This window comes from Xenorhabdus santafensis (assembly GCF_033949405.1).
Classification (GTDB): Bacteria; Pseudomonadota; Gammaproteobacteria; order Enterobacterales; family Enterobacteriaceae; genus Xenorhabdus; species Xenorhabdus santafensis.
Window position 1 is genome coordinate 1 of sequence record NZ_VCDN01000043.1, and the last position, 57,671, is coordinate 57,671.

General features: G+C 44.3%; 47 protein-coding genes (1 of these 47 running past the window's edge). 34 read left to right on the forward strand and 13 right to left on the reverse strand.

Features of this window, described 5'->3' with window-relative positions:
* Positions 1-264 precede the first annotated feature (264 nt).
* Positions 265-1,359, forward strand: coding sequence for a murein transglycosylase A (gene mltA, locus FE392_RS11020; RefSeq protein ID WP_319930274.1), 1,095 nt, complete (start codon positions 265-267; stop codon positions 1,357-1,359).
* A gap of 78 nt (positions 1,360-1,437) precedes the next feature.
* Positions 1,438-2,250: a tRNA cyclic N6-threonylcarbamoyladenosine(37) synthase TcdA gene (gene tcdA / locus FE392_RS11025; RefSeq protein WP_319930275.1), complete on the forward strand. Its 813-nt coding sequence runs from the start codon at positions 1,438-1,440 to the stop codon at positions 2,248-2,250.
* A 78-nt stretch (positions 2,251-2,328) separates the two neighbouring features.
* Here tcdA and csdE read toward each other — a convergent pair whose 3' ends face one another.
* Positions 2,329-2,787, reverse strand: coding sequence for a cysteine desulfurase sulfur acceptor subunit CsdE (gene csdE, locus FE392_RS11030; RefSeq protein ID WP_319930276.1), 459 nt, complete (start codon positions 2,785-2,787; stop codon positions 2,329-2,331).
* A gap of 434 nt (positions 2,788-3,221) precedes the next feature.
* Between csdE and FE392_RS11035 the strand changes: the two genes are divergently transcribed.
* From FE392_RS11035 to FE392_RS11060, 6 genes are all read left to right on the forward strand, one after another.
* Positions 3,222-4,967: a type VI secretion system baseplate subunit TssF gene (locus FE392_RS11035; protein WP_319930277.1), complete on the forward strand. Its 1,746-nt coding sequence runs from the start codon at positions 3,222-3,224 to the stop codon at positions 4,965-4,967.
* 9 nt (positions 4,968-4,976) lie between these two features.
* Complete coding sequence (tssI, locus tag FE392_RS11040; RefSeq protein ID WP_319930278.1) at positions 4,977-6,941, forward strand: type VI secretion system tip protein TssI/VgrG; 1,965 nt, start codon at positions 4,977-4,979, stop codon at positions 6,939-6,941.
* On the forward strand, positions 6,908-7,744 hold the full coding sequence (locus FE392_RS11045; protein ID WP_319930279.1) for a DUF4123 domain-containing protein: 837 nt from the start codon (positions 6,908-6,910) through the stop codon (positions 7,742-7,744). Before tssI ends, FE392_RS11045 begins: the two co-directional genes overlap by 34 nt.
* On the forward strand, positions 7,744-9,570 hold the full coding sequence (locus tag FE392_RS11050) for an S-type pyocin domain-containing protein (protein ID WP_319930280.1): 1,827 nt from the start codon (positions 7,744-7,746) through the stop codon (positions 9,568-9,570). The genes FE392_RS11045 and FE392_RS11050 overlap by 1 nt, the downstream gene beginning before the upstream one ends.
* Before the next feature lie 3 nt (positions 9,571-9,573).
* The gene (locus FE392_RS11055) at positions 9,574-9,972 is read left to right on the forward strand and encodes a DUF6896 domain-containing protein (protein WP_319930281.1); all 399 of its coding nucleotides are present in this window, start codon (positions 9,574-9,576) and stop codon (positions 9,970-9,972) included.
* Positions 9,973-10,529: 557 nt separating this feature from the next.
* A complete protein-coding gene (locus FE392_RS11060) occupies positions 10,530-10,985 on the forward strand; it encodes an SUKH-3 domain-containing protein (protein ID WP_319930282.1) in 456 nt (151 codons plus the stop codon).
* A 746-nt stretch (positions 10,986-11,731) separates the two neighbouring features.
* Here the strand turns inward: FE392_RS11060 and FE392_RS11065 are convergent.
* Positions 11,732-12,469 (reverse strand): class I SAM-dependent DNA methyltransferase, encoded by a 738-nt coding sequence (locus FE392_RS11065; RefSeq protein WP_319930283.1) that lies wholly within the window; start codon positions 12,467-12,469, stop codon positions 11,732-11,734.
* A 497-nt stretch (positions 12,470-12,966) separates the two neighbouring features.
* Complete coding sequence (csdA, locus tag FE392_RS11070; RefSeq protein WP_319930284.1) at positions 12,967-14,172, reverse strand: cysteine desulfurase CsdA; 1,206 nt, start codon at positions 14,170-14,172, stop codon at positions 12,967-12,969.
* A 406-nt stretch (positions 14,173-14,578) separates the two neighbouring features.
* Between csdA and FE392_RS11075 the strand changes: the two genes are divergently transcribed.
* From FE392_RS11075 to FE392_RS11115, 9 genes are all read left to right on the forward strand, one after another.
* Complete coding sequence (locus FE392_RS11075; protein WP_319930285.1) at positions 14,579-15,505, forward strand: transcriptional regulator GcvA; 927 nt, start codon at positions 14,579-14,581, stop codon at positions 15,503-15,505.
* Positions 15,506-15,531: 26 nt separating this feature from the next.
* Complete coding sequence (locus tag FE392_RS11080) at positions 15,532-15,927, forward strand: DUF423 domain-containing protein (protein ID WP_319930286.1); 396 nt, start codon at positions 15,532-15,534, stop codon at positions 15,925-15,927.
* Positions 15,920-17,017: a 23S rRNA (cytidine(2498)-2'-O)-methyltransferase RlmM gene (rlmM, locus tag FE392_RS11085; protein WP_319930287.1), complete on the forward strand. Its 1,098-nt coding sequence runs from the start codon at positions 15,920-15,922 to the stop codon at positions 17,015-17,017. The genes FE392_RS11080 and rlmM overlap by 8 nt, the downstream gene beginning before the upstream one ends.
* Before the next feature lie 575 nt (positions 17,018-17,592).
* Positions 17,593-19,023 (forward strand): serralysin family metalloprotease, encoded by a 1,431-nt coding sequence (locus FE392_RS11090; protein WP_319930288.1) that lies wholly within the window; start codon positions 17,593-17,595, stop codon positions 19,021-19,023.
* A 228-nt stretch (positions 19,024-19,251) separates the two neighbouring features.
* Positions 19,252-19,584 carry an AprI/Inh family metalloprotease inhibitor gene (locus FE392_RS11095; protein ID WP_319930289.1) on the forward strand — a complete coding sequence of 111 codons (333 nt, stop codon included), beginning with the start codon at positions 19,252-19,254 and terminating at the stop codon, positions 19,582-19,584.
* A gap of 23 nt (positions 19,585-19,607) precedes the next feature.
* Complete coding sequence (locus FE392_RS11100) at positions 19,608-21,371, forward strand: type I secretion system permease/ATPase (RefSeq protein ID WP_319930290.1); 1,764 nt, start codon at positions 19,608-19,610, stop codon at positions 21,369-21,371.
* Between the two features lie 66 nt (positions 21,372-21,437).
* On the forward strand, positions 21,438-22,775 hold the full coding sequence (locus FE392_RS11105) for an HlyD family type I secretion periplasmic adaptor subunit (protein WP_319930291.1): 1,338 nt from the start codon (positions 21,438-21,440) through the stop codon (positions 22,773-22,775).
* 5 nt (positions 22,776-22,780) lie between these two features.
* Positions 22,781-24,193: a TolC family outer membrane protein gene (locus FE392_RS11110; RefSeq protein ID WP_319930292.1), complete on the forward strand. Its 1,413-nt coding sequence runs from the start codon at positions 22,781-22,783 to the stop codon at positions 24,191-24,193.
* 571 nt (positions 24,194-24,764) lie between these two features.
* Positions 24,765-26,264 (forward strand): M10 family metallopeptidase C-terminal domain-containing protein, encoded by a 1,500-nt coding sequence (locus FE392_RS11115; RefSeq protein ID WP_319930293.1) that lies wholly within the window; start codon positions 24,765-24,767, stop codon positions 26,262-26,264.
* A gap of 230 nt (positions 26,265-26,494) precedes the next feature.
* Here FE392_RS11115 and xni read toward each other — a convergent pair whose 3' ends face one another.
* From xni to FE392_RS11145, 6 genes are all read right to left on the reverse strand, one after another.
* Positions 26,495-27,250 carry a flap endonuclease Xni gene (xni, locus tag FE392_RS11120; RefSeq protein WP_319930294.1) on the reverse strand — a complete coding sequence of 252 codons (756 nt, stop codon included), beginning with the start codon at positions 27,248-27,250 and terminating at the stop codon, positions 26,495-26,497.
* Between the two features lie 201 nt (positions 27,251-27,451).
* Positions 27,452-28,819: a nucleotide 5'-monophosphate nucleosidase PpnN gene (gene ppnN, locus FE392_RS11125; protein ID WP_319930295.1), complete on the reverse strand. Its 1,368-nt coding sequence runs from the start codon at positions 28,817-28,819 to the stop codon at positions 27,452-27,454.
* A gap of 23 nt (positions 28,820-28,842) precedes the next feature.
* Complete coding sequence (gene queF / locus FE392_RS11130; RefSeq protein WP_319930296.1) at positions 28,843-29,688, reverse strand: NADPH-dependent 7-cyano-7-deazaguanine reductase QueF; 846 nt, start codon at positions 29,686-29,688, stop codon at positions 28,843-28,845.
* Between the two features lie 494 nt (positions 29,689-30,182).
* Positions 30,183-31,202: a YopJ family acetyltransferase gene (locus FE392_RS11135; RefSeq protein WP_319930298.1), complete on the reverse strand. Its 1,020-nt coding sequence runs from the start codon at positions 31,200-31,202 to the stop codon at positions 30,183-30,185.
* Between the two features lie 400 nt (positions 31,203-31,602).
* Entirely contained in the window at positions 31,603-33,135 is a 1,533-nt protein-coding gene (locus FE392_RS11140; RefSeq protein WP_319930299.1) for a cholesterol oxidase substrate-binding domain-containing protein, read from the reverse strand.
* Between the two features lie 364 nt (positions 33,136-33,499).
* Positions 33,500-35,161, reverse strand: coding sequence for a cholesterol oxidase substrate-binding domain-containing protein (locus FE392_RS11145; RefSeq protein ID WP_319930300.1), 1,662 nt, complete (start codon positions 35,159-35,161; stop codon positions 33,500-33,502).
* 643 nt (positions 35,162-35,804) lie between these two features.
* Between FE392_RS11145 and syd the strand changes: the two genes are divergently transcribed.
* The 4 genes from syd (at position 35,805) to FE392_RS11165 (ending at position 38,593) form a co-directional block, all read left to right on the forward strand.
* Positions 35,805-36,365 carry a SecY-interacting protein gene (gene syd / locus FE392_RS11150; protein ID WP_319930301.1) on the forward strand — a complete coding sequence of 187 codons (561 nt, stop codon included), beginning with the start codon at positions 35,805-35,807 and terminating at the stop codon, positions 36,363-36,365.
* Between the two features lie 582 nt (positions 36,366-36,947).
* Entirely contained in the window at positions 36,948-37,274 is a 327-nt protein-coding gene (locus FE392_RS11155) for a YqcC family protein (protein ID WP_319930302.1), read from the forward strand.
* A 1-nt stretch (position 37,275) separates the two neighbouring features.
* A complete protein-coding gene (gene truC / locus FE392_RS11160; RefSeq protein WP_319930303.1) occupies positions 37,276-38,058 on the forward strand; it encodes a tRNA pseudouridine(65) synthase TruC in 783 nt (260 codons plus the stop codon).
* Positions 38,059-38,146: 88 nt separating this feature from the next.
* Positions 38,147-38,593 carry a flavodoxin gene (locus tag FE392_RS11165; protein WP_319930304.1) on the forward strand — a complete coding sequence of 149 codons (447 nt, stop codon included), beginning with the start codon at positions 38,147-38,149 and terminating at the stop codon, positions 38,591-38,593.
* Between the two features lie 106 nt (positions 38,594-38,699).
* Here FE392_RS11165 and FE392_RS11170 read toward each other — a convergent pair whose 3' ends face one another.
* From FE392_RS11170 to map, 4 genes are all read right to left on the reverse strand, one after another.
* Positions 38,700-39,086 (reverse strand): DUF3461 family protein, encoded by a 387-nt coding sequence (locus FE392_RS11170; protein ID WP_092513285.1) that lies wholly within the window; start codon positions 39,084-39,086, stop codon positions 38,700-38,702.
* A 174-nt stretch (positions 39,087-39,260) separates the two neighbouring features.
* A complete protein-coding gene (gene dapD, locus FE392_RS11175; protein WP_319930305.1) occupies positions 39,261-40,085 on the reverse strand; it encodes a 2,3,4,5-tetrahydropyridine-2,6-dicarboxylate N-succinyltransferase in 825 nt (274 codons plus the stop codon).
* Between the two features lie 40 nt (positions 40,086-40,125).
* Positions 40,126-42,780, reverse strand: coding sequence for a bifunctional uridylyltransferase/uridylyl-removing protein GlnD (glnD, locus tag FE392_RS11180; protein ID WP_319930306.1), 2,655 nt, complete (start codon positions 42,778-42,780; stop codon positions 40,126-40,128).
* Positions 42,781-42,966: 186 nt separating this feature from the next.
* Positions 42,967-43,764 carry a type I methionyl aminopeptidase gene (gene map / locus FE392_RS11185; RefSeq protein ID WP_319930307.1) on the reverse strand — a complete coding sequence of 266 codons (798 nt, stop codon included), beginning with the start codon at positions 43,762-43,764 and terminating at the stop codon, positions 42,967-42,969.
* A gap of 389 nt (positions 43,765-44,153) precedes the next feature.
* Here map and rpsB point away from each other — a divergent pair, with 389 nt between their 5' ends.
* The 13 genes from rpsB to lpxA all read left to right on the forward strand — a co-directional run.
* On the forward strand, positions 44,154-44,879 hold the full coding sequence (rpsB, locus tag FE392_RS11190; protein ID WP_319930308.1) for a 30S ribosomal protein S2: 726 nt from the start codon (positions 44,154-44,156) through the stop codon (positions 44,877-44,879).
* A gap of 165 nt (positions 44,880-45,044) precedes the next feature.
* Complete coding sequence (gene tsf, locus FE392_RS11195; RefSeq protein ID WP_319930309.1) at positions 45,045-45,902, forward strand: translation elongation factor Ts; 858 nt, start codon at positions 45,045-45,047, stop codon at positions 45,900-45,902.
* Positions 45,903-46,185: 283 nt separating this feature from the next.
* Positions 46,186-46,914 (forward strand): UMP kinase, encoded by a 729-nt coding sequence (pyrH, locus tag FE392_RS11200; RefSeq protein WP_319930310.1) that lies wholly within the window; start codon positions 46,186-46,188, stop codon positions 46,912-46,914.
* Between the two features lie 164 nt (positions 46,915-47,078).
* Positions 47,079-47,636, forward strand: a complete 558-nt coding sequence (frr, locus tag FE392_RS11205) for a ribosome recycling factor (RefSeq protein ID WP_319930311.1) — start codon at positions 47,079-47,081, stop codon at positions 47,634-47,636.
* Between the two features lie 170 nt (positions 47,637-47,806).
* Positions 47,807-49,003, forward strand: a complete 1,197-nt coding sequence (ispC, locus tag FE392_RS11210) for a 1-deoxy-D-xylulose-5-phosphate reductoisomerase (RefSeq protein ID WP_319930312.1) — start codon at positions 47,807-47,809, stop codon at positions 49,001-49,003.
* 328 nt (positions 49,004-49,331) lie between these two features.
* A complete protein-coding gene (gene uppS, locus FE392_RS11215) occupies positions 49,332-50,027 on the forward strand; it encodes a polyprenyl diphosphate synthase (protein WP_439153482.1) in 696 nt (231 codons plus the stop codon).
* A 9-nt stretch (positions 50,028-50,036) separates the two neighbouring features.
* Entirely contained in the window at positions 50,037-50,900 is an 864-nt protein-coding gene (cdsA, locus tag FE392_RS11220) for a phosphatidate cytidylyltransferase (RefSeq protein ID WP_319930313.1), read from the forward strand.
* 9 nt (positions 50,901-50,909) lie between these two features.
* Positions 50,910-52,262: a sigma E protease regulator RseP gene (gene rseP / locus FE392_RS11225; protein WP_319930315.1), complete on the forward strand. Its 1,353-nt coding sequence runs from the start codon at positions 50,910-50,912 to the stop codon at positions 52,260-52,262.
* Positions 52,263-52,296: 34 nt separating this feature from the next.
* A complete protein-coding gene (gene bamA / locus FE392_RS11230) occupies positions 52,297-54,684 on the forward strand; it encodes an outer membrane protein assembly factor BamA (RefSeq protein ID WP_319930316.1) in 2,388 nt (795 codons plus the stop codon).
* Positions 54,685-54,787: 103 nt separating this feature from the next.
* Positions 54,788-55,285: a molecular chaperone Skp gene (skp, locus tag FE392_RS11235; protein WP_319930317.1), complete on the forward strand. Its 498-nt coding sequence runs from the start codon at positions 54,788-54,790 to the stop codon at positions 55,283-55,285.
* 3 nt (positions 55,286-55,288) lie between these two features.
* Positions 55,289-56,317 carry a UDP-3-O-(3-hydroxymyristoyl)glucosamine N-acyltransferase gene (gene lpxD / locus FE392_RS11240; protein WP_319930318.1) on the forward strand — a complete coding sequence of 343 codons (1,029 nt, stop codon included), beginning with the start codon at positions 55,289-55,291 and terminating at the stop codon, positions 56,315-56,317.
* Positions 56,318-56,466: 149 nt separating this feature from the next.
* Positions 56,467-56,919 carry a 3-hydroxyacyl-ACP dehydratase FabZ gene (gene fabZ, locus FE392_RS11245; protein ID WP_092513314.1) on the forward strand — a complete coding sequence of 151 codons (453 nt, stop codon included), beginning with the start codon at positions 56,467-56,469 and terminating at the stop codon, positions 56,917-56,919.
* Between the two features lie 3 nt (positions 56,920-56,922).
* Positions 56,923-57,671 carry the 5' portion of an acyl-ACP--UDP-N-acetylglucosamine O-acyltransferase gene (gene lpxA, locus FE392_RS11250; RefSeq protein ID WP_319930319.1) on the forward strand. 49 nt of this gene lie beyond the right edge of the window, so 749 of the gene's 798 nt are visible here — the first part of the coding sequence; the start codon lies at positions 56,923-56,925; its stop codon lies beyond the right edge, outside the window.

Here is a 57,671-nt window from a genome sequence, read left to right on the forward strand (position 1 = left end):
TATGAGCCCGACGAGCTACCAAGCTGCTCCACCCCGCGTCCGATGTGGGCACACTATACTCTCGAACGGCTCCGTTGCAAGTTTTTTTATTGATATTTACTGAATTTGTTAGTCTTTTGGTTAAAATATGCCCTTATTGTTCTGTTTTCACACGTTCGGGCATTATCGAATGCTAAGCTATTTTTTTCTAACTACATTTCATTATTTATTTGTGTTTGATATTGTTCGTCGTCGGATCGCGATGGTTGGAGATAAGGCATAAACATGAAACTTTGGGGCAAATATATCTTATGTGGATTTGTCATTTCGTTATTGGCGGGATGTCATCGGCCAGTAGATCAAGCGCAACAATATAAAGATGGCCGCATCACCCAAGATCTTCAGCTCGTTAATATACCTAATGCTCAAGGCATTCCTGTTAATGCCCGGGATTTTGCTACCCAAGTTAACTTTATCAGTGAATCGTCTCCCCGCCTTTATAGTAATAACCGTGAGACATTTGATGCGATTACTCATTGGATGCTCTCAGGTGGTGATACTCGCCATTTGAGCCAATACGGTTTGCTCGCTTATCAAATGGAAGGTGAAGATAATTACGGTAATGTGAAGTTTACCGGCTATTACACGCCTGTCGTGCATGCTCGGCATGCTAAACAGGGGGAATTTAAATATCCTTTGTACCGGATGCCGACTAAATCACGTGTCCGGTTACCAAATCGCGCAGCCATATACAGCGGCGCGCTGAATAAGAAATTCATTATCGGGTACAGTAATTCCCTGATGGATAATTTTATGATGGAGGTACAAGGAAGTGGTTATGTTGACTTTGGTGATGGTCTTCCTATGACCTTTTTTGGTTATGGTGGAAAAAATGGGCATGCTTATCGCAGTATTGGCAAGGTGCTGATTGACAGGGAAGAGATTCCCAGAAACAAAATGTCAATGAAAGCGATCCGCCAATGGGGAGAGCAGCACAGTGAAGCTGAAGTCAGAGAATTGCTGGAACACAATCCTTCGTTTGTCTTCTTTAGGCCTGAACCTTATACCTATGTCAGAGGAGCCAGTGCTGTTCCTCTGGTTGCTAAAGCATCGGTGGCATCTGACAGATCACTGATCCCGCCCGGAACGGCTTTGTTGGCGGAAATTCCGATACTGGATGAAAAAGGCAAATTTACCGGACAGTACCGGATGCGCCTGATGGTGGCATTGGATGTTGGTGGCGCGATTAAAGGACATCATTTTGACATCTATCACGGTGTTGGTGAAAAAGCAGGTGAAGCCGCGGGTTTTTATAATCATTATGGCCGTGTTTGGGTATTGAAGAAACCCTCATCTGGTTTTTTGGCGGCAAACCAGTAAGATCCCTTCCAGTTCAACTAATCAATTCACCTATTTCAATGAGAAAAGAAATAGGTGTTATGCAGGATTTATTTAACAATGCAAGTTTCTCTCTCAGATGCTTATCTTCAGCGTTTTGCCGGTACTGCCCGGTTATATGGCCAGAAAGCGCTTTCATTATTTGCTCGCTCACACGTTTGTGTGGTGGGGATCGGCGGCGTGGGTTCATGGGCGGCGGAAGCGTTGGCGCGTACAGGCATTGGCGCCATCACACTGATTGATATGGATGATGTCTGTATCACTAATACCAACCGCCAATTGCACACATTGGTACAAAATATCGGCTCACCAAAAACTGAAGTGATTGCTGAACGGATACGAGCCATTAATCCAGAGTGCCGAGTGACTTGCATTGACGACTTTGTCACCCCGGATAATGTGGCAGAAATGATGTCCACAGAATTCAGTTATTTGATTGATGCCATTGACAGCATACGACCAAAAGCGGCACTGCTGGCTTACTGCCGTCGTTACAAGATCCCCGTTGTCACAACGGGCGGGGCTGGTGGGCAGCTTGATCCGACCCAAATTCAGGTCGTGGATCTGGCAAAGACAGTACAAGACCCTTTGGCTGCCAAACTCAAAGAGCGCCTGAAATCGGATTACCGTGTTATGAAAAATGGTAAGGGAAAATTAGGTATTGATTGTGTTTTTTCAACGGAACAGTTGGTTTATCCACAATCTGACGGCACTGTTTGTGCAGCGAAAAGTACTGCGGACGGTTCAAAACGGATGGATTGTGCATCTGGTTTTGGGGCCGCAACGATGGTTACGGCAACTTTTGGTTTTGTTGCGGTTTCCCACGCATTGAAAAAGATGGTGGCGAAAGCCGAACGGGAAAATACGTTGTAATACGATCCCCGCAGAAAAGCGACTGGATTGAAGAGTTATTGAATTCAGTCGCTGATTAATTTATTGAATACTTGTAACTTATAAAGTATGGCTGCGGGCAATTTCCTGAATAGTATTAATCAGGGATTTCACGCCATTGAGCCTTGAACCACTGAGTTGCTGCTCAAGGCCGAGCTGCTGGAATAGTTCAGCTAAAGGAGCTTGTAAAACCTGCTCCGGCGTTTTACCTTCCACTGCGGTCAGGATAACGGCCAATAACCCTTTTACAATCCGGCCTTCGCTGTCACCGTAGAAATGCAGGGAGCCACCAGATAATCGTTGATGCCCCAACCAAACGCGATTTTCACAGCCGGACATTTCAATATTTTGTTGTTTGAGTTCATCGGCTAAAGGGGGAAGCTTCCTCGCAAGGCCGATAAGTTGCCGATAGCGATCCTCCCACAATTTACACTGCCGGAAGTTCTCAATAAGTTGTTGCTCCGTGATTTCTGTTCCAAACGGATGCGGAGCAAGGATAGTTTCTACAGGTTGTGTCATTGGTTATTTATCTTGCTGTGGGTTTATCGCCTATTCCTCTGCGTGAGGTTTTCGGATCATAGCAGGTGTGTGCTTAAACGAAAGCCGTTTAATACTAAAATTTTCTGGCTGATAGATAGTCAGAAAAGGCACTGTCTTTGGTAGATAACAACAAATAAAAGCGTGATGAATATCAAATTATTGTTGAAGTGATAAATTTTCAGACTATTGGAAAAAGTGTTTATTTCTTAAAAGTGTTTAATAAAGATACGGTTTATGATCACGTCCTGCCACCATAAAGCCTGTTAATTCAGAGTATTTCACTAAAATTCACATTATTACTTTTCTGTATTATTTAATATTTATTATCAATTGGTTTTTGTTTCACCATAAAATTGTTTAGCATCCTTTCCTATTTTTTAAGCTATCAGACATAGGTGCAAAAGGGCGGCTTGATGGATCAATTTGAACGCTATTTTCAGCAAGAACTGAATTACCTGCGGGAATTGGGAAAACTGGCGCGTGAAGAAAAGCCCCATCTGAAAGATATACTCGGTGGGCGGGATCCGGATGTTGAGCGCTTAAAAGAAGGATTCGCTGCGTTAATGGCGCGTCCACGCCAGAAAATTGATGATGCCTTTCCTGAACTGACCCAGCCGTTATTGCGAAATTTACAGGCACAGTCCGTTAAGGGCATTCCCGCCACCTGCATTATGCAGATTGAAGGTGGAAAAGACGCGGATTTTGCATTTTCACTGCCGTCCGGCACAAAAATTCAGACACTTGTCGATCAGACTTTTATGATCTCGCGAGACTGTGATGTTCAGCCAATCATGTTGATTGGACGGGAAATCACGCATCAGGATCAGGAAACACAAATCACCCTGACGTTTGAATATACCGGTAAAGATGATCATTGGGATGTGCAGCCGATTGAGTTCTTTCTCAGTCGTGATGAATCGGTCGCGGACAGCTTATTGCTGGGGTTGTGCCGATATTGTTATCGCGGCGAATTGCACCATAACGGGCAAACGTATGTGATGGAAACCCTGAGATTTGCGCCGCGCTCCGGAACGGACAGATTGATTTTGTCGCCGCCCGTTGCAGCGGGCAACTGGGCACCGCAAATATTGCTGGAATCGTTTTATTTGCCCCATGTCCACCATTTCCTGACGCTGGATATGCCGTACCCAGTGCAATCGCGGCGTCTGCCGATGACCGACAACCGCACATTTACGCTGACCCTGAATCTGGACACGTTGCTGCCGCTGTCAGATGAGCAGATAGCGGAAGCGTTTCTGCTGCATTGTGTGCCGGTGGTCAATCTTCGCTGGGAACGGCTTACTCAGCGATTCAAACCGGATACCGCCCGTTACCCGCTGCCATTGACCCCGGAGCAGGGGCTGCTGCATGTCGCGGCACTGACCCTGAAAGGCGAACCCAATGAAGCTGGGCAGGCGCGTGGGGAAGCCGGTCAATTTTATCCGGTCAGTCAGTTGACGGGCTTGTCCCGCCATCAATCGGAATACGATGACGCGTGGTTTTATGGGCTGGAGGTGAACCGGAATGCGTTGGGGAGATTGGACTATGCGCTGGTGTTTTATGACAGCCACGCAAAATTGATGGAACAACCTCCCAGACGCCAGTTTACCTGCCATTTTGTGGGATTTAACTCACAGCCGATCACACTGCCTGTCGGTTCGGAGTGCCTCACTGAAAGCCTGCCGGATCGCTTTCAGATAAAGACCGTCACACCCGTTTCAGCCAGCTATCCGCCCGTGATTGACAGCCAGCGGCATTGGCGGTTGCTGTCTCATTATGCCACCAGCGGTTACGTCCTATTGTCAGCCGATGCATTTAAGCAACTGTTGCGGGATTACGATTTTTACCCCGACCATGATCGCCCTGTCAGCCGCCAACTTCAGCGAATGATTGCGGGGATCCAGTCCATTAATTCTGAGGCGAAAGATCGGCTGGTCAGGGGGCAACCGCACCGTTGCCTGTATCTCGAACTGATGCTGGATGAAAGCGCGTATGCCAGCCGGGGAGCCTTGTTCCGCTTTGCCGATGCGCTCTACCAGTTCCTGCCGTTTTTCCTCAGCAACGACATGCTGATGTTGATGGACGTCACTTGCCAGCCCTCCGGCGAACAATGGCGCCTGTCACCGCTTCCCCTCCGGGGATATCGTCCTCTTATGTAAGGATCAACAATGGATGGATTAGTCTTTACCTGCCACATCGGCAAACTGCCCAAAACGACCTTTCAGGTGGTGGATTTCAGTTTGCGCGAAGCCCTGTCAGAGCTGTATCACCTGAGCCTGACGGTGGTCAGTGCCCTTGACAATATCGCCCTCGGTGAACAGTTGGGGATGGCGGCTTCCCTGACCGTGATACGCGATGGCGTTGTGGAACGCACCGTCAATGGCATCATCTCCAGTGCCGAGCAAGGTAACAGTGACGGTCGCCGTACCTATTACACGTTTGCCATCCGGCCGGCAATGTGGCGCATGACACTGAATCAGGACAGCCGCATTTTTCATCGTCAGTCCGTGCCGGATATTCTCAAGCAATTGCTGAAAGAGCACCAGATCACATCGGACAGCAAATTCTATGCAGAGGAAGGCCATCACCCCGTGCGGGAATACACTACGCAAAAGCGAGAGTCGGCTTATGATTTCTGGTGCCGATTGGCGGCGGAAGAGGGGATTATTTTCTGGTTTGAGGAAGACAAATTTTTTTACAGCAATTCCCACCTCGGCATGCTGGCAGGCTTGTCCCTGACTTATAACGCACAGGCGGAAACGGATAACACGGACACGACGGTTTCCCAATGGCGTTACGGCGAATTTCTCTGCCCCGATGAGTTTACCCACAAAGACAATAATTTCCTGCGCCCGTCTTATCCTTTGCAGCATCAGGCCATGCTGGAACAGGGGCGCGGGCTGGGGGTGTTTGAAAGTTACGGGCGTTTCCAGTTGGATGCGGAGGGCAAACCGCTCTCTGGGTTGCGTCTGAACCAACTCAACAGCGGCAGCAAGATGGGTTCGGCCACCACTAACTGCATTCAGTTGCGGCCGGGCAAAATTTTTACCCTTAGCCGCCATCCGATTGCCGCCATGAATGATCGCTGGCAGGTGGTGAGCATCACGCATCACGGTGTGCAGCCCCAAGCGGACGGCGCTGCGGGGGAAGGGACAACATTGACCAATAGCCTCACGTTTATCCCGGGCTGGGATGACTGGCGTCCGCCGTATCGTTACAAACCAATGGCCGATGGGGATGAAGTGGCTATCGTGGTCGGGCCGGAAGGCGAGGAGATTTTCGTTAACGAACACGGCGCCATTAAAGTGCATTTCCACTGGAACCGTTACGACGAGCCGGGTGATGGCGCGTCCTGCTGGATCCGTGTAGCACAGGGCTGGAACGGGCATGGTTTTGGCTTTATGGCGATTCCCCGCATTGGTCAGGAAGTTATCGTGTCGTACCTCAATGGCGATATCGACCGACCAATAGTGACCGGCTGTACCTACAACGGCCGCAACCGCCCGCCGCTGGATTTACCGGCAGAGAAAACCCGCACCACGTTCAAAACCCATACCCATAAGGGCGAAGGGTTCAACGAACTGCGCTTTGAGGATGCAAAAGGCCGCGAAGAAGTCTATATCCACGGCCAGAAGGATTTTACTGCCCATATCGAAAATGACGTGCTCTGGCATATCAAGCACGACCAAAAACAGCGTATCGACAATAACCATTACATCGACATTCAGGCGGATGAACACTCGCAGGTGCAGGGCAGCCGTAAATACAGCACCGAAGGCGATGTTTCCCACCGCATTACTGGCTCGCAGCATATACAGGCCGGTGACGCACTGGTCAGTGAAAGTGCGCAGGAAACCCACGTCAAAAGCGGCGGCAAAATCGTGCTGGAAGCGGCAACGGAAATCAGCCTGAAAGTAGGAGGCGCGTTTATCAAAGTCACACCGGGCAGCATTCAGTCTTCCATGATTGATGTGGGGGCAGGCTCTGGCAGCAGCGGACGGGGTGTTTCACTGCAATTGCCGGAAGGCGTTCCGCCGCTGCCTGAAGTTAAATTTCCGGTCAAAAAATATTGTGCCTTGCAGGCGCAGGAAAGTGCTGCATGGGTGATCAAATCACCGGGAGGGAAATCATGACGGCAGCGGCTAATCATCCCTTCAGTTGGACTGCATGGTTCAGCGCGCCCGATAAAGCCCCGGTTTTTCTGATCGTCAATCAGCTTGCGGTGCCCAATCCCGTTGACATCTTTTATGCCAATGATTGGGTGGCGCAGGCCTTTCCGCTTTACAGCGGTACGCCGCTGGCGCACTTGATGGAGCAAGGGCCGTGGCTAATTCAGCCCAAAGCAGACAGCTTGTCTTCCCTTGGGCGTTTGCTGGATCGTCGGGCGCTCAGTGATGAAAGCTGGGGCTGGGCGTACCGTAGCGAGGTGGCTTGGCAGGCACAGTTACCGCATTGGCAGCGGCATCAATTCGCGACCCTGCGGGATGAACAGGTGGTCTTCCGCCTGATGGATACCCGCATTATTCGGGTATTGATGCCCGCCATGCAGCCAACGGACTGGACATCCCTGTTGAATCCGGTCACTGAAGTGATGCTTGACATGCCGACACCGACGATTTTCAGTCGCCCGGTAGGCTGCCCGATAAGCCAGATTGAGCGCCCTTTTGTACTGGAGCCGCACTTGATTACCGCGTGGGAACAGTCTGATTTGGCCCTGGAAGGCTACGCCCAGTCACTGGCCTATGAACTGTGGGAAGAGCAGGGCGAGCTGGCGATGAAACTGGATACACCGAGTGGCGCTTTGCCTCAACGTTTATTTTCTTGGCTGAAACACCGTCGTCAGCAAGGCTCCGGCCTTCAGGCGCTGACCTTTCATGACTTTCTGGCGGAAAGTGGCACTAACACTTCGCGTCTTAACCAAAAAGGACTTCATTGATGAGTAATACAGGAAGATTAGACTGCGTATCCTGCCATCAGGTTTTCAAGCATTGGCTGGAATTCCAACTGATCGACAATCAGGGCAAGCCGTTGGGCGGCATTCCTTATACCCTGAAAAGCTGGGATGGCATTGTGAAGGCCAATGGCGTGACCGACGGTCAGGGTGTTTTGCGGGAAGAGGATTTACCGCCGAAACCGATGATCCTGCACGTGGATGCGCAAAAATTAGCGGAACAGCTGATTGAGAAATCCCCAGCGGAGGCGGTGGCAACAGCAAAAGGCACAGGGGCTTATCACCAACTGGTGCCGGGGGAAATCAGTAACGCCACCCCGGAAGTGGAAGGCTGGACACAAGAAGCGCTGTTAGCTTCACGATACTACCCCGATCCCAGTTACCCCGGATTTATCGCGCGACCGAGTCATAACCGCCGACATGTATTGGAAATCGCCCGTATCGCTAAACCGGTCTTTGCCAAATCCTGTTTGCAACCGCCGGGTTGTACTGATGCTGGGACGGATATGGAGCCGCATAGCAACTTCGGGCAGATGCAAATCTACCACACCGTGCCGAATCCGAACGGGATAGGAACGGCAAACCAGGGTAAGAAGAATGACTCTGAACCGTTAATTTTCCAGGCGCTTGCCTGGGTGGGAAATCAGGTGTTCGGGCGCGCAGAAGCGCATCCGCTCATAGAAGTTGCTATGGTCGCGGGGCAACAGACAAATGCGGTTATCGTGGGAAGCGCTGCGGCGAAAGCAGCCAATCAGGGTAATGACGAACAGAACAAGGGATCACAACCGCTGTTATCCAAAAATGAGCGGCAAACACTGGAGGGAATTCAGTCCAGCCTGACTCGCGATTATCAGCTTGCCAGTGCGTCTGCAATGGCGTTAGGGATGATGTTACGGAACTGGGTGAATGGCGATGCTGATGATTTATACAGCCATGAACACTTAAAGAAAATTGCTGACAAAAAAGGCACGGCGGAAACACGGGTTCGTTACCGTTTTGTGGAGAATGCAGAAACAGGGCAGCTAACCGCAGTGGGATACCATACCGCTGAGAACGCAGGTATGGAGAAGGTTAAAGTCCGCCATGTGCAGTATAATAAATCTTTAAATCGGTATGAATTTTGGGAAGATGGGGCTTCATCGCCGACATTGGTCTGGTATCGGAATGCTACATCCGGTGGATTATCCCAGCAGGATATTGATAAATCGGTTCCACAAGATGCGACCGTCAATGTCAAAGTCGCCGTGCTGGATCCCCAAGCCACGGGCCAGACACCGGGATTGCCGATCCCCGAGGAAAAGGACTGGCGGGATGGTGCTTACGTCAACCCACAGCAAGATCCGAATGAAATTGGGGGAAACAGCACATCAACACCGATACCGGATGCAAGAGATAACGGGCCAACTAAGCTGACCACGCCTGCACCGGAGGAAAAGGATTTTCGCGATTATATTTTGATATTTCCTGTCGCAGATATTCCACCGATTTATGTTTATTTGAATAAAAGTAATGATACAGTCATTGAATACGTTAATCCTAGGGTTTTAATCAGCATACAGAATAGAAATGAAATGTCAGGCTCACAAATTAAGAGATATGTAAAGGATATGAAGAAAAATGGTTATGATATTGAATATCCAGTTGAAGTAGCTAATGTAAATGGAAAGATGATTATTATAGATGGGCATCATAGAGCTGAATCTGCAGTAAAAGCAGGTCTTAATAAAATACCTGTTAGAGTGATTAATGTTACAGATGAACAAGGTGATAATTTATTGATTCAGGCGGCTGAAGCGAGAGTGAGGTACTAATATATGAAAGCTATAATTGAGAAGAAAGATATTATTGATTTTATAAAATTACAGGAAAAATTATCTCGATTTTTTTTCGAAAGCTATCCAAAAGTGAAAGATTTTAATTGGTTATTGGATTTTCCAAAGCGTGGGAAAATTAAAATTGGTGATGAGTCATGGGATTTTGTTAAACATGGAAAAGGGATTAGGTTCACAAGAATAACACCTGAACCAACAGTAATTGTTGATATAAATAATTACATTAATAACCCTAGGGTAATTGACGTGTGGCGTTTATTAGAGTATTTCGAAAGAGATAGTATTGAGTTTGAAAAGGAATATATCCAAGGTGTTCTCGACAAGATGGTAGATTATGGTGAATTGAAGAAAATATATAAGTATGAGTATGAATTATTATAATGTTGTATAGTGTAGTTAATGTTTTGTGATTTTTTTATTAAAAAGTGATCACTGAGGTGATCACCAAGTGCAAATATTTCCTAATTGAAAGAGGTTGTTTAATTTAATAGACGCTAGCCTGCATTAGGTTGTTTTTAGGCGGCTTATATACTGAAATATCAGTAAGTTACTCTATTCAATATACTTTGTAATCGAATAATAATATTATCGCTTGGATTTAACTAATACGTGCAATTTCTGAAAAGGTAGTCAGTTGCTATAGTAAGAGTTTTTCTCGCCAAAGAAAAATTATGGCCATCCTCCCATTTTTGCAACACTAATTTTGATGAGTTTTTGGCTTGCTTAAATCTACCCGGCGCCACTATAGGTAAGGATATCCGCGTTTGATGAACCTTGAAATGTGCTCAGCTTCAAAGAACTACTTTTCTTTTTAGTTTTATCATTAGATCGATAGATCGTTTATGTCATTAATTATTAGTTCGTTGCAAAACATGTTGGGTAACATTTAAATTTGTTCACAATATACCATAAGCAGGCATTAATTAGCAGGATAGAATATGTATTATTCATTTAATGATGTAATAAAAGAAAGGCTACTGAGAAGTGGCTGGTATCCAAATAGGTCAATAAATATTGATAAATATTTATATGTACTAGAGGAACAAGGTTATTATGTTCATAATAATGCTATGAATTTTTTTCATAATTTAGGTGAAATAAAGATTGAGCATGAGGCTTATGCTGACCCCACAGATATAGATGTGAGTGATTTTACACCCACTAAACCGGCTGATTGCTTAGATCCATTGTGGGTAGAGCATTATGAAAGCATAATAGGAAATAAGTTATGCCCGATAGGTCTAGGTTTTTCTGAACACATGACATTTTTTCTATCTGAATCTGGTAGTTTTTATGGTGGATATGATGATTATTTTTGCTTAATAGGGAATGACGTTGAATCTGCACTGCAAAATTTATTTTTTGATCATGATTTTACACAACTAGAAAAATAAACCTCACTTTTACATCATATGTGGCTATATTTTAAAGTTAAAGGTAGCCATATTTATACTTTTACAGGCGATTTTTTTATTTTTCATTGTGTAATTTGCTTGAAAAGGAAAATGTATTCATAATATCCCATTACCAACAACTGTAAAGGATAGAGGCTATTTACCTGTCAAAATAGAAAATATATCAAATATGGCAATAATGATTATTAAATAATTTTAAAGTCATTGAAAAAAACGGGTTGTAGACAACGTTTAAAGGCTGCAAGATGAAGGTAAATCAGTGAAAGACGATCAAGGAAGACAATTAAGGGATTTGGGTAAGTATGATGCCATTTATGACATGTACCTTAGGGCTAAATCTGGAAACTAGATAAAATTTAAATGTTTTTAGCACAGGCTGAACTTAGAACTTATCCCGGAAGGAGTTTTGTCGCTTGTGAATCAGCCTCTTATTGACTTCCGTTTGGTGATGTTGAGTCATAAATTCCACCATTTTTTGGGCAGGTCTTAGATATCTGGATCGATTTACAGCCAGGGTTGCCAGATAACACAGTGGAAAAGGCCAAAAAATGACTTCAATGAATTCATGTTATTTCCTGGCACTGAACATAAATATGTGCTATCCAATTTACTGATAAAAAAGAAAATAATGATGGTTAATGATCATTTTTTCGCAAGGAATAGTGCTATCTTAACCGGCGTTGCCAATAGAGCTGTAATGCAGCTTGAAAGGCAACCGGCAGAGATTAAAACTGGCAAACAAGCCCGGTATGGGCGCAATTGTTCAGGTAACTATCCCAAAAACCCGCAGGGTAACGCTCAATTTCACTGTCTGCAACGATGGGCTTTTCCCATCTATAATGATTGAATCCCGCTTTTTTGATGGCAGTTACGTAACTTTCACGGCTCCAGCGATAACATGAGAAAGGATTTGGCGGTGTGGTAAGAAATTCTGCATGACAACGAAAACCATTTTGCCAGGGTTCTTCGCGCAAAAATCTTACTCCGTAGTTTTCGAAGTTTCCCTGTGTTAACTGATAATCCGGTGAAACCGTATAAGCGACTAATTTACCTGATGAGTTCAGGTGGTTAGCGGCAACCTGAAACATATTTTCGAGTTCTTCAGTCGATTGTGAGTAAGGGAATAAAAAAACAGCAACAATGATGTCAAATTTCCCGAATGATTCCATTTCACTGACATTCCGAACATGAAACTCGATGTTATCACCCGCTTGTTCAGATTTTTTTTTCGCAATAGCAATCATTCTCTCAGAGATATCGATACCAACGACGTTTATTGCCCCCCGGTGAAATAATTCACGACCAAAATAGCCGCAGCCACAGGCTAAATCCAGAACTGACTTTCCTTCAATGTCTCCGGCCATTTTGAGTATATTGGTAAGCTCTGTCTGCCGTTGGGGAACTGAGTTGTATAACGATTCATAAGAATCACCAATATAATCATATTGTGTTTTTTCTTTCATTTTGCTACCTGATAAAAATAAGATTTTACATTGTGATTAAAAAATAAAGCATTAAATAAAAATCAGTTATAATTATTTTAATTGTACTTCCAAAGCGTCAATCTGATATTCATATATTTTTTATTAGCGGAGTATCAAAATGACGGCTACGATAGCCGTTGTTTGTCGATATTGAGGTCAAATTGAATCGGTACGTAAAGATGGAACAGGCAAAGCGGGATTTTCTCGTTATTAGAGGTTACATTCATTTACTTCGTTCATAACGATGTTGCACTTATTATGTGAATGCAAGCAACACTATTATTTGCTTTAACCAACTCTATAAAGGTCACATTGAAAATGACAGGATATACCGAAAAGAGTGGTTTTGGTTATATTGCAAGAGTTGCAATAAGCACCACATAATATTTAACACGCTTTAATTCCATATGGAATATTCCTTTATTACAAGGTTTACTATCTGAGTCGTAAACCTTTCTCCGAGTGAAAAAACAATATCACTCATCCAGCAGCGATAACGCGAATTTTACAGCGCTAATCAATTTATCTGCATCCTGCCGATTGTTGTAAGGCATAAAGGATGTGCGCAGGCAGCCGTTTATTCCAAGGGCATCCAGTAATGGCTGAGCACAATGCTGGCCTGAGCGCAGGGAGATGTTTTGTTCTGCAATCAATGTTGCCAAGTCATTGTGGTGTATTCCAGCGATATTGAAAGACAATAAGCTGGAACCTGCCGCACGGTAGCTGATAAAACCCGGCAGGGAACTGAGTTGCTGTTCGGTGTAATCCGTCAGGCCAATGGCGTGGGATTCAGCGAGCTGGATATCAACGGTTTTCAGCCATTCAAGTGTTGCCGCAAAGCTGATTACGCCAGCAACATTGGGGGTGCCCGCTTCAAAACGGTAAGGCACCGCTTCCGGTGTAAAGCCCTCGAATGAAACTTGAGTCAGCATTTTTCCGCCTCCGTGCCACGGAGACATTGCATTCAGCAATTCACTTTTGCCGTACAGCACCCCCACACCATTCGGCCCATACAACTTGTGCGCAGAGAAGGCATAAAAATCGATATCCAGTTGCTGCATGTCGACGGGAGCGTGCACGATCCCCTGAGCGCCATCAACCACTACCCGGCAATCATATTGGTGGGCGAGTGCGGTAACTTGAGCCAGGTTTACCGTCGCACCGGTGACATTCGACATCTGGCTGATGGCAACCAACTGGCTTTTTTCGTTCAGTAATGTTGCGAGAGTGTCGATTTCTGGCTGGTATTGATCGCCAATCGGCCATTTTACGATTTTTGCCCCAGTTTGTTCTGCCAGAATCAGCCACGGCAATAAGTTGGAGTGATGCTCCTGTTCGCTGACAATAATCTCATCACCTACATTCAGACGAGGGCGAAAATAACTTTGCGCAATCAGGTTAATGGACTCCGTGGTGCCTTTTGTCCAGACGATATCTTCAGGCAATGACGCATTGATTAATTCCGCGACCAAAGCACGTGCTTGTTCATAACGGGCTGTCATAGCCTGTGCTGTCGCATGTTGGCTGCGATGAACGGTTGCACTGTGGTTTTGGTAGTAGTGCTGGCTTGCTTCAATCATACATAATGGTTTTAATGCTGTGGCTGCACTGTCCAGAAATGTCGTCGAATGTTGCAGGGCCGGAAATTGTGCGCGGAATTTTTCTGAGTCAAAGGCTTTCATAAATGATGTTAATTTAATCGTTGTGTGATAAAGAATAAGTTTTTCTTTAACCAAGTAAGAAGGGATTCTACAGGAAAGTTGAGAAAAAAAGCACCGCAAATGCGGTGCATTAAAAAAATCACTATGGACAGACAGGGTAAATGTACAGGAAGTGAAAAAAAACAGTAGCTTAAGCTACAAAGTCTGGTATTCCCAGACAACTTGCAAACACAACATCACAACCACAAAGCCAAAAGTTTCAATGTATTGCTACAGTGAGACTTTTCGTTCCGGCTTAGGAAGTGCGCACACTATAGGGATTTGCTGGTATATCATCAATGGACAAATTATAATGATTCGGATTATAAAAACTAATACCTGGATGAAAAGAGTTACCGGTATCGTCACCACCATATAAGAAAAGCACATGTCCAAACGTTTACCTCCACTCAATGCGTTACGCGTTTTTGATGCTGCTGCCCGCCATTTAAGTTTTACTAAGGCGGCAGAGGAATTATTTGTGACTCAGGCCGCTGTTAGCCATCAGATGAAAAGTCTGGAAGATTTTCTGGGGTTAAAGCTTTTTCGTCGCCGTAATCGTTCATTGCTTTTGACGGAAGACGGGCAGAGTTATTATCTCGATATCAAAGAAATTTTTACCGCTATCAATGATGCCACCCGTAAACTTCAAGCACGTAGTGCCAAGGGGGCGTTGACGGTCAGCTTATCCCCCAGTTTTGCCATTCAGTGGCTGGTGCCCAGGCTTTCTGGCTTTAATCAGAGCTTTCCGGGGATTGATGTCAGGATCCAAGCGGTGGATCGGGAAGAAGATAAACTGGCAGATGATGTCGATGTTGCCATTTTTTATGGCCGGGGAAATTGGCCGGGCATGCGGACAGATCGCCTTTACCCCGAATATTTATTGCCTGTTTGTTCTCCGGCGTTATTGACGGGAGATCGCCCGCTGAAAACACCTGCTGATCTCGCCAATCATACTTTATTGCACGATTCTTCTCGGCGTGACTGGCAGGCTTATGTTCGCCAACTTGATATGCAGCAGCAGATCAATGTGCAGCAAGGGCCGATATTCAGCCACAGCTCAATGGTGATTCAGGCGGCCGTACATGGTCAGGGGGTTGCGTTGGCCAATAATGTTATGGCACAAAATGAAATTGATGCCGGGCGTCTTGTTTGCCCATTTAATGATGTTTTGGTCAGCAAAAATGCCTTTTATTTGGTTTGTCATGATAATCAGGCAGAATTGGGCAAGATTGCGGCGTTTCGGAAATGGATCTTGACGCAAGCCGCGTCTGAACAAGAAAGGTTAGGATTTATCACTCAATATATCCAATAACGGGCAACCAGAAACAGGAGTTATGTGTGAACAGTCGAGCCATGCTTATTTTTGTGGGTATCAGCGGTTTTTTCTATGTGGCCTTGGGGGCGATGGGGACGCATATGCTGGCGTCTATCCTGACGCCCCGCCAAATGGAATGGATCCATACCGGTTTGCAATATCAAGGGCTGCATACGCTTGCCATGATGGCATTGGCAGCATTGCTGATGCGTCAGCCTGTGACGCCATTTGGTTGGAGTGGCATTTTTTTCACAGCGGGAATTGTGTTGTTCAGTGGCAGTCTTTATTGTCTGGCCTTTTTACCGTTAAAATTTTTAGTCTATTTAACACCAATTGGTGGGCTGAGTTTTCTCATTGGTTGGTTATGTGTATTAATTGGCGCTCTGCGTCTAAGGAAATCGGCGCTTAGCCATGAATAAAGTTGCTTTATATTGCCGCCCGGGTTTTGAAAAAGAGTGTGCGGCAGAAATTACCGATAAAGCGGGCAAGAAAGAGATCTACGGCTTTGCCCGCGTGAAAGAAAACAGCGGATATGTGCTGTTTGAATGTTATCAGGTTGAAGATGCGGATCGTTTGATCCGTGAGATCCCGTTCAGCGAGTTGATTTTTGCCCGCCAAATGTTGGTTGTGGGCGAGCTGCTAAAAGATTTGCCGCAGGAAGATCGTATCACTCCGATTATGGGGATGTTGGCTGGTGTGATTGAACGCGCGGGTGATCTGCGTGTAGAAGTGCCGGATACGAATGAAAGTAAAGAATTAATGAAATTCTGCCGTAAATTTACGGTTCCATTGCGCAATGCGATGCGTCAGGAAAAACTGTTGCTTGCCAAGGAAAGCCCTAACCGCCCAGTCATTCATGTTTTCTTTATTGCTCCGGGTTGCTGTTATGTGGGTTATTCCTACAGTAATAATAACTCCAGATTCTATATGGGTATTCCTCGCCTGAAGTTTCCATCTGATGCGCCAAGCCGCTCAACGCTGAAACTTGAAGAAGCATTTCATGTTTTTATCCCTTATGACGAATGGGAAGAGCGTCTGGACAGTGGCTTGCGGGCTGTCGATCTCGGCGCGTGTCCGGGCGGGTGGACTTATCAACTGGTGAAACGCGGTATGTTGGTTCAGGCGATAGATAATGGCCCCATGGCTGATAGCTTGATGGATACCGGGCAGGTGAAGCATCACCGTGTAGATGGTTTCAAATTTGAGCCAGCCACCAAAAATGTTTATTGGTTAGTGTGCGATATGGTTGAGAAGCCGGCCAAAGTTGCCCAATTAATGACAGATTGGTTGGTAAAAAGCTGGTGCCGTGAGGCGATTTTCAATCTGAAATTGCCAATGAAGAAGCGCTACGAGGAAGTCGACCATATTTTGCAGAAAATAGAACAGCAACTGAAAGAAAATGGCGTGAATGCGCAGATTCAGGCGAAACATTTGTATCACGATCGTGAAGAGATCACGGTACATGTTCGCCGTATTTGGTCTGTGTATGCGCATGAGCGGGATTTTTGATTTATTCCCGTTATTCCCGTCGTCTTTCGAGTTGCCTCTTTGTTGGCTGCGCTCGTTCACCCCGGTCACCGTTTTTATTAACATACGGTTATCTATGCTCCCGGGGATTATGAGAGGCTCCGGCCTCTCGACCTTTGGCTGTTAAAATTCGTTCCCGACGAATTTGTCACTCCCTTGCCGCCTCGACGCAATTCGAAATCCATAGGAAATATGTCGTCGTCTTTCAAGTCGCCTAAAAAAAGCACAAATTGATCAAAGGAAAAAGGTAATAAATTATTCTGTCCTAAGATCAATTCATAGTAGATAAAAACAGTATTATTCAATATTGAATAATACTGTTTTTTTGTTATCAAAAAAAATCATTTAATAAATAATAATTAGTTTATTAAAGCAAATTTGTTCAATCTGTATTCTAAAAAGATATATCAATTATTTTTACACGGGCTGTAACTAGCGCTATTTTGTTCTGGAGTTTTATTCCCGAGAGTCTCTTGGAAAGAATTAAAAACTCTTGTTCCCGTTATTATAAATATTTCGGGGTAAGTACGTTCGTCTTGTTTTTACAGGAGATTTATATGACCTCAAAGAAAAAATATACCTATGTGGGGTTATCTGATTCGCATTTCACCCAGGATGTAAACGCATTACTCACAGCCTACGTTCCGAATTATGATCCTACTATTCGTGTTGCTCATAAGCCTTTAGGAGATAATGCCCCTAATGAACTTGTGAGAACTAATTTCCATTGGGAGGGCAAAATAGGCTCTTCCGGCACGCTTGAATTGTCGTACCATTTTTTAAAGTCAGCCCCTGCTATCATGCCCCGTTTTAATATTAGTGGATTCAGTTCATTTAATGGGGATCAAAAAGAAGCAGCGCGACTTTCTTTACAATCTTGGTCTGATATTGCCAATGTGAAATTTACGGAAGTCAATAAATTGTCGGATGCTGATATTACTTTTGGCTTCTTTGACTATAGCAAGACTGGGGATTATGCATTCGCGACTTTACCAAGAGGACAGAGTAAAACGTATTCTTGGTATAACTCTGACAGTGGTACTTTCAGGCAGAATGATATTGGCGTAAATGGTTATGGACGCCAGACATTCGTCCATGAAATTGGCCATACTTTAGGGCTGGAACACCCTGCCGATTATGATGCTTCCGATAAAGTCAGGCCGACATACATGAATGTCGCTGAGTATTTCGAAGACAGCCGTGCTTATACAGTCATGAGCTATTTTCAGGAGCGCTATACCGGCCAGGATTACAAAGGCAATTTCTCATCTGCCCCATTATTGAATGATATCTCTGCCATTCAAGAGTTATATGGCGCTAATATGGAAACCCGCAAAGGTGATACCGTCTACGGTTTCAATTCCAATACTGACCGCGACTTCATGACCGCAACCAGTGCGAACAGCAAGCTCATATTCAGTGTCTGGGATGCCGGCGGTGAAGATACATTCGATTTCTCCGGTTTTACTCAAAACCAGCGTATCAATCTGAATGCAGGTTCGTTTTCTGATGTCGGCGGCCTGAAAGGCAATGTATCTATTGCCCGCGGTGTCGTGATTGAGAACGCAATCGGTGGCAGTGGTGACGACATTCTGGTCGGCAACAGCGCCGATAACATCCTGAAAGGTGGCGCAGGTGATGACGTTATTTACGGCGGCTTAGGCGGTGATCACCTCTGGGGCGGCGAAGGCAGAGATACGTTTGTCTATCTGAGCGGTAAAGAGTCACTGAAAAGTAACCCAGACTGGATCCACGACTTCACTTCCGGTGAAGACAAAATAGACCTGTCTCAGTTTAACTTCGGTAGTCGCGGTGATCTCAAATTTGTTGATTCGTTTTCAGGTCAGGCTGGTGAAGTGCTGCTGGCTTATGATAAAGCGAATCATGCGACAGATTTGTCCATCAGCCTCGGCGGTGATATGGGCCACAATGATTTTCTGGTGAAAGTTGTTGGACAGCCGTTGACGGAAGCCGATTTTATCGTTTGATAATGTCATCACGGTAATTGAATACTGCCGTACTGTCTTATGCATTATTTATACATTACTGTTTGCGCATATTGTTTGTGCGTATTGCCTGTACGTATTGTTTTATGTATTGCTTTGAATTTTCGGCAGTATTATTCCCGATGGATGTTAAATCACATCGTAAAGGAGATAACCGTGTTATATCGATTTCGGTGGATAATTTTATCTTTATTTTTTGCTGGAGGATGTATGGCTAGTAGTTTGAGACTCCCACCTGCGGATGAATTAAAAGGATTGTGGCAACTGACGGATGGTCATCAGGTATGCAATATTGAATTGACTGATGCCCGCTTGCCAGAAGGCTCTATTTGGTCGCTGAAAAGTGACTCTTGTGTCACCGCTTTGATTGGGCAGGCGGTTGAAGGATGGCGCCCGACGCCTGACGGGCTGACATTGACCGATGATGACGGCAATAGTCTGGCTTTCTTTGCTCATGAATCTGAACAATGGGTTGCCTACCTCACTGATGGCAGGGAATTGGTGATGACCTTCAGCGGTGCTGCGAATGCAGTGACGAAATAGAAAATAATAATAAAGGGATTGCTGTGAACTTACGCTTTCCGAAGGATGAAATTACGGATGTTATCCGTGCACGCAGCAAAGTGTTCTGGACTGTTGGCTTATTTACCGCATTTATCAATATGTTAATGCTGGTTCCCTCTATCTATATGCTGCAAGTGTATGATCGGGTATTGCCATCCGGTAATGAAATGACTTTGTTGATGCTGACACTTATTACGCTTGGCATGTTTGCCATCATGGGCGGGCTGGAATATATCCGAAGTCAGGTGGTCATCCGCATTGGCAATCAGTTTGATATGTGCCTGAATCAGCGGGTTTATACTGCATCCTATGAATCCAATCTAAAAAGTGGTTCGACAGATGCCGGGCAGATGCTCAATGATTTGGCAACCATCCGCCAGTTCCTGACGGGCAATGCACTGTTTGCTTTCTTTGATGCACCTTGGTTCCCCGTTTACCTGTTTGTCATTTTTCTGTTCAGCCCGTATTTGGGATTGTTGGCTCTGGTCGGTGCCATCATCCTGATTGCTTTGGCAGTGTTGAATCAGTGGTTATCTCAGGCTCCTTTGGCGGAAGCGAGCAATCTCTCTTTACGTTCAGCAAATTTAGCCAGTACTAATTTGCGCAATGCGGAAGTCATTGAGGCGTTGGGAATGTTGCCGACATTGCGCCAGCGCTGGTTCAGCTTGCATGAGCGCTTTCTCAATTTTCAACGGATCGCCAGTGAACGGTCGGCCTCTATTGCCGCTTTGACCAAAACCGTGCGTCTGTCTTTGCAATCATTGATTCTGGGGCTGGGGGGCTGGTTGGCCATTGAGGGAAACATTACGCCGGGAATGATGATTGCCGGTTCAATTTTGATGGGGCGGGCGTTGTCCCCGATTGAGCAATTGATACAGGCATGGAAGAGCTGGAGCGCCGCCCGTCTTTCTTGGCAACGGTTAGATAAGTTATTGCAGGCCCAGCCAGTACGCCAGAGCGGTATGTCATTGCCGCCTCCCAAGGGAATGCTGCGCTTGGAGAAAGTATCTGCGGTTCCGCCCGGTAAAACGCCATCCAGTAAGGCATTGGCTGCCCAATCATCAAAAAATAACCAATATGTTTTGCAGGATATCAGTTTTGCCTTGGAGTCAGGTGATGTTCTGGGGGTAATTGGCCCGAGCGCATCCGGGAAATCTACGCTGGCCCGTTTGCTGGTTGGTGTTTGGCCCGCGCAAGATGGTGTGGTACGGCTTGATGATGCCGATATTTACCAATGGAACAAAGATGAGCTGGGGGCATTCATTGGCTATCTGCCTCAGGATGTTGAGCTATTTGGCGGCACGATTGCTGAGAATATCGCACGTTTTAATCATGTTGTTCCTGAGAAGGTCATCGAAGCGGCGAAAAAAGCGGGTGTCCATGAGTTGGTGCTCAATCTTGAACAGGGGTATGACACGGTGATTGGCGCTGGTGGCATGGGACTGTCTGGTGGGCAAAAACAGCGGATCGGGCTGGCGCGCGCTTTATATGGCAATCCGTCGCTGGTGGTTTTGGATGAGCCTAACTCGAATCTGGATGATATTGGTGAGAAAGCATTGAGCCATGCAATAGCCCAATTGCGGGAACAGAATAAAACGGTGGTGGTCATCACACATCGCCCTTCATTGCTTTCGCAAACAAATAAGGTTTTGTTGCTGGTGCAGGGAAAAATGAAAATGTTTGGCCCTTCTCAACAAGTTATGGCGGCCTTGTCTCAGCCTCAGGTGCCTTTGTCTACACCAGCAAAATCGGCCGAACATGCTTAGTAACAGGGTTCAGCCATATTTTATGCCTCATGGATTTCTTGGGATATTTTCTATCTGGGAGTAAAGATGCCCTATCAGATTAACGCAAAAGATGCCCAAAACGAGGCATCGGGATTATTGCCGCTGGATGCGAATCGTTACCTGCGAATAGGCTGGCTGATTATTGGTATTGGTATTTTGGGTTTTTTCCTGTGGGCCGGGTTTGCGCCGCTTGATAAAGGTGTCGCTTCTTCCGGCACCGTGGTGGTGGATGGCAACCGTAAAACGGTTCAATCGCCGGTAAATGGCATTATCAGGCAAATTCAGGTGCAAGAAGGGGAGCAAGTCAAGGCCGGGCAGGTTTTGGTGCAGCTTAGCCAGGTACAGGTTAACGCGCAGATTGATTCCCTCAAGCAACAACTTTATACCACACTGGCAACGGAAGCTCGGTTGTTGGCGGAGCAGCAAGGCTCGGAGACCATAGTTTTTCCCGCCACATTGTTGGCTCAACAATCGGAACCCCGCATTCAAGATATTTTGGCATTGCAGAAACAGCTTTTTCTGGCTCGTCGCGAAATGCTGCGCAGCGACTTGGCCGGGATGCAGCAGACTGAAGAGGGGATGAATTTCCAGATCAAAGGATTGCGGGAAGCGTTGCTAAGCAAGCAGCAACAGCAGGCATCACTCAAAGAGCAGGTGACAAATTTACGGCCTTTGACAGAGGAAGGCTATTTTCCTCGTAACCGTTATCTGGAATTACAGCGTAATCAAAGCGAGTTAAGCGGCAGTATGGCTGAGATGGCCGGACGAATGGGCCAGCTTGAAAAGCAACGGCAAGAGACGAAGCAGCGGGTGATTCAGCGTCAAGCCGATTATCAGCGTGAAGTGCGCAGCCAACTGTCGGATGTTCAGGTATTGGCTAATGAGCTGCAAAATAAGCTGGATACAGCTCAGTTCGACTTGTCACACACCTCCATCCTTGCTCCGACGGACGGCTCAGTAGTTGGATTGGCTGTATTTACCCAAGGGGGAGTCGTTGCCTCCGGTGAAAAGCTGATGGAAATTCTGCCAAGCCAGAGTGCCTTGGAGGTGGAAGCGCGTTTGATGGTCAATATGATTGATAAAGTTATTGTGGGGCAGAACGTTGATTTGATGTTCACGGCATTCAATCAGAGCCGGACGCCGAAAGTGACGGGGAAAGTTGCGGTGGTTTCTGCTGACCGTTTGGTCGATGCCATCACAAGGGAACCTTATTATCAGATGCGATTGCGGGTTAGTCCTGAAGGCATGGAAAAGCTGGCGGGTTTAAACATTAAACCGGGAATGCCCGTTGAAGTGTTTGTGAAAACCGGTTCACGTTCTTTATTAAGTTACTTGTTCAAGCCATTGGTGGATAGGGCATCGACTTCGCTGATTGAGGAGTAATAGGGATGTTGATATATCACGGTATAACTTATAGGCAAATTCTGTTATTGCTCTCAGTTTTGCTGAGATGGCCTTTGGTGCTTTTTTTGGCATTGTCTTTTGTATGTTCCGGCTCTGCCAGTGCGCTTTCTTTAACAGAAGTTTATGCGCTGGCTTTGCAAAACGATCCTACATTTCAGGCCGCCATTAAAGAACAAGAAGCCGGGCAGGAGGAGAAAAATCTGGGCTTGGCAGAATTGTTGCCGAAGCTGTCATTCAGCTACCAAAATGCGCCAAAAAATTGGCAGACGATGGAGTCTAAGTCTGAGGATTGGCGGGGCAGAATTGTCCACAATAAGCGTGATCGCCAATATGATAGCTATAGCAGTTCGATTATCCTGACCCAGCCTTTGATTGATTTCGAAGCATGGACGCGTTATCGGATCCGGCAGGCATATACTTTAATGAGCGACGCCCGTTTTCGGTCGGATAGCCAGCAATTGGCCGTCAGGGTTGTGAACAATTATGTGGCTGTGGCTTATGCGCAAGATAAATTGGCCCAAGTTACCCAGCAGCGGATTGCCTATGAGGAGCAACTGGAGCGCAATCAAAAACTGTTTTCCTCTGGTGAGGGGACTCGCACCGACGTGGCAGAAACTCAGGCTCGTTACAGCCAGATTTTGGCCGATGAATTGACCATACAAGATGAGCTGGATGCTGCCATCCGTGATTTGCAGGCATTGATTGGCATGCCATTGCCGGCGGATCTGCCTGTTAATCGTCTACCCAATACCCCGCAATTTAAAACCATCAAACTCTCTCTGGACAATTATCAGGATTGGGAACAGATGGCACTGCGGCATAATCCTCTGCTGGCAGTAGCCAGACAGAAAGTGGATGTGGCGTATCAGGATATTGAACGCAATCGGGCGGGATATTTACCGAAGCTGGAAGTGTATGCTTCCCATAGCGAAAATAAATCCAGCAGCGATTACAGTATTGACCAAAAATACCGGACAGATTCAATTGGCTTGCGCGTTTCCATGAATATTTATAATGGGGGTGGCACGGCGGCGGCACTGCGTCAGTCAGCTGCAAATTATGGCAAGATCAAGTATGAACTGGATGCACAGACGGGAGAAACCCTGAATTCACTGCGGCGCAATTATAATGCCTGCGTGAATGGAGAGAAACGGATACGCGCCTATGAAACAGCGGTGGAAGCGGCTGTTTTACAGGTCAAAGCAACACAAAAAAGCGTTGCGCTGGGCCAGCGGGTCAATGTTGACATTCTCAATGCTGAACAACAACTGTACACCGCCCGCCGTGAACTGTCCCAGGCAAAATATGCTTATATGAAAGCATGGGTTGGACTATTGAATGAATCCGGCCAATTAAAGGGTGAACATATTAAGTTAATTGCTGATTATTTTGGTTAAGGTGATTGGGTTCTTATCGCGATAAGATTATAAATAATCAGAAGCAGCATATTTGATTATCAGGAGATAATTATGTGTTGATCAATGTATCAGTTTGAAATGTTAATATTGTTCTTTAACTCTTTGGTTTAAGAGAAAGGCGATGTTGTGGGTAATAAAAATAGAATAATAATTCTATTTTTATTTGCTTTTCTTTTGGTATTTAGATTCAGCGCCTCTGCACATAAGGCCTGCTCCAGCGTTTGCCGGGCGAACTGGGATTTAGATGAACTGAATGCGAATCTGGATGATATAGGGGAAATTTTTAAACCGCGACACTTTTTGTGGGAGCCATAGGAAAATAAATTATCAATAAAGATTAAACAAAGAATTAAATAATATGTCACTTACCTTAATGCGGGCTAAACTTTTATTATATTTTCGAACTATTTTACGTATTTTAGGTTCTGGTGTTTATCAGGTATTTGTAGTTATAGTTCGTTGTTGGAAAAATATTAGTGTACATAATGTGATAATTCTTATAAATAAGAATGCATTTAATATTTTAAATATTATTTTTTAGGGGGATAATATGCCCATATTGCACAGTAATGATTTAAGTAATGAAAGATCAGATTCTGATACGGTTAAGAGATTAAAAAAGTATTTGTATTATTATGATCTAGATGAGCATCCAGAAATCAATAAATTTAACAAGCCAGTATTTGGTGATAACGCTTTTAAAGAACTTCTGAGAGGGAAGTTTTATTGGGGAGATAAAAGAAATGAAAGCCCTTCTGATATTGAATTTAAATATTTTGTATTAACATCAAACTCTAAAGATATTAATGATGATTTAGTGAAAGAGGCTATGAAAAAAGCTAGGGTGGCAGAGCTTGCAACTATTAATATGAATATAAAGAACGCCTTGGATAACTCTTACAAGGCATGGTCTAAAGTGGCAAATATTTATTTTACTGAGGTTTTGGATTATAATAAAGCCGATCTTGTTGTCGGATTTTATAGTAAAAATATAGGTAAAACAGACCTTAATCCATTCACTCGTTATCCTAATGAAAAAAATTATAAATCCCACACATGGTTCAATATTAATAATAGTAAATTTTCAGATCCAGAATATCTTGAAGTTAATAGAGATATAAGGAAGGCATTTACTCATGAAATTGGGCATCAGTTATGTTTATCTCACCCTTCTAGATATGATGTTGCTGATAAAGAGAAACCAACTTATGAGAAAAAAGCATCACACTTCGAGGATTCTTTCGCCTATAGTGTCATGAGTTATTTCAGTGAGTCGAATACTGGACAAGATTTTAAGGGATTTTTGCCATCATGTCCTATGATGGATGATATCGCAGCCGTTCAAGAGCTATATGGCATTAAAAAAAGTACTAATTCGATTAAGATAATATATGGCTTCAATTCCAATACAGGGCTGGACTATACAACTGCAATGCATGAAGATAGTAAATTGCTCTTTTGCGCTTGTTCTCCCATTGGAGATAATGTAATTAATACTTTTGATTTTTCTGTTTTTAAACAGGATCAAGTCATTAATTTGCATGAAGCTGCTTTTTCTGATGTTGGGGGTTTGCAAGGGAACGTCTCAATTTCCCGTGGATGTATTATTGATGCTGCGATTGGAGGTGAGGGAAACGATATCATTATCGGTAATAACTTTGGAAATCGGCTGGAAGGTACAGCAGGTGATAATATTTTCTATACTAGTTTTGGTGGGCATACAGCCTTATATCCAGGAACTGGGAAAAATACTTTCGTTTATTTGTCTGGTAATCAATCAGTAAACGATGATTATGATATTATTTATTATTTTAAAACAGGTATAGATAAAGTCGATTTGTCAGCTTTTGATTTTGGTGGTGGAAAAAGAAAAGTTAGATTTGTGGATGGTGATACTTTTGATCAGCCAGGCGAAGCATATTTAATTTTTGAAAACAACCTTAATTCAACAACATTATTTATTACGTTAGAAAAAGGCATGCTCAGTGATAAATTTAAGCTCGTATTTTTGTATTCAACAGATATAACTGAAGCAGATTTTATCCTCTGATTCAGTTTGAGGTTTATTTTTCAATTTGCAGCGTTGTTGGCGGCACTCACTCTTATAAGCATACGGTTATCTATGCTTCCGGGGATGACTGAAAGGCTTCTGGCTCTCGACTTCTGGTCAGCCTTTGGTTGAGTAAATTCGTTCCCTTGCCGTCACGCTGCATCTTGAAATCCATTGGGGATCGAGCAGTATCTGAATCCTCACGCTATAGGGGAGCCAGAAACTTCTCGTTATACATGAGTCAATCTAAGTTGCTGCAAATTTCCCTGTAGTGATAAATCGGTTCTTAGCGAAGCAACTTCACGGCTGATATAGGCCATTTCTTTGTGGGAAACTAATTTTTTGCGCCATTTGTCTGGCTGGGTTTCCAAATTCTGAAATAGATTATCCAGCGAACCCGCTTGCTGTAGCAAGGTTGACGCAGTTTTGGGGCCGATGCCTTGCACGCCGGGTATTTTGCTGCTGCTGATACCTGCAAGCCCCCAATAATCGGGGAGCTGATTAGGGAGAACGCCGAACTCTTGCTGAACAAAAGGTAAATCCAGCCAGCGTTTTTGGAAGTAATCGCGGATTTGGATATTGGGAGAGAGAAGCTGGCAGTAGCCTTTATCCGTGGAAACAATGGTGACACGGTGCCCGGTATTGGCGACTTTTATTGCCAAGGTTGCCGCCAAGTCATCGGCTTCATGCCCTTCTGCATGCCAGCACGCGACTCCCAATTCATTAAAGGCTTGCTTGATCAGCGGCATTTCTTGTTGCAGATTGTCCGGCATGGCAGAGCGGCCGGCTTTATAGTCAGGAAGAAGGTTATGGCGCCAGCTATGGCTGCGATCATCTTCATCAAACACGGCAACGGCATGGGTTGGCGAAGCGTGGGTGATTAATTGCTTTAATGCATGTTCACAGGCCGGGATGCAAGGGCTGCCCTGCACTGCATGGATGCGCCGGATTAGATTCAGGGCGTCTACAATCAAAAGATGTATCATGGTCGTTTGCTCCATCCGTGGATGTATTCCTTGGCTTCAGCCTCATTATACACTTCGTCTTTCAAGCTGCCTCTTTGTTGGCTGTGCTCACTCACCCCAGTCACATAATTATCTATGTTCCCGGGGATGCTCTTCCTCGCCGCCGCGATGCAACCTGAAACCCATTGTGTATAGATATTGATGAGTAAAGGTATCTGAGATTTATTTGATTATCTCATAACATGGTTCATAGGCAGTGCCACCCGGAAGTTTCATGCGATCTTGCTCGACAAAATTTTTCAATAAATTATCCATTCGCCGCATGAGGCTGGCATCACCGTGGATTTTGAATGCACCATGCTCTTCGATGGCATGAATGCCGACTTCTTTTACATTACCGGCTACGATACCTGAGAATGCCCGTCTCAAGGCTGACGCGAGTTTTTCGGGTGACTGATTTGGATATAAGTTCAGATCAGCCATATTGTCATGGGTTGGCTCAAATGGAGATTGTAAATCGGAGTTGATTTTAATCGACCAGTTGAAGCTGTATGCATCTCCTGTAGCCCGGCGGCTTTCTTTGACGCCCGGCATGGCCCGTTTCATGATCCGTGCCACTTCTGACGGATCGTCCACAATAATGCGGTAGTACTGGCGAGCCTGCTCTCCCAGCGTATTGACGACGAATTCATCCAGAACATGGAAATAATCAGCACTCTCTTTTGGCCCCGTTAAAACCAGCGGAAGAACTTGGTCTTTATTTTCTGGGTTCATCATGATTGACAGTAAATACAGCAACTCTTCAGCCGTTCCCACCCCGCCCGGAAAAATAATAATGCCGTGGGCGAGACGGACAAATGCCTCCAGACGCTTTTCGATATCCGGCATGATGATCAGTTCATTCACCAAGGGATTGGGAGGTTCTGCCGCGATGATGGAAGGCTCTGTAATGCCGACAAAACGGCTCTTCCGGTAATTTTGCTGGGCATGCCCTACTGCTGCTCCCTTCATGGGAGCTTCCATTGCACCTGGCCCGCACCCCGTGCAAATATTCAGTTCACGCAGCCCCAGCTCATTTCCTACTTTGCGTCCATACTGGTATTCGTGTTCATTGATGGAGTGCCCTCCCCAACAGACGATCATATTGGGATCTTCTGCGATATGCAGCGCCTTGGCATTACGCAGGATAGAGAAAATGGTGCTGGTGATATGCATACCATTTTCTAAATTCAGGGTATGTGTTTTTTCTCCATTCATAATTTGAGCATGAACGAACAAAATATCCCGCAGGACGGCAAATAAGTTTGCTTGCAGGGAGCGGATGATTTTACCATCGACGAACGCTTCTTCTGGCGGATTGACCAGCTCCAGCTTGACGCCGCGCTCCCGGCGAAGCACGTTGATATCAAAGTCCTCGTGTTTTAAGAGTAATTCTTTACTGTTATCTGTTTGACTACCAGAGTTAAGTACAGCCAGTGAACAGTTGCGGAACAGGCGGTATAGATCACTGCTTGCTGTACGCTTAAGCATATCTACTTCAAGTTGTGAGAGTAGATCCATTGACCCTAATGGGTTTACATGTGTAATCAATTAAAACTCCTTTGCCCCTTAGGTTATTGGCGGGCCAATCTTCCGGTTGCAGGCGTAAACGCTTCGTTGCTGCGCCACGGGTTGATATCCAACCCTCCGCGGCGGGTATAGCGCGCATAAACAGTGAGTTTTTCAGGGGCGCACAGCATCATTAAATCGTTGAAAATCCGCTCGACACATTGTTCATGAAATTCGTTGTGGTGGCGGAAAGAGACTAAATAGCGCAATAATTTTTCTTGATCGATTTTTGCTCCTTTATAGTGGATCATAACGGAGCCCCAATCTGGTTGATGGGTTATCAGACAATTCGATTTTAATAAATGGCTGACCAATGTTTCTTCAACGACAGGGCCGGTTGCTGCGTTATTAAGATAATCACGATTGAATTGATATTCATTGATTTCAATGTCCTGATTATCGATGCATTCTCCGGCAAATTCGGCAATGGGTTGTTGGTTAAAGCTGTGCAGGGGATGTAAAACCACATCGATATTACCGTTGGCACAGACGGATAAATCTTGCTGCAATGTTTTTTGTACAGTCTCCCAATCAGCAAAGCGAGTTTGGTTAAAACTGTTCAGGTAAAGTTTAAAACTTTTTGACTCGATAAGATTTTCACTGTCTGCATTCAGACTGACATGGCCGACAGCAACCTGAGGAACGCCACGTGCATTGAGCCAAGACAGTTCGTACATGGTCCAGATATCTGCACCATGAAAAGGAAGATTCTCAGGGAATAGCCCAAGCGGTTCACGGTTCATGCTGCGGGGAACCGCCTGTAATAATGTGGGATCGTAGTTATCGCAGTAGGAAGTAGGTTTACCTAACGTAAGCTGGGCAAGAGATTGATTATCCTGATATAAAGACATTAGAATTCCTTAGCGCTGAAGAGTCTTTCGACTGTGAGATAGTTTTTAGTTATGTAATATTCTTTAGTGTACCAAGGAATTTTGATGCTTCGTATTTTTATTGTGCACTTTTGGTGGGATTGGTCAGTAGGATCAGCAAGTTTCCCTAAACTTGTGTAGTGATGCCTTTGCAAAATAGCATGGGAAAGTTATCAATAGTTTTATCGCTAGGAAATATGATATGTTTTGTCAATTAACTCAGCGTTAATCAATAAACTGGCTCTACGTTCTAAGTAAAAGCCAATTTATTTTCATGTCATTAACTCTATTTATCTTAAAGAATTTATTGATAGTTATTAAATTTCTATTATTTAGAATAATTTTATTAATAATATCAAAATGATTTGTTGTAAGTAGGTAAATAGAAATGGCAGTGAAAATGCATACTCATGTCGTATAAAAAATGCAGAGCATCGCAGGGTATTTACAGCGCATATTAATTATATAGTGCATTGTTATTTGTTTTCATCAAACCAATGTAGACTACGCATAGCATTTATAGCACGTAATTCGTATAAATCGTGTAGGGCATCTTGAGCAAGTTTGAGTCTTTTTTCTTCGATGGAACAGCTATATGTGTATTTTTGTGTTTCATTTGAGTTATATTGAACCGGAAGTTCTCGAGTAACAAGATAACGCTGATATCGTTCTTTCAAGGTTTCTCCTCCAGCATATTTATTGACTTTTTTGTTAGATTCATTTGGATGGCGCTCTAGGTAGGCATCAATGGGGTTTAGTGACTGAGAATGTTTGAAAAAATCAATGGGCAATAAATTGATAGCTTCGTTGAAGAATACTACCCGATATTCTTTGCACGAATCGTCTGATACTTTTTCAAGGTTTTTACTTTTGGGAGCGATGAGTTTATAGTTATCATTATTGAATTTTATTTCATCATTAAATATACTTTGGTGAATATTGGTAAATTCTTGCGCGTATTCATGCATTTTCTTCAAAAAATGTAATGAAAAAATTAAGCAGTCTCCAGGGCTATTTTGTATCTGGCAGTAAATATAGAGTGTTTTTACTTTATTTTCTTCATCTTTTTCTGTTTTTCTAAATTTATTCCATCTAAGCGGAATAAATATATTGTTTCCCCGGCTGGAATCTAAGAATATGACAGAAACCTTGTTTTCTCCATCTTTAAAAACATTTGCAGCAGCATAATGAACACCATTAAAATGTACACTGATGATAAATCGCTTATGTGTGTTACGCGGGAACTTTGTTAAAGAATTAAAATCATATTCTGCAAATTTTTCCACATCAATAATTTTTTCTTCGACGTTCATGCTAGAATATCTTATATTTAAATTTTTCAATATAAGTGGGCAGGCTTCTTGATCCATACTTATATTATTATACTGTGCTTCATTTCGGGTTTGTGATTTGATTGTTTCTATATAATCAGTTAAGTTATCTTCATGCATTTTTCTTGTGCGATTTTTAAATTCATATAATTTGTCTATGCTCATTTTTATTTTCCTTACGTTGATAAATAACCATACAAGGAGGGGGGATGAAAGGTTACTTTCAAGCGATCTGAATAAATAAAGTATAAATGTTATTTGTTGAAATAGTGTTTATAGGGAATTAAGTTACCTAATAATGACGTTTTAAGTATGTGAAGTAGATCGTATTTATGTAATGCGAACTGTTTAAAAATGTAAAGATAAAATAGAAAAAGAGCTGTTTTGCATTTTAGAATAATTATGAAGAGATTCGAATTTTTCAAGTGCTAATTTATTAACACCTAATTCTTATAATTCCAAGATAATTAATAATATTCATGGGGCATTATGCCCCATGTCTTTAGTCATTTTCTTGAATATTAACAACATACTTATGCGTTAATTTTATTTCTGAAAAGGTAAATTAATTACCAGCAGTAAACAATTTATCCAGCAAAGGCGATCTAAATATATGATGCGGATCATGTTGTTGTAATGCGGATACGGCGGAAACCCAATTATTATCAGTAGGTAAGCCCTCAGTAAATGAGGTTGGAATTGTCTTGGTTAAAACTTCCTTATCCTCCCAGGCTGATGTTTTGCCATAAGCCCAACCTTTACTCCATTCAACGCGGGCAGAGGCATATGTTCCGTTGAATTCCTTGAATAGCCATTTTTCAAATTGGTTGAGAAACTCAATGGCATGTGGTGTGCCCGGAAAAGTCAGAATATCCAACCAAATGGCAACATCCCATTCAGTTTTATCAGGACGCGGGCGAATGGCCGATAAACTGGAAGTTACAGCGTTTTCAACCATGACCTCTGAAGGGGTATCTAATCCAGTAACTCGCACTTCAATAGGGCCATTGATGGGGTATTTTCCTGCGGTCGCATATGTCACGAGCAACTTTTTCCATTGCTCATAAAAAACGTGAAGTACGTGCTGAATATCCGCACGGCGGGTTAATACAGCGTAGCCATTTGCCGTCACGCGCAGTGTCGTGGGTTTCACGTATAACAGGACATTTTTGCTCCAACCCCAAATATCTTTGGTATAGCCTTGCAAGGCTGCGTTGACAAGCTGATATTTCATTTCTCCCATCAAGGGAGTGACTTCCGGTGCAATGGTAAAAATCATTGACGAAATATCCGATACAACTAATGGGACGTTATCGGAAAATGGATAGTTATAAGGTGTTTTAACTTCAACGCTGGATGGCGGGCGGGTTGGGGCGACACTCCAGACCTTCAGCCATGGTTTATTAGTAAAGGGAAATAAAATAACTTCAATCCGACCACTTTTATCCAAAAATTGTGTAATGGTGTGTTGATATTGTGTCTCTTCAGGGGCGGCGAATAATTCGTCCATCGAAATTTGGGTAAAACTTTGACAGCGTAAGCGTTGATTTTTCCCTGCTTGAAATTGCACTTCCAGAATAAGGGAACTGCCGATGTGGGTTAATAAAGGTGCGCAGTCCGGGTTGTTCCGTTCAAAACGTTTAACGACGTATTGCTGGCTTTTGGCGTCCCAAACGACAGCAGACAGAGACAATATTGTGTTACTGAGCGAACCGTAAACATGCCCGGGCTGTGGAATTTCGTTGTGTGTTTTAATGGCAGTTCCGTGCCCGCCAATTGCGAGAACGCCGCCTAGCGTTAAATCTCCGGGTGCGGGGGTGGCGGCGAAACCAAGACCTTGCTCTTCCATTCGGGTCATCAATGTTTCCATCAGAATGGCTGTTTGTGCTGTTACGATGGAAAATTCAGATTGGTGTTCAAAATGAACGTTGGTGAAATGTTTGGAGAGATCCATCAATAGAATGCGATTACTGGTATTTTGCCCGGATGCCAATACCAAAGGCGACCAGTTATGAGCCTGCCCGATAGGCCTTACCTTATAATTTTCCTTCCATGCCCAGTTAACTACGGCAATGACTTCCGCTGAAGTGCGTGGCATACAACATGGCATATTGGGGATGTTAATTTCTCCTGACCAGTTTTTGAATATTATTTTTTTACATTCTATTTCATTAGGAAAATTAGGTAAGTGACAGTCTAAATCAACAATAATATTTTCTTGTGATTGATTAAAGGATAATTGACTATAAGATTGTTTGATCAAATCAGATGAGGACATTTTTTATTTCCTTTTTCTATTGACTTGCATTGAAGTTTTTAATGTGAATTTAAATAAACGCACCTATTAAAAATCATTGTCATATGAATAAAAAAGGAAAGTCATCGTCTCTTTGATAGAACAAATTCGGAGTTTGATAATCGGCAGATATGGGGATATATCATTGCCGATTATCAAAAAGAGATTAAATGGAAAATAATTTGTTCAAGAAAGTTGATCTGAATATGTGATGAGGGTCGTGTTTGTTCAATAAAGAAATTGTTGCTGCCCAGTTGCTGTCAGTGGGTTGACCATCAGTAAACGATGCCGGGATTTTTTTCGTGAGTACATCTTCATCTTCCCAGGCCGCATCTTCACTGTATGCCCAGCCTTTGCTCCATTCAACCCGGGCCGATGCGTAAGTTCCATTAAATTCCTGAAACAACCACTGTTCAAATTCTCGCATAAAATCAGCTGCATAGTCAGTTTCCGGAAGGGTTAAAATATCCAGCCAAACCGCAGTATCCCATTCAGGTTTATCCGGGCGCGGGCGAAGAGGTGATAATCTGGGAATAACGGCATCTTTATGCACGACCTCAGCAGGCGTATCTAATCCGGTTACTCGCACTTCAAGCGGGCCATTGATGGGGTATTTGCCATTATCTGTGAACTCTTTCAATAGGGCACCCCATTTAGTATAAAACACGTTCAAGACGCGTTGTACATCTGCGCGTCGCGTTAATACGACATAGCCATTTGCTGTTACATGCAAGGTGTTTGGTTTGATGTATAACAGCAGGTTTTTGCTCCAGCCCCAGATGTCTTTTCCCTGAGATGATAGTCCTTCGTCTACAGTATTATATTCTGTTTTACATATTTTTGGTGTGGAACTCGGGTCGTTATGAAGTTGATTAATGAAAATTTTTTCTTCCATTTCAGTAAGTTCAGTAAAAGGGTAATTATAAGGAGCCGTTACTTCTACGCTGGAGTCTGGTTTTTCAGGTGAAAGACTCCAAACTTTTAACCACGGTTTTTCTGTAAAGGGAAATAAAATGACTTCAATCCGACCCGATTTATCCAAAAAATGGCTAATAGCCTGTTTATTTATTTCTGTATATTGTGGAGGTGAAAATAATTCTTTCGCAGGAATATCCGTAAAGCTCTCACACCTGAGGCGTTGATTTTTACCTGCCTGTAGTTGGGCTTCCAGTATTAGAACACTGCCTAATGCGGTTAAAAGCGGTGCGCAATCAGGATCAGTGCGTTGAAATACTTTAAGAATATATTGCTGGCTTGCTTCATCCCAGACTACAGCAGAGAAAGAGAGTATAGAATTGTTCACGGAACCATAAGTATGTCCATCCTCATTTTTTTCATTGAGAGCGCTTATGGCGGTTCCATGTCCCCCGATTGCGATAACGCCTCCTAACGTTAAATCTCCCGGCGCGGGAGTGGCTGTAAAGCCAAGGCCATGCTCTTCCATTGTGGTCATCAATGTTTCCATCAACACTCCCGTTTGCGCTTTAACAATGGAAACCGGAGAGGATTGCTCAATGCTTACCTGATTAAAATGGGGCTGCAGATCCATCAGAAGTATTTTTTCGGCGCGCGCACCTGATTTGAAGATTAAAGGCGACCAATTATGTGATTGCCCGACAGGTCTTACTTTGTAAACCTGTTTTTTGGCCCAGTTGACGACCTCAAGTACTTGTTCAACTGAATTTGGTGTGCAGCATGGAACATGTTTTACTTTTATCTCACTTGACCATGTTTTAAATTCTCTAAACTCCCATTTTACATCTTTAGGGAAGTCAGGTAAGTCATTTGATTGATTAGTGGGAATGTTATTTTGTTTTTCTGTGTGCATTATTTTATATCCTTTATATTAAAATACTCTTGGTTGTATCAAGGTTTTTATTGTTTATTTAATTGAAAAATTTAATATTAATGAAATGACTTCGCTGATTTGTTTTTTATATCAAATCATCATGTCTATATTTTTCAAAATATAGCTATCAGTAACTCATTCCGAATTATATTTCGGGAGTTATTGAGGGGAGTGATAAATTGTAAAATAAAAAATATATATCTGCCGTTTTTAAACTTCTGCTTTGTTGATGTGCCTTGAAATCCAATAGGTACAGTAATTATAGTCGTAAATTTTTAACGCGAAGGCCAATGTGTGGAATGTTAGCCTGATGGCACGTGAATAATCGTTTTTTTTCGATGTTATTCAATATCGGTAATTGTCTATTTCTCTTTTTATTTGTTTGAATAATAAATAAATAATCATGCTGGTGATTTATAGTATTTTGTTTGGAAATGAGCGTAATAATTATTTAGAGTTTATTGGAATAAAATACAGATATTCAGGAGGCAAAAACTATATCAGACGATTTTTCATAACGTGGCAATATGATGTCTTAGTTGTTATTTTGCCAAAAAACAGATAAGAATAAGTGAGATGGCAAGTATATGTACTGTAAAATAACGATGGAAGATATAACCATATGACTTTGAATGTGACAGAGACTCTCTCTGATTTTACCCGGCGCTATGTTGAATTGTGGCAGCAGAAAACGGGTTTTCCTCCGGCCAGTGCCGATTTGTATGGTATACCTTCCCCTTGCATTGAACGTACAGGCGATGGTGTGGTGCATTGGCTTCCGCAAAAATTTTCCGCTCAAGAACGCTTGGGTAAGGTAGAAACCGCACTGGAAATTCAGTTACAGGATTCTATCCATGATTTCTATGTGGCGCAGTTTGCCGGGGATATGGTTGCCAGTTTTGAAGGGCAGGAGCTGAGTTTAATCCAAGTATGGAGTGAGGATGATTTTATTCGGTTGCAGGAAAACCTGATTGGTCATTTGGTTACGCAAAAACGTTTAAAGCTTCCACCCACGGTATTTATTGGCACAACAGATTCTGAAATGGGGCTAATTTCTGTTTGTAATCTAACAGGACAGGTAATCCTTGAACAATTTGGCAGCCAAGAACGGACGGTCCTATCTGAAGATCTGGCCAGTTTTCTCTCAGCCCTCACCCCCTTATTCTTGTCCCCGCAATCTTAACAATCAGCAGCCAGTTGCAGATATTGGTCTGTTTTTTTGTAAGAGATATCTTACACGTAGCGTGAGATATCTCTCTTAATCACAGGGTGAATATTTATAGTTGATATTATTTGCATTGTATATCAATAGGATGAGCTTATTTTACATAATATCCCCTATTATTATATGGCTAACTATTCAAATTCAGTTTCTTGTATCAACAATCCGAATATTAGAAAATTTTACTGTTCCGCAAGGAATCACAGCAAAGCAATAACCAGGGAATAATTCCATCGGGAAGATGGTTCAAGGATGGTTAGGTACAGGCAGGACGCTAAAAATGATCAATATAATAATCAAGTAACGGATAACAGGCACGGACGTACTTTTGTCAGGGAATGAGCAGGATGCACCCAATTTAGCCGGATTGCTATGACACCAATATAAGAGGAGAGATTTTTATCTCTCCTCTTTTTTTACTCCATTCGATCTTGCAGCAAATTTTCCGCTGGAATCACATCAATGATACTCTTACCTTCTAATGACTCATTTCAGTGGCAGTTTCAGCCATCTGAACAACAGATAAACATCAGACGAAGCATCATGAGTATCGAAAAACAAGTTCTACATAAATTACAGCTAATTGAATCTGCCATGAAAACGGCAGGTATATGGCAAAATTACCCCCCTAAACCAGAGGCCTTTGAAAGCACAGAGCCTTTCTCCATTGATACGATGTCGGCTGGTGAGTGGCTCCAATGGGTGTTAATCCCAAGAATGCGTGCGCTGATAGAACAGAAAGGCCAATTGCCGACAGCATTTTCTATCGCCCCGTACTTTGAAGAAGTTTTTAAAGAGGAAATAGAGCGTTATTTGCCTTTGCTGGAATTGCTGAGGGCATTAGATAGCCTGTTTACGCAGGGTGCTTGATATGCTGGAAATTATTTATCAGGATGAACATATTGTTGCGGTTAATAAACCTGCGGGAATGCTGGTTCACCGCAGTTGGCTTGCTCGCCATGAAACCGTTTTTGTCATGCAGACACTGCGTGATCAAATCGGGCAACATGTTTTTCCTGTTCATCGCTTGGATAGACCGACGTCCGGCGTTTTATTAATGGCACTTTCAAGTGAAGTAGCCAGAACGCTTTCACAACAATTTGAATTCCATGACATACAAAAAACGTATCACGCAATTGTGCGGGGTTATGTTGAAGGTGATGATATTATCGACTACGCCTTGATGGAACAGTTGGACAAGATAGCAGATAAGTTTGCGGATACTGACCGAGAAGCACAACCTGCGACTACGCACTACCGTTCTTTGGCTAAAGTTGAGTGCCCGGTTGAAATAGGGCGTTACCCAACATCGCGTTTCAGTTTGTTGGAACTGAAACCTAAAACAGGTCGTAAACATCAGCTACGGCGGCATATGGCTCATATTCGGCATCCCATCATAGGGGATACCACACATGGTGACTTGCGACAAAACCGAGGAGTTGCTAAATATTATCAGACAGGAAGATTAATGCTGCATGCCAGTCATCTTCAGTTCAAGCATCCCGTTACAGGAAAAGAACTTCTTTTGACTGCCCGCTGGGAGCCATCGTGGCAGCATTTGCTTGAGCAATTTGGTTGGCAGGGTATAGTGCCTGAGCTGGAGTGTTTAACAACTCATATATCCACTGAGTTTCAAGTTGAGTCGCGACCGTAAGGGAACGAACGCAGCCACTATAGCGGCAATTTGAAAAGCGGCGGGTAATAACGAAGGCAGTATCAAACCGATTAAAGAGATCATATCTATGGCAAAAATTGGTATTTTCGTTGGTACAGTTTATGGCAACGCGTTGGCAGTCGCAGAAGAAGCGCAACAGATCCTTGAGCAACAGGGACATGAGGTTGAAATCTATGAAGATGGAACCTTAGAGCAATGGCAGAAATACCAACAACAGACTGTTTTAGTCGTTACTTCAACGACTGGGCAAGGCGATTTGCCGGACAACATCCACCCACTTTATACCGCGATTAGGGATAATCTGGGTTATCAGAATGAATTACATTATGGCTTGATTGCGTTGGGTGACAGCAGCTATGACACGTTCTGTGGTGGTGGGCGTGCATTTGATGATCTGTTACAAGAACAGAGCGCCAAACGAATCGGTGATGTGCTGTTTATTGATGCCATTGATGTGGTTGAACCTGAAACTTTTGCCCGCAGTTGGATTGAAGAGTGGGGACGTTTGCTATAGGCGTTTCTCCATCATCATCGCACCGCTTACGCCTTAATTTCATACAAATATTCTTGAGGATAAGCGGTGTAATGGTACAGCAGGCATGATTACTTATGTGCCTTGATTATTTACGCGTCAGTTTTTCCAGATCTGCCTCGATTTCTGCAATCTTATTGGCAACAACATGCTCGAGGTGGCGCAAATCATCAAGGATCTTATGTTTCAGATCCACTTCAATCTGATCACGTTTGCAAATCTGATCCAGCTCTTCAATCACGTAACGCAGGTTGGTGTTGATCTCTTTGACTTCTTTGTAGCCTTGCCCTGAGTTATCGTCAGAAATGGTTTTCAATTGACGTGGATACTTAAACTTAACGCTTTTAGCGAAGAACTCGCCTTTATCCTTGCGGAAATAAATCTTAAGAATATCGTTATTTGCTTCCTGACGGAGGCTATAGCGATCAATATCTTCTGGATGTGTGATCCCTAAACTTTTCAAGTTATCGTACATAGCGCGTCACCTAGTCACCTAAATTAAATGGAAAAAGCCAAAAAAGTAGTGGATTTATTATCCATTTCGTCATCGTTAAAAGTCAATTGGTTAATGATCCAGCGTGAGGAATGAATAACTTATAGGGGAGTGGTGACAAGCTACCCAGTGCAAGGTAGCTTGTGTGTAGAGAAATTAGTCAATATTTCTCAACAGTTCATTGATACCCACCTTGCCACGGGTTTTGGCATCAACTTTTTTCACGATAACGGCACAGTACAGGCTGTAGCTGCCATCTTTCGAAGGAAGGTTGCCGGATACCACAACAGAGCCAGCAGGAACGCGGCCGTAATGGATTTCACCTGTTTCGCGATCGTAAATTTTAGTGCTTTGGCCGATATAAACACCCATGGAAATGACGGAGCCTTCTTCCACAATAACGCCTTCTACTATCTCGGAACGCGCGCCGATAAAGCAGTTGTCTTCAATGATGGTTGGGTTGGCCTGTAATGGCTCCAGTACGCCACCAATGCCAACGCCGCCAGACAGGTGAACATTTTTGCCGATTTGTGCACAGGAACCAACTGTGGCCCAAGTATCGACCATTGAACCTTCATCCACATAGGCACCCAGGTTCACATAAGATGGCATTAATACCGTATTGCGGGCAATGTAAGCACCCTGACGGACAGCCGCAGGAGGCACAACGCGGAACCCTTCTTTTTCGAAACGAGCCTGATCATAATCAGCAAACTTCATAGGCACTTTGTCGAAATAGCGGCTTTCAGCCCCTTCCATCACTTGGTTGTCATTGATACGGAAAGAGAGCAATACCGCTTTTTTCAACCACTGGTGGGTAACCCATTGCCCGTCGATCTTTTCCGCGACACGCAGTTTGCCGTTGTCCAGCATTTGGATGACTTGATTAATGGCATCACGGGTCACGTCATTCACTGTAGTTGGCGTAATGTTTACGCGGTTTTCAAATGCATTTTCGATAGTGGCTTGTAATTGCTGCATAGGTATGCTGTTCCTAATGTCTGTTAAGTCGAAAGTCTTGCTATAGTTTATCCCGTGTGTTGAGGGCTTCTGTCAACCTTTCTGATAGTTCATCCCTGATTTTTTTATGTAATGCGTTTTGATCTTTATCTGCCAGAACAAAAAAATCTTCGACACGTTCCCCAATGGTAGTAATTCGGGCACCATGCAGATAAACACCCAGTTCAGCAAAAATATTGCCTACTCTAGCCAGTAATCCGGGCTGATCCAACGCAACCAACTCCATATAGGTACGGCGGGGATTTTGTGTCGGTAGAAATTTAACGTTGGTGGGTACGTTAAAATGGCGCAACTTAGTCGGCAAGCAACGCGCTCTTGGTGCCTTGGGATGGGGATTGTTGACAACTTCCAGTAAAGCTTGACGGATAGGTTCGTGGCGATCAAGTGCCAGTGGGTGGCCGTTTGGCTCCAATACCACAAAGGTATCCATCGCCATTCCGTCACGGCTGGTAAAGATCTGGGCATCATGGACACTAAGATTGCGCCTGTCCAGCTCACCGGCGACGGCAGCAAAAAGCGAAGGGCGGTCTTGGCACCAAATGAAAATCTCTGTACCCCCGTGGGAAAATGCGGTGCTTATCAATACCATGGGCTCTGAAGAGACATGGTGGGCTAAATGACAGGCATGCCACGCCAATTGATCGGGGGTATGGCGCAGAAAATAGTCCGCATGGCAACGGCTCCAGATATTGTGCAGTTGTTGTTCGCTGATATTTTTCTGCCGCAGCAAGGCCAGCGCCTGTAGGCGATTATTGCGGATACGCTCCCGTAAATCCGGTGGATTCTGAATACCTTGGCGCAATTGCGCTTCAGTAGCAAAGAAAAGTTCCCGTATCAGGCTTTGCTTCCAGCTATTCCAGAGTTTGGCATTGGTGGCACAAATATCTGCAACTGTCAGGCAAATTAAATAATTCAGTCGTGTTTGATTTTTAACGATGCCAGCAAATTGCTGGATAACATCAGGATCTTGAATGTCCCGCCGCTGTGCGGTCACTGACATCAACAGATGATCACGCACCAGCCATTCGACTAATTCTGCCTCTCTGGTCGTCAAACCATGCTGTAGCGCGAATGTAAAGGCATCTTTAGCGCCCAGTTCGGAATGATCGCCATTGCGCCCTTTGGCAATATCATGGAAAAAAGCAGCCAAACGCAACAGTTCGAGTTGGGGAAGCCGGGGATAAAGCTCAACACACAAGGGGTGGATCACGCGATTGTTTTCATCGGCGAAACTTTCCAGCTTGAGCAGCACTCGTATCGTGTGTTCATCAACAGTGTAAACATGAAAGAGATCAAACTGCATCTGGCCTACGATATTGCTCCAAGGCGCCATATAAGCCCCCAGCACGCTATGGCGATGCATTGGAAGCAGGGCACCACTGACCGCATGGGGATGGCGCAGGATATCCATGAAAATCTGCCGGGCTTCCGGTAACTCACACAAAGGGGTTGTCAGGTTTCTGCGGGCATAGCGAAGCTGACGCAATGTTGTGGAATAAATCCCTTTGATTTCGCGATGTTCGGCCATGTGATAAAACATTTTCAATATGGAAGTGGGTTCACGGCTGAATAGTGTTTCATCAATTAAATCAATGAGATCTCCCCTCAATTGGAATTCTGCATTCAAGGGGCGCGGCTTTTCATTGGGTTGCAGTGCCAGGATCGCTTCATCGAACAATTGCAGCAGCATGTTATTCAGCTCACTGACACGGCGTGTCATGCGATAAAAATCTTTCATCATCAGCTCAACAGGCTGGTTGCGTTCTCCCTCATAGCCAAGCAGTTGAGCGACATTGAACTGGTTTTCAAATAGCAGGCGGTTATCATAACGGTTAACAGTCAGGTGAAGAGCAAAACGGATGCGCCAGAGAAAACTCTGGCATTCGTTCAGCTCGTTACGCTCTTCCTCTTTCAAGAAGCCAAAAGCAACCATCTCATTCAGTGACGTTGCGCCAAAATGGCGGCGGGCAACCCAAAGCAAGGTATGGATATCACGTAATCCGCCCGGGCTGCTTTTTATATCAGGCTCAAGGTTGTAGCTGGTGCTGTGGTAACGCTGGTGGCGTTCCCGCTGTTCGCTAAGTTTTGCATTAAAAAACTGGGCGGAAGGCCAGAAATCATCACTGAAAATATGCTTCTGCAACCGGAGAAATAGCGCTAAATCACCACAAATCAAACGAGATTCAATCAGATTGGTGGCGATAGTCAGATCCGATAGCCCTTTATCCAGACACTCATCGAATGTTCTTACACTGTGGCCCACTTCCAGACGGATATCCCAGAGCAGGGCAATTAATTTTCCAATACATGCTGATTGTTCGTCGGTCAATGCATGTTCGCTCAGAATAAGCAAATCAATATCCGAGAGAGGGTGCAATTCACGGCGCCCGTAACCTCCAACAGCTATCAGGGTGAGGGAGGTTATCTGTTCAAATCCTTTCGCCTGCCATAATCGACTTAGCAGCTTGTCAATATAATCACTGCGGGCATGAATTAGGGCGTCAGGTGAAATTCCCGCCTTGAATGCTTGTTCCAGCCATAACTGAAATTCATCAATATGCGGTTTCAAGGCTGAAAATTGAAGATCATCGTGGGAAAACTCCGCCGGGGAAAGAGGAGGTACAGGCGCTTGTGTTAAGGAGATATTGGCTGGCATATACAGAGACCCATAATAAGAAAGCTCATGAGCGAACGAAGCATGATGACCAGATTACTGAGAAAATGGTGAGATGAACAGGGATTATTGGCAACAGGGGGAGAATGAAGCGACTGCGGCTGGGCAGGCGCTTCATTGATTAGAAAAAATACATATATAGAGCAAGCAAGCTATATTGAACGGTAATTACTCGTTAACCAATACCGCTGAGATAGACGCTTCTTCTTCCTTGCGCCATGTCATGATTTCACAGCCATTATCGGTAACGACAATCGTGTGCTCATACTGTGCAGACCAACCACGATCTTTAGTTTTGACTGTCCAGCCATCTTTCATGGTACGGATGCGGAAATCACCTGCGTTGACCATTGGTTCAATCGTAAATGCCATACCCTTTTGCAGAATCACGCCACCGTCATCTGCATCATAATGCAGAACATGTGGCTCTTCGTGGAAGACTCTGCCGATTCCATGACCGCAGTATTCACGGACAACAGAATAATCATGGCCTTCTACAAATTGCTGGATCGCTTTACCGATAGCACGCAGACGGATGCCCGGCTTAACCATTTTCAGCGCCAGATACAGGCTTTCCTGTGTTACGCGGCAAAGACGCTCACCTTGAATGGTGGGTTTACCGACAATGAACATCTTGGAGGTATCACCGTGGAATTCATCTTTGATGACAGTGACGTCGATATTGACGATATCACCTTCTTTTAACACCTTGTCATCACTTGGAATACCGTGGCAAATCACGTCATTGACGGAGATGCACACCGATTTAGGAAAACCGTGATAACCCAAGCAAGCGGAGATGGCTTGTTGTTTTTCAGTAATATGTTCATGGCAGATGCGATCCAGTTCACCTGTGGTGATGCCTGCCTTAACGTGGGGTTCAATCATTTCCAGAACTTCGGCTGCCAGACGACCGGCAACACGCATTTTCTGGATGTCTTCTTCTGTTTTGATAGAAATTGCCATGAAATGGTTCCACTTAAGTCGGAAAGTTACCGACTAATTGATATTAACGAAGGAAAAATGTTGTCGGTAATGGTATCAGCCCACCGGATGTCTGCCAATAACCGTCGGCTGCCAGACGAGTAAAAGCTGTAACAAATGTTGGAGTATAGTGGCAGTTTATGGTATAAAGCGCGCCGGTATTCTGTGTAATTGTTTCGAACGTGATGCAATTTCCCGGATGCCAAATAAAACTCATTATGTGTAAATAACACACACAGATCGGCACATACACCGGGGTGCTCTCATGCGGCTAGTTCATGCCTTTAGGTCTATGAATAGTCAGCAGCCAAAGAGTCGGTGTTATGGGATCTGTGGAGGCACAACCCCAATTAACTTTATAGAGGTCTAAAATGGCAACTGTTTCCATGCGCGATATGCTGCAAGCGGGCGTTCACTTCGGTCACCAGACTCGTTACTGGAACCCAAAAATGAAACCTTTCATCTTTGGTGCTCGTAACAAAGTTCATATCATCAACTTGGAAAAAACTGTTCCAATGTTCAACGGTGCATTGGCAGAACTGAACAAAATTGCTTCCCGTAAAGGCAAAATCCTGTTTGTTGGCACCAAGCGTGCTGCAAGCGAAGCAGTAAAAGAAGCAGCTCTGAGCTGTGACCAGTATTTCGTTAACCACCGTTGGTTAGGTGGTATGCTGACTAACTGGAAAACAGTTCGTCAGTCAATCAAACGTCTGAAAGAACTGGAAGTTCAATCTCAGGACGGTACCTTTGACAAGCTGACCAAAAAAGAAGCGCTGATGCGTACTCGTGAGCTTAGCAAACTGGAAAACAGCCTGGGCGGTATCAAAGACATGGGCGGCCTGCCTGATGCTCTGTTTGTTATCGATGCAGAGCACGAGCACATCGCTATCAAAGAAGCAAACAACCTGGGTATCCCAGTATTCGCTATCGTTGATACCAACTCTGATCCAGACGGCGTTGACTTCATCATCCCTGGTAACGACGACGCAATCCGTGCAGTAAAACTGTATCTGAGCGCAGCAGCTACTGCTGTTCGTGAAGGTCGTTCTCAAGATCTGGCTGTTCAGGCTGAAGAAGGTCTTGTAGACGCTGAATAATAAGGCATGCTCATTTTTGAGCCCTTATTGACCAGGTATTGAAATATATTGGTTAGGGGGCCTGTTATGGCCCCCTTTAGCTATCTGATATAGAACTATTATCTGATATAGAACTTTCCACGCGGAATATTATCTTCCCGCGAGACACATCGAGGAATAAAACAAATGGCTGACATTACCGCTGCTCTGGTAAAAGAACTGCGTGAGCGTACTGGCGCAGGCATGATGGAATGTAAAAAAGCACTGGTTGAAGCAAATGGTGATATCGAGCTGGCTATCGATAACATGCGTAAATCAGGTCAGGCAAAAGCGGCTAAGAAAGCAGGTCGCGTTGCTGCTGAAGGTGTGATCCTGGTTGAAGTTGCGGCTGACGCTAAATTCGCAGGTATCGTTGAACTGAACTGTGAAACTGACTTCGTTGCTAAAGACTCCGGCTTCCTGGCGTTCGGTAAAGAAGTTATCGCTTCCGTTATGGCTGACAAAAACGCTGACATCGATGCTCTGAAAGCTAAGTTCGAAGAACAGCGTACTGAACTGGTTGCAAAAATCGGTGAAAACATCAACATCCGTCGTGTTGAAATCCTGGAAGGCGAAGCTGTAGGTTCTTACCTGCACGGCGCACGTATCGGTGTTCTGGTTGCCGCTGAAGGCGCAAGCGAAGAGCTGATCAAACACGTTGCAATGCACGTTGCTGCAAGCAAGCCAGAATACGTGAACCCAACTGACGTTCCTGCTGAAGTTGTTGAGCGTGAGCATCAGATCCAGATGGAAATCGCAATGCAGTCCGGCAAACCTCGCGAAATCGCTGAGAAAATGGTTTCTGGTCGCATGAACAAATTCACTGGCGAAATCTCTCTGACTGGTCAGAATTTCGTTATGGATCCAAGCAAATCTGTTGGCGATCTGCTGAAAGAGAAAAATGCTAAAGTGATCAACTTCATCCGCTTCGAAGTAGGTGAAGGTATCGAGAAAGTTGAAGCTGATTTCGCGGCAGAAGTTGCTGCAATGAGCAAGCAGTCTTAATTTTCTTAAACGGAGCCGCCGATTGGCGGTTCTGTTTTATTTCATGATGAATTTTTACATCTGTGCTGCGTATCGTCGATGTTGCGTAGCGTGGATATTTATACCCCATGAATTTCAAGCGGCATCGCGGCGGCGGGAATGACAAATTTGTCAGAAACGAGTTTGCCCAGTCCAAGACTGGCCTCCGGTGAATAAGCGCAGCCAGCAACGCGGTAACTTGGAAGACAAAGGTATAGTAATTAGATAAATCCCCAATATCCTTATTTGCTTAGGACTGAACACCATGGCAACCAATGCAAAACCCGTATATCAGAGAATCCTGCTTAAGCTCAGTGGAGAAGCCCTGCAAGGCGCAGAAGGTTTTGGTATCGACGCCAGCGTCTTAGACCGCATGGCTCAGGAAATCAAAGAACTGGTTGAGTTGGGTATTCAGGTCGGTGTCGTTATTGGAGGAGGCAACCTGTTTCGTGGTGCCGGCTTGGCCGAAGCAGGAATGAACCGTGTAGTAGGCGATCACATGGGCATGTTGGCGACTGTGATGAACGGTCTGGCTATGCGTGATGCTTTACACCGCGCCTATGTGAACGCTCGTTTGATGTCTGCCATCCCACTAAATGGCGTTTGTGACAATTATAGCTGGGCTGAGGCAATCAGCTTACTGCGTCACGGTCGCGTTGTTATTTTCTCTGCGGGTACTGGTAACCCGTTCTTTACAACAGACTCCGCTGCATGTTTGCGTGGCATTGAAATTGAAGCGGATGTTGTATTAAAAGCAACTAAAGTTGATGGCGTTTACTCTGCTGATCCCGTGAAAAATCCTGACGCTACTCTTTATGATAAGCTCACTTATCAGGATGTATTGGAACGTGAGTTGAAAGTGATGGATCTCGCTGCCTTTACGCTGGCTCGCGACCATAACCTGCCAATTCGTGTCTTTAATATGAATAAACCTGGTGCACTTCGTCGCGTTGTGATGGGTGAAAATGAAGGTACGCTGATTTCTAAAGACTGATCTTTAGAATTTAAGCTCAGAGACATCGGTGAAGTTTGACGGTATGATCAGCGGCCTGATGCGCCAAATTTAATGACACTGGCCACTTAATGATTTTAGATGCGCGTCTCTGTTATTGACGTATAAGTGGCCTAAAAAATAACCATCTCCCAAGGGTTTGTAACGTGATTAATGAAATCAAAAAAGACGCACAAGACCGCATGGAAAAAAGCGTCGAAGCACTGAAAAGCCAAATCAGCAAAGTTCGTACAGGCCGTGCTTCTCCTAGCCTGTTGGATGGCATCAGCGTTGAATATTATGGCTCTGCGACTCCACTGCGCCAGATTGCAAACGTGGTTGCAGAAGATGCACGTACGTTAGCTATCACTGTATTTGACCGCTCTATGACTCCGGCAGTTGAAAAAGCAATTATGGCATCTGATCTGGGTCTGAACCCATCTTCTGCCGGAACCATCATCCGCGTTCCATTGCCACCACTGACAGAAGAGCGCCGTAAAGATTTGATCAAAATTGTTCGCAACGAAGCGGAACAGGGACGCGTAGCTGTGCGTAACATCCGTCGTGATGCTAACGATAAGGTAAAAGCTCTGCTGAAAGATAAAGAAATCAGTGAAGATGAAGAGCGTCGTTCACAAGATGACATTCAGAAATTGACTGATACCTTTATCAAGAAAATAGATGAAGTGTTGGGAAGTAAAGAAACTGAATTGATGGACTTCTGATTTTCATTTCATAATTTCTTCATCAATAGCAACGCCGCAAAAACTGCGGCGTTGCTATTATTTTTTATATTACACCTTGTATCACATTTCTTTCTCAAGCGATGGACATAGCGATCTATACCGCTCAAACTATTGTGATTTTATATCAGTAGCACATTCAGAGTATAAAAATGAAACGGTTAACTATTCTTGGCTCAACAGGGTCGATTGGGAAAAGTACGCTTTCTGTTATCCGAAATAATCCAGAGAAATTCAGTGTAGTGGCACTCGTCGCTGGGAAAAATGCAGAAGTTATGGCACAGCAGTGTCTGGAGTTTTGCCCACAATATGCCGCGATGGCCGATGAGCATTCAGCAAATATACTGCGTCAATTATTGCTGGAGCAGGGAAGTAAAACGGAAGTTTTGTTCGGCAAAGATGCAATTTGTGACTTGGCTGCTCTGGAAGAGGTTGATCAGGTAATGTCTGCAATTGTTGGTGTTGCGGGATTATTGCCAACATTGGCAGCTATCCGCAAAGGCAAGCAGGTTTTGTTGGCGAACAAAGAGTCTCTGATTACCAGTGGCCGTTTGTTTATGAATGCTGTTGCTCAGTATGATGCGCAATTGTTGCCAATCGATAGTGAACATAATGCCATTTTCCAAAGCCTGCCAGAAAAAATTCAGCATAATCTCGGCAAAGCGAATTTGCAGGAGCATGGCATTTCCAGTGTAATCCTGACAGGATCAGGCGGCCCGTTCCGTACCACGCCCCTGGATAAATTGCCTTTGGTGACACCGGATGAAGCGTGCGCCCATCCTATTTGGTCAATGGGGCGTAAAATCTCAGTTGATTCAGCAACCATGATGAATAAGGGATTGGAGTACATTGAAGCCCGCTACCTATTCAATGCCTCTGCTGATGAAATGGAAGTGTTGCTACACCCGCAGTCAATTATTCACTCAATGGTTCGTTATCAGGATGGCAGTATCATCGCGCAATTGGGGACACAGGACATGTGCACACCGATAGCTTATGCGATGGCTTATCCCAATCGTATTCAGTCTGGCGCAAAACCACTGGATTTCACTGAATTGAGCATGCTCACCTTTGAAAAGCTGGATTACCAGCGCTATCCGTGTCTGAAATTGGCCATTGAGGCTTGCCATGAAGGTCAATCAGCGACAACCGCTTTGAATGCCGCAAATGAAGAAAGCGTTGATGCTTTCTTGAAAGATGGAATCCGTTTCACAGATATCGCGGTAATAAACCGTCTGGTGGTCGAAAAATTAAATTTATCTGAACCTCAAAGCATTGAAGAGGTCTTAGAAATCGACAACACAGCCAGAATTTTCGCGAGAGAAACCATCAGAAGTTTTGCCAAATAGCGAATTTTATTAATAAGTATATGTTTGTTTGCGTTTTGGCAAATGATATAGTTCGGCGGTAAATTATAGTTGTTATAATAGCCAATTCAATTAGTTGGAATTCGCATTTTTCTCGCGTGTACCAGATATAAAGGCTTTCATTCAGGTCGAACCAGAACTAGCCGTGGTAACCGTGGTAATGACTGACACGCGACACGGCTTTTTCGTGTTTGAAAGCGATTGAATTTACTGCAAGCCCAGCATATTAGTTATTTAAGGATTATTTTGAGTGATATCTTCCAGTGATAGTGACTCATTGTCGACAGTCCCCCAACACGTTGCCATTATTATGGATGGTAACGGCCGTTGGGCTAAAAAACGTGGAAAATTAAGAGTATCTGGCCACCGTGCAGGAATCAAGGCCGTACGGAGTTCCGTCAGTTTTTCAGTTAAACACAACATTAAGTCACTGACTCTATACGCATTCAGCAGTGAAAATTGGAATCGCCCACAGCAGGAAGTCAGTTCGTTGATGGAGCTGTTTGTTTTTGCACTTGATAATGAAGTGAAGAGCCTGCATAAGCACAATGTAAAATTGTCTGTTATTGGTGATATTAGTCGTTTTAGCCCACGATTGCAGGAGCGCATTCGCCGTTCAGTTGAATTAACGGCGGGCAATACAGGATTACAGCTTAATATTGCCGCTAACTATGGTGGTCGTTGGGATCTAGTTCAGAGCATGAAACAAGTTGCTGAAAAAATTAAGGCAAATGAACTGGCTCCCGAAGAGATTACTGAATCTACAATTGGCAATTTTGTCAATTTAAGCCAGCAGCCCGAAGTCGATTTGGTCATCAGAACCGGGGGAGAGCATCGTATCAGTAATTTCCTGATATGGCAGATCGCTTATGCAGAATTGTATTTTACCGATATACTTTGGCCTGATTTTGATGAAACTGCTTTTGAAGGTGCTATTAATGCCTTTGCCAAACGAGAACGCCGCTTTGGCGGAACAACACCAGACGATGCCGAAGTGGGATCATAGGAGGAGAACTTGCTGAAGTACCGTCTTTTAACTACGTTGATATTAATTCCTCTAGTCCTTGCAGCACTGTTTTTCCTTCCTCCATCAGGGTTTGGGCTGGTTGTCATTGCTGTTTCCGCACTTGCGGCATGGGAATGGGGGCAATTTGCCGGTCTGTTCACTCAGGCTAAACGTATTACGCTGGCTGTGTTATTTGCTGTAGGATTATTGATCTTACAATACTCTTTGTCGGATTTTTCTCATCTCATTGAAAAGCCACAAATTGTATATCTATTGTGGGCTGGGATGCTTTGGTGGGTAGCTGCAATTTTATTGGTAGTTACTTATCCGGCTTCTGCCTCTGTCTGGAAATCATCCCTTGTATTGCGCCTGTTGTTTGGGGTTCTGACCATTGTGCCATTTTATTGTGGAATGATGGTGCTACGTACCCTAGGTTATGAAAACAATACCTATGATGGCTCATGGTGGCTATTGTATGTGATGCTGCTGGTGTGGGCTGCTGACTCTGGCGCCTATATTTTCGGTAGAACGATGGGTAAACACAAAATGGCACCGAAAGTATCACCCGGTAAAACGCTTGAAGGGCTTTTCGGGGGATTGTTAACGGCAGCTCTGGTTTCATGGCTGTTCAGTCAGTTTACTCCTGCCCTGGCAAAGCCAGAACATTTGTTACTGATTTCCACGGTTGTGGTTATTGCTTCGGTGTTTGGTGATTTGACAGAGAGCATGTTCAAGCGGGAAGCTGGGGTCAAAGATAGTAGCCAGTTGATTCCCGGGCATGGGGGTGTCATGGATAGGGTTGACAGTTTAACAGCGGCAATTCCTGTATTTGCAGGGTTGGTAATGTTAATTTCTTCTGGATTTTCTCTCTGAAGGTAGGTAATGGATATTCTCTGGAATCTGGCTGCATTTATTGTTGCTTTAGGCGTTCTTATTACGGTGCATGAATTTGGCCATTTTTGGGTGGCCAGACGATGTGGCATTTATGTTGAACGCTTTTCCATCGGGTTTGGTAAAGCTCTTTGGCGCCGTACAGATAAACAGGGAACAGAATACGTTATCGCTCTTATCCCTCTTGGCGGGTATGTCAAAATGCTCGATGAGCGCGTGGAAGAAGTATCTCCTGAGCGTCGTCATATGGCATTCAACAACAAAACTATTGGCCAGCGTGCGGCAGTGATCAGCGCTGGCCCAATAGCAAACTTCATTCTGGCAGTCATTGCTTATTGGTTGGTGTTTATCATTGGCGTGCCATCAGTGCGCCCTGTCGTGCTGGATGTTAAACCCAACTCAATCGCTGCTCAGGCAAATATTTTGCCCGGAATGGAACTAAAAGCCGTTAATGGTATCGAAACACCTGATTGGAATGCGGTACGTCTTGCCATGGTAAGCAAAGTGGGTGAAGCATCTATGACCATAGATCTCACGCCTTTGGATTCGGTGAACCAAGTACAAAAGACGCTGGACTTGCGCGGGTGGAAATTTGATCCATCCAGGCAGGACGCGGTGCTGTCTCTGGGGATTATGCCAGTTATGCCCCGGAGCAGTTCGCAAATAGAGAAGGTTTATCCAGCTTCAGCTGCTGAAAAAGCGGGTTTACAAAGCGGGGACAGGATCGTTAAAGTCAACGGTCAGGATATAGATGTCTGGCACACTTTTTCATCTTTTATCAGAAATAGTCCGAATGTTCCTCTAAAATTGGACGTTGCAAGGGCGGGGGGAATCATCACCTTGTCTCTGACTCCCGAAGCTAGAAAGTTATCCAGCGGTCGTGAGGAAGGTTTTGCTGGCGTTGAACTTAAAGTCATTCCACTGGAGGAGGAATATAAAACTCTCCAACAGTACGGGCCTTTTTCTGCCATTTATGAGGCAGGAGATAAAACGTGGCAATTAATGAAGCTGACGGTCAGTATGCTCGGCAAATTAATTGTGGGTGATGTGAAGCTCAATAACTTGAGTGGCCCGATATCCATTGCCAAAGGTGCCGGAGTATCGGCTGAATTTGGCTTGGTGTATTATTTAATGTTTTTGGCACTGATTAGTGTCAATCTTGGGATCATTAATTTGTTCCCATTACCTGTACTAGATGGTGGACACCTGCTTTTCCTTGCTATTGAAAAGATTAAGGGAAGGCCGGTCTCCGAGCGTGTACAAGACTTCAGTTATCGCATTGGTGCTATGTTGCTGATGTTATTAATGGGGCTTGCACTTTTCAATGATTTCTCCCGCTTTTAAGGTGGGAGACCGGTTAGGAAAACGCATAACAACGATGGCGATGAAAAAGTTGCTCATAGCGTCGCTGCTGTTCGGCAGCGCCACTGCATACGGTTCAGACGGATTCGTAGTTCAGGACATTCATTTTGAGGGTCTTCAACGTGTCACCGTTGGTGCAGCATTACTGAACATGCCAGTTCGCGTAGGTGATTCAGTCAGCGATGAAGACATCAGTCGCACGATTCACGCACTGTTCGCGACTGGAAACTTTGAAGATGTTCGTGTCTTACGTGATGGCAATTCACTGGTTGTTCAAGTAAAAGAACGGCCAACCATCGCTAACATTACTTTCTCCGGTAACAAGGCGGTGAAAGATGACATGCTCAAACAGAACTTAGAGGCCACTCGTGTTCGTGTTGGTGAAGCGCTTGACCGCACCATGTTGTCCAATACGGAAAAAGGGCTGGAAGATTTTTACTACAGTGTTGGTAAATACAATGCGACAGTGAAAGCCGTTGTCACTCCGCTGCCCCGCAACCGTGTTGACTTAAAACTTGTTTTCTCTGAAGGGGTTTCTGCCGAAATCCAACAAATCAATATTGTTGGTAATAAAGCCTTTTCTACTAATGAACTACTTAATAATTTCCAGCTAAGGGACAATGTGCCTTGGTGGAATAAAATAGCTGATCGAAATTACCAGAAGCAAAAGCTGGCAGGTGATCTTGAAACTTTGCGTAGTTTTTATCTTGATCGAGGCTATGCTCGCTTCAATATTGATTCAACCCAAGTCAACCTGACGCCAGATAAAAAAGGCATCTATATAACCGTTAACATCACCGAAGGCGATCAATACAAAATTGCAGGTATTGATTTGAACGGTAATTTGGCTGGTTATCAACAGAAAATAGAAGAACTGACCAAAATTGAGCCGGGTTCGCTGTATAACGGTGCTGAAGTAACCAAAATGGAAAACAGCATCAAAAATCTGCTCGGTCGTCATGGTTATGCTTATCCGCGTGTAATGACGCAACCTGAAATCAATGATGCTGACAAGACGGTTAAGCTGCAAGTGAATGTTGATGCCGGCAACCGCTTCTATGTGCGTAAAATTCGCTTCTCGGGCAACGATGTCAGCAAAGACACGGTATTGCGTCGTGAAATGCGTCAAATGGAAGGCGCATGGCTGGGCAGTGATTTAGTTGAACAAGGCAAAGAGCGTTTAAACCGACTGGGCTATTTTGAAACGGTTGATGTTGCTACGGAACGTGTATCGGGCAGCCCGGATCAGGTCGATGTGGTCTACAAAGTTAAAGAGCGCAATACGGGCTCCATGAACTTTGGTGTCAGCTTTGGTACAGAAAGCGGCATGGGTTTCCAAGTTGGTGTCCAACAGGATAACTGGCTGGGAACGGGTAATAAAGTATCAGTAAATGCCACTAAGAACGACTATTCAAAATCGACGGACATCTTTATAGAGAACCCTTATTTTACCGTTGATGGCATTAGCTTGGGTGGGCGGATATTTTATAACGACTTCCGTGCTGATAATGCTGATCTTTCGAACTATACCAACAAAGCTTATGGTACAGAAGGATCAATGGGTTTCCCATTGAATGAAAATAACTCCATGTTGTTGAGATTGAGTTATATACATAACTCCTTGTCTAACATGCGGCCACAGGCTGCGATGTGGCGTTATTTGAATAAAATGGGTAAAAAACAGAATTATGATGACAAGGGGAAATTTGATAGCAACGATTTCTCTGTGACGCTGGGATGGATATATAACAACCTCGATAGAGGTTTCTTCCCGACATCAGGCGTAAGAACATCATTGGATGCGAAATTTACCTTACCTGGCTCAAACAACCAATTCTATAAAACGACCTGGAATACGGCTGGTTATTATCCATTGAATGATGACCATTCATGGGTGCTGACGGGGCGTGCACGCCTGGGTTATGGTGGTGGTTTGGGTGGTAAAGAGATGCCATTCTATGAAAACTTCTATGCCGGTGGTTCCAGCAGCATTCGTGGCTTTAAATCGAATAACGTCGGTCCGAAAGCCATTTATTTAGACAAGACTGGTAAAGCAGAGCCAAATAGCCCATCCCGTGATGCTGTGGGTGGTAATGCGGTAGCGGTGGCCAGCTTTGAACTTATCACACCAACTCCGTTCCTTGATGCGAAATATGCCAATACCGTTCGGACTTCTTTCTTCATAGATGCTGGTACGGTGTGGGATACCAATTGGAATAAAACTGACTACGCTGGGATGCCTGATTACAGCAAACCAAATAATATCCGTGTTTCGGCAGGTATTGCGCTGCAATGGTTGTCACCAATAGGGCCACTTACCTTCTCTTATGCGAAACCAATTAAAGAATACGCCGGTGATAGAGCTGAGCAGTTCCAGTTCAATATTTCTGGCGGAACTTGGTAATTTAACATCATTTTGGTAAAAAAAACGCCCCATTGTCTATTATTAGATGGGGCTACCTTGAGTCTTTTAATCTGTAAAATAGCGTAGGTCAAAGGAGTTTATAGTGAAAAAAGTATTGTGTGCTGCGGGTCTTGGTATGGCATTAGCGTTCTCTGCCGGTGTTCAGGCAGCAGATAAAATTGCTTTAGTGAACGTTGCTGATGTTTTCCAACAACTGCCAGCTCGTGAAGCTGTAGCAAAACAGTTGGACAACGAATTTAAAGGTCGTGCATCCGAATTACAGCGCATGGAATCGGATTTACAGACTAAGATTCAGAAATTGCAGCGTGATGGTGCAACTATGAAAGCCAGCGAACGCGAAAAGTTAGAAAAAGACGTTGTGGCGAAACGTGATGAATTTGCTAAGAAAGCACAGGCTTTCGAAAATGATAATCGTCGTCGTCAGATGGAAGAGCGTAACAAAATTCTGAATCGCATTCAGGATGCTGTTAAAGTAGTTGCTGGTAAAGAAGGATACGATCTTGTACTTGATGCAAATGCAGCTGTGTACTCTGCATCTGGTAAAGATATCACAGCAGAAGTACTGAAACAGGTTAAATAGTAGATGGTTTCAATTCGATTGGCTGACCTCGCTCAGCAGTTGAATGCGCAATTGCAGGGTGATGGCGATATCGTCATCACTGGCATTGCTCCAATGTATTCAGCAAATAGCGAGCAAATTACATTTTTATCTGACAGTCGTTATACTGACAAACTCGCTGAATGTCAGGCTGCGGCTGTTGTATTGCGAGAAGAAGACCTGCCTCATTGCAAGGTTGCCGCACTGGTCGTCAATGACCCTTATCTCGCCTACGCACGCATGGCACAAATCATGGATACCACTCCACAGCCTGCGCAGGACATTCATCCATCTGCAGTCATTTCTCCCGATGTCGTTTTGGGTAAAAATGTGGCCATTGGTGCTAATGCGGTTATCGAATCAGGTGTAGTACTGGGCGATAATACCGTTATTGGTGCGGGTTGCTTTATTGGAAAGAATGCACGGATTGGTAATGGAACCCGCCTGTGGGCCAATGTATCGGTATACCATAATGTTGAAATTGGTGAATCGTGTCTGATCCAATCAGGAACTGTTATAGGATCTGATGGTTTTGGTTATGCTAATAATCGTGGCAATTGGATTAAAATACCTCAGTTGGGTACGGTAATCATTGGTGACCGCGTTGAAATTGGCGCTTGCACAACGATTGATCGCGGTGCGCTGGATAACACTGTTATCGGTAACGGTGTTATCATAGACAATCAATGCCAAATTGCCCACAATGTAACGATCGGCGACAACACCGCAATAGCTGGTGGTGTCACTATGGCAGGTAGCCTGAAGATTGGTCGTTATTGTATGATTGGTGGCGCAAGCGTCATTAATGGGCATATGGAGATCTGTGATAAAGTAACAGTAACGGGTATGGGCATGGTTATGCGTCCAATCACAGAGCCTGGTGTATATTCGTCGGGTATTCCACTACAACCAAACAAAACCTGGCGTAAAACAGCAGCCTTAGTCATGAACATTAATGAGATGAGTAAGCGCTTGAAATCACTGGAACGTCAACTAGAAAATAAAAGCGAGTAATCAGCGGACAATTTTGGTTAAACGTTTTTAGTTAGCATTTTGGTTGTGTTTTTAATTTTTGCGGCCTGCTTGATAACTCTGCATTTGGGGTTTAGCGCAGGCCGTGTCGTTAATATTATGATTCTTATATAGACAGGAAGAGTATTTAGATGAGTGATAATCATACTCTGCATATTGAAGAGATTTTAAATTTACTGCCTCACCGCTACCCATTTTTACTGGTAGATCGTGTTTTAGATTTTGAGGAAGGTAAATTTCTGCGCGCAGTCAAGAATGTAACTTTCAATGAACCATTCTTTCAGGGGCATTTCCCGGGTAAACCGATTTTCCCAGGCGTGTTAATCCTTGAAGCAATGGCTCAAGCTACCGGAATACTGGCATTCAAAAGCGTCGGCACACTTGAACCGGGTGAATTATATTACTTTGCAGGTATTGATGGCGCTCGCTTTAAGCGTCCTGTTCTGCCTGGTGACCAGATGGTAATGGAAGTCGAATTCCTTAAAGAACGTCGCGGTGTTGCATGTTTTAGAGGCGTAGCTAAAGTTGATGGAAAAGTGGCTTGCGAAGCTGAAATGATGTGTGCACGCCGTCGCGGGGCTTAATCCATGATTGATCAGAGTGCAATTATTCATCCTTCTTCCATTGTGGAAGAAGGTGCTGTTATTGGAGCCAATGTTCGCATTGGCCCATTTTGTTTTATTGGTTCTCAGGTTGAAATTGGTGAAGGGACTGAACTGAAATCCCACATCGTGGTTAATGGAATCACTAAGATTGGCCGCGATAACGAAATTTATCAATTTGCTTCTATCGGCGAAGCGAACCAAGATCTCAAATATCAAGGCGAACCAACCCGCGTTGAAATTGGTGACCGCAACCGTATCCGCGAAAGTGTTTCCATCCATCGGGGCACTGTGCAGGGTGGTGGTGTAACCAAAGTTGGCAGTGACAACCTGCTGATGATCAACGCTCATATTGCCCATGACTGCATTATTGGCGATCGCTGTATCATTGCCAACAATGGCACATTGGGTGGGCATGTCATTCTGGGCGATTACGTGATTATCGGTGGCATGACTGCGATTCACCAATTCTGTCAAATCGGCTCCCATGTTATGGTTGGCGGTTGTTCGGGGGTCGCTCAAGACATACCTCCTTATGTTATTGCGCAGGGCAATCATGCCACGCCTTTTGGCTTGAACATTGAAGGCTTGAAGCGTCGTGGGTTTGATAAAGAATCCCTGCATGCAATCCGCAATGCTTATAAGATGCTTTATCGCAGTGGGAAGACATTGGAAGAAGCCAGACAAGAGATAAATGCTCAGGCGGAAAACAACCCGCATGTGAAAGTATTCAG

Excerpts from the sequence above, each read along its gene's own strand:
- rpsB (WP_319930308.1), top strand. The coding sequence starts at position 44,154 with ATGGCAACTGTTTCCATGCGCGATATGCTGCAAGCGGGCGTTCACTTC.
- ispC (WP_319930312.1), top strand. The coding sequence starts at position 47,807 with ATGAAACGGTTAACTATTCTTGGCTCAACAGGGTCGATTGGGAAAAGT.
- queF (WP_319930296.1), bottom strand. The coding sequence starts at position 29,688 with ATGTCTTTATATCAGGATAATCAATCTCTTGCCCAGCTTACGTTAGGT.
- bamA (WP_319930316.1), top strand. The coding sequence starts at position 52,297 with ATGGCGATGAAAAAGTTGCTCATAGCGTCGCTGCTGTTCGGCAGCGCC.
- csdA (WP_319930284.1), bottom strand. The coding sequence starts at position 14,172 with ATGAAAGCCTTTGACTCAGAAAAATTCCGCGCACAATTTCCGGCCCTG.
- FE392_RS11155 (WP_319930302.1), top strand. The coding sequence starts at position 36,948 with ATGAGTATCGAAAAACAAGTTCTACATAAATTACAGCTAATTGAATCT.
- FE392_RS11055 (WP_319930281.1), top strand. The coding sequence starts at position 9,574 with ATGAAAGCTATAATTGAGAAGAAAGATATTATTGATTTTATAAAATTA.
- tcdA (WP_319930275.1), top strand. The coding sequence starts at position 1,438 with ATGCAAGTTTCTCTCTCAGATGCTTATCTTCAGCGTTTTGCCGGTACT.
- truC (WP_319930303.1), top strand. The coding sequence starts at position 37,276 with ATGCTGGAAATTATTTATCAGGATGAACATATTGTTGCGGTTAATAAA.
- syd (WP_319930301.1), top strand. The coding sequence starts at position 35,805 with ATGACTTTGAATGTGACAGAGACTCTCTCTGATTTTACCCGGCGCTAT.
- FE392_RS11035 (WP_319930277.1), top strand. The coding sequence starts at position 3,222 with ATGGATCAATTTGAACGCTATTTTCAGCAAGAACTGAATTACCTGCGG.
- FE392_RS11115 (WP_319930293.1), top strand. The coding sequence starts at position 24,765 with ATGCCCATATTGCACAGTAATGATTTAAGTAATGAAAGATCAGATTCT.
- FE392_RS11060 (WP_319930282.1), top strand. The coding sequence starts at position 10,530 with ATGTATTATTCATTTAATGATGTAATAAAAGAAAGGCTACTGAGAAGT.
- mltA (WP_319930274.1), top strand. The coding sequence starts at position 265 with ATGAAACTTTGGGGCAAATATATCTTATGTGGATTTGTCATTTCGTTA.
- FE392_RS11110 (WP_319930292.1), top strand. The coding sequence starts at position 22,781 with ATGTTGATATATCACGGTATAACTTATAGGCAAATTCTGTTATTGCTC.
- FE392_RS11050 (WP_319930280.1), top strand. The coding sequence starts at position 7,744 with ATGAGTAATACAGGAAGATTAGACTGCGTATCCTGCCATCAGGTTTTC.
- FE392_RS11145 (WP_319930300.1), bottom strand. The coding sequence starts at position 35,161 with ATGCACACAGAAAAACAAAATAACATTCCCACTAATCAATCAAATGAC.
- xni (WP_319930294.1), bottom strand. The coding sequence starts at position 27,250 with ATGATACATCTTTTGATTGTAGACGCCCTGAATCTAATCCGGCGCATC.
- FE392_RS11105 (WP_319930291.1), top strand. The coding sequence starts at position 21,438 with ATGCCCTATCAGATTAACGCAAAAGATGCCCAAAACGAGGCATCGGGA.
- FE392_RS11165 (WP_319930304.1), top strand. The coding sequence starts at position 38,147 with ATGGCAAAAATTGGTATTTTCGTTGGTACAGTTTATGGCAACGCGTTG.
- dapD (WP_319930305.1), bottom strand. The coding sequence starts at position 40,085 with ATGCAGCAATTACAAGCCACTATCGAAAATGCATTTGAAAACCGCGTA.
- fabZ (WP_092513314.1), top strand. The coding sequence starts at position 56,467 with ATGAGTGATAATCATACTCTGCATATTGAAGAGATTTTAAATTTACTG.
- tsf (WP_319930309.1), top strand. The coding sequence starts at position 45,045 with ATGGCTGACATTACCGCTGCTCTGGTAAAAGAACTGCGTGAGCGTACT.
- FE392_RS11095 (WP_319930289.1), top strand. The coding sequence starts at position 19,252 with ATGGCTAGTAGTTTGAGACTCCCACCTGCGGATGAATTAAAAGGATTG.
- FE392_RS11090 (WP_319930288.1), top strand. The coding sequence starts at position 17,593 with ATGACCTCAAAGAAAAAATATACCTATGTGGGGTTATCTGATTCGCAT.
- tssI (WP_319930278.1), top strand. The coding sequence starts at position 4,977 with ATGGATGGATTAGTCTTTACCTGCCACATCGGCAAACTGCCCAAAACG.
- FE392_RS11065 (WP_319930283.1), bottom strand. The coding sequence starts at position 12,469 with ATGAAAGAAAAAACACAATATGATTATATTGGTGATTCTTATGAATCG.
- pyrH (WP_319930310.1), top strand. The coding sequence starts at position 46,186 with ATGGCAACCAATGCAAAACCCGTATATCAGAGAATCCTGCTTAAGCTC.
- FE392_RS11135 (WP_319930298.1), bottom strand. The coding sequence starts at position 31,202 with ATGAGCATAGACAAATTATATGAATTTAAAAATCGCACAAGAAAAATG.
- map (WP_319930307.1), bottom strand. The coding sequence starts at position 43,764 with ATGGCAATTTCTATCAAAACAGAAGAAGACATCCAGAAAATGCGTGTT.
- lpxD (WP_319930318.1), top strand. The coding sequence starts at position 55,289 with ATGGTTTCAATTCGATTGGCTGACCTCGCTCAGCAGTTGAATGCGCAA.
- csdE (WP_319930276.1), bottom strand. The coding sequence starts at position 2,787 with ATGACACAACCTGTAGAAACTATCCTTGCTCCGCATCCGTTTGGAACA.
- glnD (WP_319930306.1), bottom strand. The coding sequence starts at position 42,780 with ATGCCAGCCAATATCTCCTTAACACAAGCGCCTGTACCTCCTCTTTCC.
- uppS (WP_439153482.1), top strand. The coding sequence starts at position 49,332 with ATGGATGGTAACGGCCGTTGGGCTAAAAAACGTGGAAAATTAAGAGTA.
- rlmM (WP_319930287.1), top strand. The coding sequence starts at position 15,920 with ATGAATAAAGTTGCTTTATATTGCCGCCCGGGTTTTGAAAAAGAGTGT.
- FE392_RS11045 (WP_319930279.1), top strand. The coding sequence starts at position 6,908 with ATGGGTGATCAAATCACCGGGAGGGAAATCATGACGGCAGCGGCTAAT.
- FE392_RS11170 (WP_092513285.1), bottom strand. The coding sequence starts at position 39,086 with ATGTACGATAACTTGAAAAGTTTAGGGATCACACATCCAGAAGATATT.
- FE392_RS11140 (WP_319930299.1), bottom strand. The coding sequence starts at position 33,135 with ATGCCACGCACTTCAGCGGAAGTCATTGCCGTAGTTAACTGGGCATGG.
- FE392_RS11075 (WP_319930285.1), top strand. The coding sequence starts at position 14,579 with ATGTCCAAACGTTTACCTCCACTCAATGCGTTACGCGTTTTTGATGCT.
- rseP (WP_319930315.1), top strand. The coding sequence starts at position 50,910 with ATGGATATTCTCTGGAATCTGGCTGCATTTATTGTTGCTTTAGGCGTT.